The following is a 55,326-nucleotide window of genomic DNA, read 5'->3' on the forward strand; positions in this document are numbered from 1 at the left end:
TCGTCGGCCAGCGCACGACGGATCGTGTCCTGGATCAGGCGCTGCATCGGGCGTGCACCCATCAACGGATCGAAGCCCTTCTTCGCCAGGTGCTTGCGCAGCTTGTCGCTGAAGGTGACTTCCACCTTCTTCTCGCTGAGTTGCGTTTCCAGCTGGAGCAGGAACTTGTCGACCACGCGCAGGATGATGTTTTCATCGAGCGCCTTGAAGTTGACGATGGCATCCAGCCGGTTGCGGAACTCGGGCGAGAACAGGCGCTTGATGTCGCCCATTTCGTCGCCCGCCTGGCGCGGGTTGGTGAAGCCGATGGTCGCCTTGTTCATGGTCTCGGCACCCGCATTCGTCGTCATGATGATGATGACGTTGCGGAAGTCGGCCTTGCGCCCATTGTTGTCCGTCAGCGTGCCATGGTCCATGACCTGCAGCAGCACGTTGAAGATGTCCGGGTGTGCCTTCTCGATTTCGTCGAGCAGCAGCACCGCGTGCGGCTTCTTCGTGACGGCTTCGGTCAGCAGGCCGCCCTGGTCGAAACCGACGTAGCCCGGAGGCGCGCCGATCAGGCGACTCACCGCGTGACGCTCCATGTACTCCGACATGTCGAAGCGGATCAGCTCGATGCCCATGATATAGGCCAGCTGCTTCGCCGCTTCGGTCTTGCCGACGCCCGTGGGGCCGGAGAACAGGAACGAGCCGATCGGCTTGTCGCCCTTGCCCAGGCCCGAGCGTGCCATCTTGACCGCGGAGGCGAGCACTTCGAGCGCCTTGTCCTGGCCGAACACCACGCTCTTGAGGTCGCGCTCGATGGTCTGCAGCTTGCTGCGGTCGTCGTTGCTGACGTTGGCCGGGGGAATGCGCGCGATCTTCGCCACGATTTCCTCGACTTCCGTCTTGCTGATGGTCTTCTTGCGCTTGCTCGGCGGCAGGATGCGCTGGGCGGCGCCCGCTTCGTCGATGACGTCGATGGCCTTGTCGGGCAGGTGACGGTCATTGATGTATTTGGCGCTGAGCTCGGCCGCGGCCTGCAGGGCCGCCACGGCGTACTTCACGCCATGGTGTTCCTCGAAGCGCGACTTCAGGCCCTTCAGGATGTCGACGGTTTCCTGCACCGACGGCTCGACCACGTCGACCTTCTGGAAGCGACGCGAGAGGGCCGCATCCTTTTCGAAGATGCCGCGGTATTCCGTGAAGGTGGTCGCGCCGATGCACTTGAGCTGTCCGCTCGAGAGCGCCGGCTTGAGCAGGTTCGACGCGTCGAGCGTGCCGCCCGAGGCTGCGCCCGCACCGATCAGGGTGTGGATTTCGTCGATGAACAGGATGGCGTTCGGCTTGTCCTTGAGCGACTTGAGAACGCCCTTCAGGCGCTGTTCGAAGTCGCCGCGGTACTTGGTGCCGGCCAGCAGCGCGCCCATGTCGAGCGAGAACACGTTCGACTCGGCCAGGATTTCCGGCACGTCGCCCTGCGTGATGCGCCATGCGAGGCCCTCGGCGATGGCGGTCTTGCCCACGCCAGCTTCACCCACCAGCAGCGGGTTGTTCTTGCGCCGGCGGCACAGGATCTGGATGACGCGCTCGACCTCGTACTCACGGCCGATCAGCGGATCGATCTTGCCGTCCTTGGCCATCTGGTTGAGGTTTTGCGTGAACTGCTCGAGCGGCGACGCCTTCTCGTTGCGCTCGCCGCCACCGTCTTCGCCTTCGCCCGAAGGCGCTTCGCCGCTGCCCTTGACGGCTTCCGGCGGATCGCTCTTCTTGATGCCGTGGGCAATGAAGTTGACCACGTCGAGGCGGGTGACGCCCTGCTGGTGCAGGTAGTACACGGCGTGCGAGTCCTTCTCGCCGAAGATCGCGACCAGCACGTTGGCGCCGGTGACTTCCTTCTTGCCGTTGCCGGTGGACTGCACATGCATGATGGCGCGCTGGATGACGCGCTGGAAACCCAGGGTCGGCTGGGTGTCTACATCGTCGGTACCCGCCACCTGAGGCGTGTTGTCCTTGATGAAGTTGGTGAGCGACGCCCGAAGGTCGTCGACGTTCGCCGAGCAGGCGCGCAGAACTTCTGCGGCGCTCGGGTTGTCCAGCAAAGCGAGCAGCAGATGCTCCACGGTGATGAACTCGTGGCGCTGCTGCCGGGCCTCGACAAAGGCCATGTGCAAGCTGACTTCCAGTTCCTGGGCAATCATGTGATTTCCTTTTGCCTTGCTGTAAATAAGTTCTCAGATGGGTTGGAGCTTGCGCAATTCAACAGGTTCACGCAACTGGCTCACTGACACATTGCAGCGGGTGCCCAGCCTGCTGCGCCGCTTCCATGACCTGATTGACCTTGGTGGCCGCCATGTCGCGGGAATAGACCCCACAGACGCCGCGGCCATCGAGGTGGATCTTCAACATGATCTGGGTCGCGGTTTCTCGGTCCTTGCTGAAATATTCCTGCAGCACGACGATCACGAACTCCATAGGGGTGTAGTCGTCGTTCAGCATGACCACCTGGTACATCTGGGGCGGCGCGGTTTTCTGCGGCCGGCGCTCCAGGACGACCGAATCTCCGTCATCCCCGGCCGGCTTCTGGGCCGGCGGAGTGCTGGGAGTTTTGGGAATTCTCGTTGCCATGAAAAAGATTCTATAGAGCGTGCAAGCACCGTGCCGGCGAAAAAAACTTGGTGGCGCGTATCCGACAATTCAAGGGCATTGCGGCGGTTGCGACAGCTTTTTTGATGAAGCGCACCTGCGGAGAGTTTTAGGCAAAAAGGGATGGCCGCGGCCCGATCGAAGAGCCAATAAAAAGCCCTTGAATTCCTTCTGGAAGTTCAAGGGCCCATTGCATTGCAACGACGTCGCAAGACGTCGAAGCACGCGGCAATTACATGTGGTCGATCATCACCTGGCCGAAGCCCGAGCAGCTTACCTGCGTGGCGCCGTCCATCAGGCGGGCGAAGTCGTAGGTGACCTTCTTGCTGGCAATAGATTTTTCCATCGAGCTGATGATCAGGTCGGCAGCCTCCTTCCAGCCCATGTGGCGCAGCATCATTTCAGCCGAGAGGATTTCGGAGCCTGGGTTCACGTAGTCTTTGCCGGCGTACTTGGGTGCCGTGCCGTGGGTGGCTTCGAACATGGCGACGGTGTCGCTCAGATTCGCGCCCGGGGCGATGCCGATGCCACCGACCTGCGCGGCCAACGCGTCGGACACGTAGTCGCCGTTGAGGTTGAGCGTGGCAATCACGCTGTACTCGGCGGGACGCAGCAGGATCTGCTGGAGGAATGCATCGGCGATGCTGTCCTTGACGGTGATTTCCTTGCCCGTCTTCGGGTTCTTGAACTTCATCCACGGGCCACCGTCGATCAGTTCAGCGCCGAACTCCTTGGCTGCGAGGCCGTAACCCCAGTCACGGAAGCCACCTTCGGTGAACTTCATGATGTTGCCCTTGTGCACCAAGGTGACGCTGGGCTTGTCGTTGTCGATGGCGTACTGGAATGCCTTGCGCACGAGGCGCTCGGTGCCTTCCCTCGACACGGGCTTGACGCCAATGCCCGAGGTGTTGGGGAAACGGATCTTCTTGACACCCATCTCGTCCTGCAGGAACTTGATGAGCTTCTTGGCCTTGTCGCTCTCGGCTTCGAACTCGATGCCCGCGTAGATGTCTTCCGAGTTCTCGCGGAAGATCACCATGTTGGTCTTGTGCGGCTCGCGCACCGGGCTCGGCACGCCTTCGAAATACTGGATGGGGCGCAGGCAGACATAAAGGTCGAGTTCCTGGCGCAGCGCAACGTTCAGCGAGCGGATGCCACCGCCGACGGGCGTGGTCAGCGGGCCCTTGATGGAGACCACGTAGTCGCGCACAGCGTGCAGGGTTTCCTCGGGGAGCCAGACGTCGGGACCATAGACCTTGGTCGACTTTTCGCCGGCATAGACCTCCATCCAGTGGATCTTCTTCTTGCCGCCATAGGCCTTGGCCACCGCTGCGTCCACCACCTTCAGCATCACTGGCGTGATGTCCAGGCCGGTCCCGTCGCCTTCGATGAAGGGAATGATCGGTTGGTCAGGCACATTCAGCGAGTTGTCGGCGTTGACCGTGATCTTCTGACCTTCGGTCGGGACTTTGATGTGCTGATAACTGGTCATGAGGGGGGATGGCTCCGGGATTGACGTAATTTTGACGACTGTCAGCGAATTCAGACACGGGGTGGATTCGCTGTACAGCCCGCGAACAAATCGCTGTACATTTTAGACGCAACCCATCAGCAAGCGTTTGTCAACCGGCGAGCCAATGGGCTCGTTAGTGGCTGACCTTCTGCTCGCCGGGAGGCGTTTCCAACCAATTCTCGATAGAGGAATCATCAATGAGCAAAATTCTCGCAGTCATGATCGCTGGCCTGTTCGCCGCTGGCGCCTACGCCCAAAACCCGGCCGGTACGACGCCTGAGCAAGGTAACGCCACCAACAGCAAGTCGCAGCAACGTGCCGAAGCCAAGAAGGCTGCCAAGCCCGCTGGCCAAGTCAAGGCTGCCGCTGGCGACGAAGCCAAGACGCCCGAAGGCGGCGCCATCGGTGCCGACAAGGCTGCTGCCTCTGGCGAGAAGCGCGCAAGCACCCGCGACCAGCGTCGTCGCAACAAGGACGGCAGCGTGAAGCGCAAGTCGACCCAAGGCGGTACGCCTGACATGGCAGGCGCCAAGTAAGTCGGCCCAGCCCCAGAAAAGAGCGCTCTTCGGAGCGCTTTTTTTTCGCCTGCCGCAAGCGTTCTGCTGTCAACCGCAGGAATCGGCCTCCGTTGAATGTCTACCTTCCGCAGGGAGGGCAATCCAAATCAACGAATTTCAAAGGATATGTTCATGAACAAGCTGCTCGCAGCCCTGGTCGCTGGTCTCTTCGCTGCCGGTGCTTTCGCTCAACAAGCCGAACCCACCACCGCTGCTCCCGCAGCCGCTCCCAAGGCCGCCAAGCACGCGCCTGCCAAGAAGCACGCTGCTGCCAAGAAGCACAAGGTCAGCCACGTGGCCAAGGCCCACACGGCCGCTGCCAAGAAGGTGTAAGCTTTCACGCTCACCGGCAATGCCCGCATCAGCGGGCATTTTTATTGGCGTTTTTTTGATTTAGGCCGGGCCCTGACCCCGCCCTGAAAGAGTTGCCCGATGTTCCAGCGTCTAGCCGCCCTGCTCCTCGCGTCCGCGTCCTTAATGATGCCTGCGCACGCCCAGCAGCAACCCCAGACTGACCTGCCGCGCACGCAGTTGTCGGTCGGCCTGTACAAGATCGATGCGCAGATTGCGCAAACACCCCTGCAACGCGAAATCGGCCTGATGTTCCGCAAGGAAATGCCGCAGGCCGAAGGCATGATCTTCGTGTTCGAGCAGCCCGCCACTCAGTGCTTCTGGATGCGCAACACGATCCTTCCGCTGACTGCCGCTTTCGTGGCCGACGATGGCCGCATCGTGAATCTGGTCGACATGCAACCCATGACCGAGAACTCGCACTGCTCCCTGGAGCCGGTGCGCTACGTGCTCGAAATGAACCAGGGCTGGTTCGCCAAGAAGAACATCAAGAAGGGCGCAAAGCTCGGCGGCGAACTGTTCGCAGCCACCAAGCGCTGAGCTTCTGCTGCCTGAAGCCCACAAAAAAGCCGACCCTTGGGTCGGCTTTTTTGATGGGGAGCCCCGGGCTCAGCCGAAGTTCTTGGCGACGAAGTCCCAGTTCACCAGCTTGGCCAGGAAGGTCTCGACGAACTTCGGGCGCAGGTTGCGGTAGTCGATGTAGTAGGCGTGTTCCCAGACGTCCACGGTCAGCAGCGCGGTGTCTGCAGTGGTCAGCGGCGTGCCGGCGGCGCCGGTGTTCACGATGTCCACCGAACCGTCGGCCTTCTTCACCAGCCACGTCCAGCCCGAACCGAAGTTGCCCACGGCCGACTTCACGAAGGCTTCCTTGAAGGCGTCGTAGCTGCCCCACTTGGCTTCGATGGCCTTGGCCAGCGCGCCGGTGGGAGCGCCGCCGCCTTGGGGCTTCATGCAGTTCCAGAAGAAGGTGTGGTTCCAGATCTGGGCAGCGTTGTTGTAGATGCCGCCGCTGGACTTCTTGATGATCTCTTCAAGCGAGAGCGACTCGAACTCGGTGCCCTTTTGCAGGTTGTTGAGGTTCACCACGTAGGCGTTGTGGTGCTTGCCGTAGTGGTACTCGAGGGTTTCCTTCGAATACTCGGGTGCCAGCGCGTCGAGGGCGTACGGCAGGGGTGGGAGCACATGTTCCATGGTTTTTTCTCGTGGGTTGGTTGTGGGAATCAGGGATTCTAGGAAGTAATTATTGAGGCAGCGTCGGACGCGTTCCCGTCGCGTCGCCCGGCGTGACGGTCAGGTCGACTTCGCCATCGGCGAGCCGCGCCTTGACGGCGTCGCCCGCCGCCAGTTGCGTTGCGCTGACGATCGCATGACCGTCTGTATCGGTCAGCCACGCATAGCCGCGCTGCAAGACCAGTGCCGGATCGAGCAGTCGCATGCGCAAGGCCACGCGTTCCAGGCGCTCGCGACGCTGCACCAGCGCTCGCCCCAGCTTCAAGGGAAAGTCGGCGGCGATTGACCGGGGCGCCTGCGACAGGCGCACCCGTCTCGACAGCACCGCATATCGAAGGCGCTGCACATGGTGCGCCAGGCGCAGTTGCTGGCGCGTCACTAGGTTCGAGGGTCGGCCGAGACGCCCCGCCGCCTGGTCGACGCGCTGCCCGAGGGCGTCGAGGCGCCCGCCCAGCGCATCGCCGAGACGCTCGTCGAGCAGATCGAGCGCACCGAGCCACATGTCGCGCGGCGCACTCACCAATTCCGCCGCGGCCGTTGGCGTGGGCGCGCGCAGATCGGCGCAGAAATCGGCGATGGTGAAGTCGGTTTCGTGCCCCACGCCACTGACCAACGGCACCGGACTTTGCACGATGGTGCGCGCCAGAGCCTCGTCGTTGAAGGCCCAGAGGTCTTCGATGGAGCCACCACCACGCACCAGCAGGATCACGTCGACCGCAGGCGCGAGGTCATAGAGCGATTGCAGCGCCCGCACCAGTTCGGCCGGCGCATTGGCTCCTTGCACTGCCGCCGGCGCAAGCACGACCGGAATGTGTGGAACGCGCCTTCGCAGCGCCGTAACCACATCGTGCAAGGCGGCCGCGCCCAGCGACGTGACGACGCCGACCGCGCGCGGCATGGCCGGGAGCGCTCGCTTGCGCGCCGGATCGAAGAGTCCTTCGGCTTCCAGGCGTGCCTTGCGTTGCATGAACTGCTCGAACAAGGCGCCCTGCCCGGCTCGCCGCAGACTCTCTACAACCAGTTGAAGATCGCCGCGTGGCTCGTACACCGCAAGACGCCCGCGCACCTCGACCTGATCGCCATCGCGGGGCGAAAAGTCGAGCAACCCGGCAGCCCGGCGGAACATCGCGCAGCGCAGCTGGCCCGACTCGTCCTTGAGCGCGAAGTAACAATGTCCACTTGACGCGCGCGAAAAACCCGAGATCTCGCCGCGCACGGTCACCGGATTGAAGCGCGCATCGAGCGCGTCGGCCACCGCGTGGCACAACGCGCCGACTGCCCAGACGCGTGGCCCGGGCGCGGAATTCGATTCACGCAAGTTCACAAAATGCACGCTCGGCCAAATGCCACTCTTCCACAACGGGCCGCACGCCCCCTGTCTTCAGACCCCGGTGCGGGGCAGGCGCACGGTTTCTCGTGCAAGCCGTTGATTTCATTGAAAAAAGTGCTGCTCAAAATTCAGTCGATCTAGCAGAAAGGCCGCCCCATGCGGGTCCGGATGAGTTGCGCAGCAGGTTAATCACAAAGTTATCCACAGAATCTGTGCGTCCTTGCCGACACAAAAACAAGGCGCGTGCTGACGGTGGGCTCAGTGGATAATCGCCGCGCATTTGCAGTCTACGGGCCGGAGGATTTTCTTGTTTTCCATCATAGTTGCCGCGGGTTGGCCAATCTGGCCCTTGCTCGCTTGTTCAGTCATTGCGCTCGCGCTGGTTATAGAACGTTTCACGAGTCTCAAGACCGTGAGGGTACTGCCGCCGAAGCTGCTCGACGAAACCATCACCGTGTCGCACGGCGCCATTCCCGGCCCGGACATCGTGACCAAACTTGAACGCAACTCGATGCTCGGCCAGGTGCTGGCCGCGGGCCTGCGCGCACTGAATGCCAATCCGCGCTGCACTGAAGACGACCTGCGCGCCGCCATGGAAGCTTCCGGCCGCACCGTGGCGCACAAGCTCGAGCGCTACCTGCCTGCCCTGGCCACCATCGCCTCGGCAGCCCCGCTGCTGGGGCTGCTGGGCACGGTGATCGGCATGATCGAGATCTTCGGCTCGCAGTCGCCGGGCAGCGGCGCAGTGGGCTCGGGCAATCCGGCGCAACTGGCGCACGGCATCTCGATCGCGCTCTACAACACCGCCTTCGGCCTGATCGTCGCCATTCCGACGCTGATCTTCTGGCGCTACTTCCGCAGCCGGGTCGACGAGTACCTGCTGAATCTCGAACTCTCGGGCGAGCGCTTCGCCCGCCATCTGAACGCCCTGCGCAAATGATGACCCCCACGCTTGCCACTGCGTGTGCTGCGCTGCCCCCCGAGGGGGCCGCCGCCTCCTTGGGGCGGCCCGGCGGAGGCTTGTCATGACCCGCGCCCGCATGCAGTTCCGCCACGGCGCGCGCGACGAGCCGGAGATCAACCTGATCCCGTTCATCGACGTGCTGCTGGTGATCCTGATCTTCCTGATGCTGTCGACCACCTACAGCAAATTCACCGAGATGCAGCTGCGGCTGCCCACGGCGGACGTCGACGCGCAGCGCGACTACCCGAAGGAAGTGATCGTGGCGGTATCGGCCGACGGCCGCTACTCGATCAACAAGACTCCGGTGGCCGACCGCAGCGTTGAGACCGTGACGGCCGCCCTCGCCGCCGCGGCCACCGGCGGCAAGGACAGCGTGGTGATCATCAGCGCCGACGCGACCAGCCCGCACCAGGCGGTGGTGACGGTGATGGAGGCCGCGCGCCGCGCCGGCCTGATGCAGATCACCTTCGCCGCACAGTCGACGGCGCAAGCCGGGCACTGAGTGCCTTCCGACAGCAGCAGCGGCAACACGGGTTCGCCGTCGGCTTCGCGGCTGCAGAACGCCTGGTTGCGTCGCGGCCCTCTGGCTTGCCTGCTGTGGCCGCTGTCGCTCATCTACGCTGCGCTTTTCGCTGTGCGTGGCTGGCTCTATCGCGTGGGGTGGCTGCGGACTGAGCGTGTGCGCGTCCCGGTGATCGTGGTCGGCAATGTGATTGCGGGCGGGGCCGGCAAGACTCCGGTCGTCATGGCTGTTGTCCGGCATCTGCAAGCTCGGGGATTTCGGGTCGGCGTGGTGTCGCGCGGCTACGGCCGCCGCACCGATGACTGCCGCGAAGTGCTCGGCGACAGCGATCCGCAGGATGTCGGCGACGAGCCTGCGCTGATTCACCATGCCACAAGGGCGCCGGTGTTCGTGGCACGCCAGCGCATCGATGCTGCGCGGGCGCTGCTCGAACGGCATCCGGCCACGCAGGTCATCGTCAGCGACGACGGGCTGCAGCACCTGGCGCTCGCGCGCGACATCGAGATCTGCGTGTTCGACGACCGGGGCATCGGCAACGGCTGGCGGCTGCCCGCGGGTCCGTTGCGCGAAGCCTGGCCACGCCGATGCGATCTGGTGCTGCACAGCGGGGCACAGCCGGCCTTTGCTGGGGGCCATACGGCCACCCGGGCTCTCGCGCACGATGCGTTGGGCAGTGACGGGAAGCGTGTGCCATTGGCTGCCCTTGCGGGCCAGCCCATGACCGCACTGGCGGCGATCGCACGGCCCGAGGCCTTCTTCGACATGCTGCGCGCGCGCGGCCTGACGCTCGCCGACACCATTGCATTGCCCGATCACTTCGATTTCGAAGATTGGCAGCGCCCTGCTGGCACTGCGCATACCCTCATCTGCACCGAAAAAGACGCCATCAAACTGTGGCGCAAGGCGCCCGATGCGCTGGCCGTGCCGCTGGAGTTCGCGCCCTCCGCGGATTTCTTCGCCGCGCTCGACGCAAAGCTATCATCGCTCGATGGATATCAAGCTGCTTGAACTGCTCGTCTGCCCCGTCACCAAGGGGCCACTGACCTGGAACCCCGAGAAGCAGGAGCTCTGCTCGCGCAGCGCGCGCCTTGCCTATCCGGTGCGCGACGGCATTCCGGTGCTGCTCGAAAACGAAGCACGCACGCTCTCCGACGAAGAGCTCGGGTTGTGAGCTTCACCGTTCTGGTGCCGGCGCGCCTGGCGTCGACACGGCTTCCCAACAAACCCCTGGCCGACATCGCCGGCGTGCCCATGGTGGTGCGCGTGGCGCAGCGCGCCAGCGAATCCGGCGCGGCGCGCGTGGTGGTCGCCGGCGACGATCCTTCCATCATTGCGGCATGCCAGGCGCACGGTGTCGAGGCCATCCTCACTCGTCAAGACCATCCCAGCGGCACCGATCGACTGGCCGAAGCCTGCGAACTGCTGGGCCTTGACGGCGACGACATCGTCGTCAACGTTCAAGGCGACGAGCCGCTGATCGACCCCGCGCTGATCGACGCCGTGGCATCCACGCTGGCCACCCATGCGGAAGCCGCGATGAGCACGGCCGCCCACGAGATCGACTCTGTCGGCGACTTCATGAACCCCAACGTGGTGAAGACCGTGCTCGATGCACAGGGCAACGCCATGTACTTCAGCCGCGCACCAATCCCGTGGTGGCGCGACGGCTCCGCCAACGGCTCGGCGCCTGCGGTACTGCCCACCCCTGCCCCACTGCGCCACATCGGCATCTACGGCTATCGCGCGGGCTTCGTGCGGCAGTTTCCGTCGCTGCCACCGGCTCCCGTCGAGGCGACCGAGGCACTCGAACAGCTGCGCGCGCTGTGGCACGGCCATCGCATCGCGGTACACGTGAGCCATGTCGCGCCCGGGCCGGGCATCGACACGCCCGAAGACCTGGCGCGCGTACGCGCCGTCTTCGCCGCCGCGCCCCCCGCCTGAGGCGCTCCCATGCCTGCGCGAGCGGCCGGAATTCTTCGAGGGCACGCGTGCTATCCTCGACGCAACTCCGCCTTGCCCAGCCCTCGGGCCGACGCTCGGCGCGACACAAAATCTAAGAACCGTCCGAGGACACCATGAGACTAATTTTGCTGGGCGCGCCCGGGGCGGGCAAAGGCACGCAAGCGGCCTTCATTTGCCAGAAATACAGCATCCCCCAGATTTCGACCGGCGACATGCTGCGCGCCGCCGTCAAGGCCGGCACGCCGCTCGGGCTACAGGCCAAGGCCGTCATGGACGCAGGCGCCCTCGTCAGTGACGACCTGATCATCAATCTCGTCAAGGAACGCATTGCGCAGCCCGATTGCGCAGCCGGCTTCCTGTTCGACGGTTTCCCGCGCACCATCCCCCAGGCCGACGCCATGAAGGCAGCCGGCGTCAAGCTCGACTACGTGCTCGAAATCGACGTGCCCTTCGGAGACATCATCGAACGCATGAGCGGCCGCCGCTCGCACCCGGCCTCGGGCCGCACCTACCACGTCAAGTTCAATCCGCCCAAGGTGGAAGGCAAGGACGACGTGACCGGTGAAGACCTGATCCAGCGCGAAGACGACAAGGAAGAAACCGTACGCAAGCGGCTCGACGTGTACAGCCAGCAGACACGCCCGCTGGTCGACTACTACTCCGCCTGGGCCAAGACCGACCCGGCCGCCGCGCCGAAGTACCGTGCCATCAAGGGCGTGGGCACGGTTGACGAGATCACGCAGCGTGCGCTGGCTGCACTGAGCAGCTGATCCTGATCTGATTTCCGAAACCGCCCCTTCAATGGGGCGGTTTTGTTTTCACCCCAGCAGTTCCAGCATCAGCGCGATGCGCGCCTTCACGGGCGTCAGCGCACCCGCATCGCGGAGCTGATCCCCGGCCTTCGGCAGGATGCGTCCATTCGCGCAGCGAGTAGCTCGAACCACCGCAACGCCCGCGTCCTGCGCCTTGAGCGCTGACGCTTCCAACGCATGGTGCAGGGTGCCGTTGCCGGTGGCGGCGAGCACCAGCCCGCGCACGGGCCCGGCAGCGCCGTGCTGCAGCAGGGCTTCGATCACAGCTCCGCTGGCGCCGGCATGGCTCATGACGATCTCGACGCGGGGCCACTGCACGCTGGTCGCCTCGAAGAGCTTCGACGCCTGCGACGCCGATCCCTCAGGCCACTCCCGGACACGGCGTACCTCTCCTTCCTCGACGTAGCCGACCGGCCCCGCATCACCTGAAGCAAAAGCATCGAGTCGGTAGGTGTGCACTTTCTGGATGTCGATGCCGCTGTGGATTGCGCCGGCGCACACCACGGTCACGCCCCGTGCGCCTTCCGTCGCGGCAACGCTGATGGCGTCGCGCACGTTCTGCGGTCCATCGGGCGCCAGTGCGGTGGCCGGGCGCATCGCGCAGGTGAGCACCACGGGCTTGGACGGAGCCAGCACCGAGTGCAGGAAGAACGCCGTCTCTTCGAGCGTGTCGGTGCCATGCGTGATCACCACACCCGCCACGTCGGCCTGCGCCAACCAGTGCGCACAGCGTCGGGCCAACTGCTGCCAGATGTCGAACGACATGTCCTTGCTGTCGACCTGCGCCACCTGCTCTGCCTCCAGAGCGACGCCCTCGGGCGCCTCGATCCCGCCCAGCAGGTCGGCCACGCCCACCTGCCCGGCGGTGTAGCCGATGTTGTCGCCGCTGCTGGCGGCCCGGCCGGCAATGGTGCCGCCGGTGCCCAAAACCACCACACGACGGCGCACTTCAGGCGAAGAGGAATTGACCATGGCTTGTCAACTTTTAAAAACTGGTTAAAAATACAGGTACTGGATATCTAGCCAGTGCCGCAAGGAACCACATATGCAGTTCGCCGTGAAGCTTACAGCCCGCCAGCAGCAGATCCTGGATCTCATCCAGAGCGCCATCGCACGCACCGGTGCGCCACCCACGCGCGCCGAAATCGCCAATGAGCTCGGGTTCAAGTCGGCCAACGCCGCCGAAGAGCACCTGCAGGCACTAGCCCGCAAGGGCGTCATCGAGCTGGTCAGCGGCACCTCCCGCGGCATCCGCCTCAAGGGCGACGCCCTGCGCTCCCTCAATGAAACGCGCCACCGCGAGGGCGGCCAGTTCTCGCTCTCGCTGCCCGGCATGGCCCAACTGGCGTTGCCGCTCATCGGTCGCGTCGCAGCCGGCTCCCCCATCCTCGCGCAAGAGCACGTCGACCAGACCTACTACGTCGAGAACACGTTGTTCCAGCGCCAGCCCGACTACCTGCTCAAGGTGCGCGGCATGTCGATGCGCGACGCCGGCATCATGGATGGCGACCTTCTCGCGGTGCAAGCCACCAAGGAAGCGCGCAACGGCCAGATCGTGGTCGCGCGCCTGGGTGACGAAGTGACCGTCAAGCGCCTGAAGCGCAACAAGCAGGTCATCGAGCTGCACGCCGAGAACCCCGACTACCCGACCATCATCGTCCAGCCCGGCGAGCCGTTCGAAATCGAAGGCCTCGCAGTGGGGCTCATCCGCAACACCATGCTGATGTAGGCCTCACGGCCTGCTTTCCGCAGCACCCCATCCGGCAGCAACAGGTGGCGGGCGTATGGCGAAGAGTCGCCATCACCCTGTCGCGGCCGATTCAAGAAATCCTGCCTGTGTTCAACCTCATACTTTTTTGGAGTTCACATGGGAATCGCCCTCCTCGCCATCGCTGATTTCTGGATGCCGCTGCAATCGCTGGCCAACCGCCTGATGCCGGCACGCCGCCCTCACCGCAGGGATCACCTCGACGCAGCTGAAACCTCGGCCGGATTGCGCTATGTGGCAGTACGCCCCGCCTGCACTGCCCGCTCCAGCGGCACTGCAACGCCCACAGCACCGGCGCGCCCGTTGCGCGTGGTCCGCGTGGTCGACGGCAAGGGCCAGCAGCACAGCAACCGCGTCGTGATCTCTGGCCGCATGGCCGACGTCTGCGCCGAACTCGACCGGCTGGCAGCACTCGAAACCGCCGAAACCATGGCCACGGCCCCGCGCTCGACACGCCTGCATTGAGCCCGAACACCCCTGCGAGCGGCTGTGGGGGCGGGTATCCAAACGTTCACGGGCACGACATTCCAATGCTGCGAGGCACAATGGCACGCCATGAACATTGTGATCCTCGACGATTACCAGGACGCCGTGCGCAAATTGCGCTGCGCCGCCAAGCTGGACGCGTACGCGGCCAAGGTCTACACCAACACGGTGAAGGGCATCGGGCAACTATCGGTCCGCCTCAAGGATGCCGACGTGATCGTGCTGATCCGCGAGCGCACCCATATCTCGCGCCAGCTGATCGAGAAGCTACCCAAGCTCAAGCTCATCTCGCAGACCGGGCGCGTCGCCGGGCATATCGACGTCGCAGCCTGCACCGAGCGCGGCGTGGCGGTGGCGGAAGGCTCGGGCTCTCCGCAGGCGCCTGCGGAGCTCACCTGGGCGCTCATCATGGCTGCCATGCGCCGGCTGCCCCAGTACATCAGCAACCTCAAGCACGGTGCTTGGCAACAGTCAGGCCTCAAGTCGGCCTCGATGCCGCCCAACTTCGGGCTCGGCTCGGTACTCAAGGGCAAGACGCTGTGCATCTGGGGCTATGGCCGCATCGGCCAGCTGGTCGCGCGCTATGGGCAGGCCTTCGGAATGCAGGTCGTGATCTGGGGCCGTGAAGCCAGCTGCGCCAAGGCCCGTTCCGACGGCTTCCAGGTCGCGCAGAACCGCCACGAGTTCTTCGCCGCTGCAGACGTGCTGTCGGTGCATCTGCGGCTCAACGAAGAAACCAACGGCCTCATCACGCTGGAAGACCTCTCGCGCATGAAGCCGACGGCGCTTTTCGTCAACACCTCGCGCGCCGAACTGGTCGAAGCCGACGCCCTGCTCGCCGCACTCAACCGCGGCCGCCCCGGGCTGGCCGCCATCGACGTGTTCGAGAGCGAACCGCCGTTGCAAGGCCACGCGCTGCTGCGCCTCGAGAACTGCATCTGCACGCCGCACATCGGCTACGTCGAGCAGGAAAGCTACGAGAGCTATTTCGGGCAGGCCTTCGACAACGTCGTGAGCTACATCAACGGCAACCCCACGAACATCGTGAATCCCGGCGCGCTGCAGGTCCGCCGGTGAGGCGGCCAGCGCCACAGGGTGCGCTCTGGGCGTTGCTCGTTGGCAATTTCGTGATCGGCACGGGCGTGATGGTGGTGCCCGGCACGCTCAATGAAATCAGCGCATCGCTCTCGGTCACGGTCGCCACCGCGGGGCAACTGATCACTGCCGCCGCCGCGGTGATGTGCATCGGCGCTCCGTTGCTGGCCGCCGCGGTCGCGGGCTGGGACCGTCGGCAGCTGCTGGCCATCACCCTGCTCTGGTACGCCGCCGGCCACGTTCTCTGTGCGCTGATGCCGAGCTTCGGTGCCCTGCTGCCGGTGCGCATGCTCACGGTGATCGCGCCGGCCATCTTCACGCCCCAGGCTGCGGCCTGCGCCGGCATGCTGGTGCCGCCCGAGCATCGCGGACGCGCCGTCACCTTCGTCTTCCTCGGCTGGTCGATGGCATCGGTGCTGGGCCTGCCCATCGGCGCGCTGATCGGTGGACATCTGGGCTGGCGCATGGCATTCATGGCAATCGCAGCGCTCAGTGTCGCGAGCGCGACATCGATCTGGCTCACCTTGCCGAGCGGCATCCGCCCTGCCGCACTGACCGCCGAAGCATGGTTGCGTGTGCTGCGCAGCCCAGTGCTGATGGGCATCGTGTCGGTCACGGCGCTGCAGGGCGCCGGCCAGTTCGTGCTGTTCAGCTATTTTGGGCCGATCCTCAAGCAGAGCTTCGGCGCCGACGCCACCACGCTGAGCGTGATGTGGGCGCTGTTCGGCGTTTGCGGGCTGATCGGCAACATGGTGGTCAGCCGGTACATCGACCGCGTGGGCGCCGGCCGCATGGTGCTGATCACGACCGTGCTGATCGCCTCGAGCCTTCTGGTGTGGCCACTGGCCTCCACGCTCGCCTGGCTGGCCGTTGTGCTCGTTCCCTGGGGCCTGGGTTGCTTCGCCACCAATTCGGCCCAGCAGGCCCGTCTGGTGGGCCTGGCGCCCGCGCTCGCGCCTGGCTCGGTGGCGCTCAACAGTTCCGGCATCTATACCGGCCAGGCCGTGGGCGCTGCGCTCGGCGGCTGGCTGCTCGCCAATGACGCCGGCGCCTGGATGAGCTGGGCCGGCCTGGGCCTGGTGCTGATCGCCATTTCGCTGAGCGTGGCCATCGACCGCAGCCGCCGCGCGGCCTGAAAACGCCTCCGCGTAAAACCCGTCACGCCCCGTCCGCGCGGGACTGCAAAATCGAAGCCTTCGACAGCAGCATCTGCTCGGCACCTGCGTCGACACCTACATTGGCGCCTGCACGGCAGGCCCGGAACCACCCAACCAGTGAAAATCTCCAGCAAATGACAGTGAACTACTCCCGAATCGGCGTCATCGGCGCCGGCGCCATGGGTCGCGGCATCGCGCAGATCGCCGCCCAGGCGGGCAGCGAAGTGCTGCTGCTCGACAGCTTCGCGGGTGCCGCAGAACGCGGCCGCGAAGCCCTCGTCGCCCAATGGAACAAGCTGCACGAGAAGAACAAGATCGACGCCGCCACGCGCGATACCCAGATCGCGCGCGTCAAGGCCGTCGATTCCATCCAGGCACTGGCAGGCTGCGACCTGGTGATCGAAGCCGTGGTCGAAGACCTGGAAATCAAGCGCAAGCTGTTCCGCGAACTCGAAGGCGTGGTGGCCGAGACCGCGACGCTGGTCACCAACACTTCTTCGCTCTCGGTGACGGCCATCGCGGCCGGCCTCAAGCGGCCCGAGCGCATCGCGGGCTTCCACTTCTTCAACCCCGTGCCGCTGATGAAGGTGGTCGAGGTGGTCGCTGGCTTCAAGACCGCGCCCGAGGTCTGCAAGCAACTGGCCGACTACGCAGTGCAGATGGGCCACAGCGCCGTGCAGGCGCAGGACACGCCCGGCTTCATCGTCAACCACGCGGGCCGCGGCTACGGCACCGAGGCGCTGCGCATCGTCGGCGAAGGCGTGACCGACTTCGTGACGGTCGACCGCATCCTCAAGGACCAGGCCGGCTTTCGCCTCGGCCCGTTCGAGCTGCTGGACCTGACGGCGCTCGACGTGTCGCACCCGGTGATGGAATCGATCTACCACCAGTACTTCGAGGAGCCGCGCTTCCGCCCGAGCGTGATCACCGCGCAGCGCCTGGCAGCCGGCGCGCTGGGTCGCAAGACCAACGAGGGCTTCTACCGCTACAACGATGGCGTGATGCAGCAGACGCCCGAGGCGCCGCCGCCGGTGGTCGAGGGCACACCCTCGGTCTGGGTGTCGCCGCGCGCAGCACGCCGCGCCGAGTTGCTGCGCCTGGTGAACACGCTGGGCGCGCAGATCGACAGCGGCGCCACGGCCGCGCCGCATTCGCTGATCCTGGTCGCACCGCTGGGCTTCGACGTGACCACGGTCGCCGCGGTCGAACGCCTGGACGCCACGCGCACCGTCGGCATCGACATGCTGATCGATGACGCCGCCACCAAGCGCCGCGTGCTCGCCACCAACCCCGCCACCCGCCGCGACATCCGCGACGCCGCGCACGCCCTCTTCGCGCGCGACGGCAAAGCCGTGAGCGTGATCCGCGACAGCGGCGGCTTCGTCACGCAGCGCGTGATCGGCACCATCGTCAACATCGCCACCGACATGTGCCAGCAGCGCGTGTGCACGCCGGCCGACCTCGAAACCGCGGTGCAGCTGGGTCTCGGCTATCCGCGCGGGCCGCTCGCCATGGGCAACCTCTACGGTCCGACCAACATGCTCGAAGTGCTGTTCAACCTGCAGACGGTCTACGGCGACCCGCGCTATCGCCCGAGCCCGTGGCTGCGCCGCCGCGGCGCGCTGGGCCTGAGCCTGCTGCACGAAGAAGAATAAAAAGCCATGACCGCCGAACTAAAAAGCACGAGCGAAGGCAGCACCATGGTGCTGACGATCGCCAACCCCACCCAGCGCAATGCACTGGGCCCCGAAATCTACGCCGCGGGCATCGAGGCGCTCAACGGCGCCGAGAACAGCGCCGAGATCCGCAGCGTCGTCATCGTGGGCGAAGGCTCATGGTTCTGCGCCGGCGGCTCGCTGCAGCGGCTTCTGGCCAACCGGCAGCTCGACCGCTCGGTGCAGGCCGAAAGCATCGAGGGCCTGCACAACTGGATCGATTCGATCCGCACCTTTCCCAAGCCGATCATCGCGGCGGTCGAAGGTGCTGCCGCGGGCGCCGGCTTCTCGCTCGCGCTGGCCTGCGACTTCGTGGTTGCGGCGCGCGACGCCGTGTTCGCGGCCTCATACAGCAACGTGGCGCTGTCGCCCGACGGCGGCCTGAGCTGGCACCTGGGGCAGCAGCTGCCTCGCCAGCTGGCAAGCGAATGGCTGATGAACGGCGAGCGCATCGGCGCGCCGCGCCTGCATGCGCTGGGCCTCGTCAACGAACTCACCGAAAACGGCCAGGCGCTCGCGGGTGCGCTGGCGCTGGCCGCCAAGCTCAACGCGCGCGCGCCGAATTCGCTGGCCAGCATCAAGGAACTGCTCAGCGAGGCACGGGGCGCCACGCTGGCTTCGCAGCTGTCGCAGGAGCGCGACCACTTCGTGCGCAACCTGCACCATGCGAACGCGGGCATCGGCATCGCCGCGTTCCTCGAGAAGAAGCCGCCGCAGTACGAGTAACGCCAAACGGCGTCGCTCCCGTGACACCCCCCAGCTTTTCAGTCGCCGAGAGGACAGACCAATGGACGACCCCATTCTTACCATCGAAGAACGTGAAGCGATCAACAGTGGTCGCTGGTTTTCTTCTCTTTCTCCATCGCTACGGCACGACATCCTCCGATGCGCCTTTGTCAAACGCTACAAGGACGGCGACCTGATCGCTGCCCGCGGCGACCCGCCCGACCACTGGATTGCCTGCGCCAAGGGCGCGGTGCGCGTGAGTTCGACGGCCGTCTCGGGCAAGCAGGTGACGCTGACCTACGTGGAGCCGGGCATCTGGTTCGGCGACGTGGCGATGTTCGACGGGGACCGGCGCACGCACGACACCTACTCGCATGGCGACAGCACCATCCTGTGCGTGGCGCGCGCCGACTTCCAGAAGATTCTGGCGTCGCACGTGGAGCTGTACGAAGCGCTGATGCGGCTGCAGGCGCGCCGCATCCGCACGCTGTTCGGGCTGGTGGAAGACCTCAACACCCTGCCCCTGCGAGCACGGCTGGCCAAGCAGCTCATTCACCTCGTGCGCAGCTACGGCGTGCCGAACCTGGAAGACGGCAGCCAGATGCGTATCGGCCTGCAACTGGCGCAGGAAGAACTGGCGCAGTTGCTGGGCGCGTCGCGCCAGCGGGTCAACCAGGAACTGAAGACCATGGAGCGCGAGGGCACCATCCGGATCGAGCCGGGCGGCCTTGTGGTTCTGGACCGAGCAGCCTTGATGCGCGTCTCCGAAGCAGAGCACTGACAAACCAAAAAGCAGACATGAGCCAGGACTTCTCCAACTTCATCGGCACCCGTGCCGTCTCGCAACAGCACGCTTTCGATGTCGATGCGCTCGCGGCCTGGCTCGAGAAGAACCTCGACGGTTTCAAGGGCCCGCTGACGGTCGAGATGTTCAAGGGCGGCCAGTCGAACCCGACCTACAAGCTCGTCACGCCCTCGCAGAGCTATGTGATGCGCGCCAAGCCGGGCCCGGTCGCCAAGCTGCTGCCCTCGGCCCATGCGGTGGAGCGCGAATTCAAGGTCATGAGCGGCCTGGCCGGCACAGACGTGCCCGTGCCCCGCATGTACTGCCTGTGCGAAGACGAGGCCATCATCGGCCGCGCCTTCTACGTCATGGAGTTCATGCAGGGCCGCGTGTTGTGGGACCAGTCGCTGCCCGGCTTCAGCAACGCCGAGCGCGCGGCCTATTACGACGAGATGAACCGCGTGATCGCGGCGCTGCACACGGTCGACTTCGCCGCCCGCGGCCTGGCCGACTACGGCAAGCCCGGCAACTACTTCGAGCGCCAGATCGGCCGCTGGAGCAAGCAGTACAAGGCCTCGGCCGATGGTGCCGGCGAGCTCTCGCAGCCCATCGAGGCCATGGAGCGGCTGATCGACTGGCTGCCCGCCCACATGCCGGCGAGCGCACGCGACGAAAGCAAGGTGTCGATCGTCCACGGCGACTACCGCCTCGACAACGTGATGTTCCACGCCACCGAGCCGCGCATCATCGCGGTGCTCGACTGGGAGCTCTCCACGCTGGGTCATCCGCTGGCCGACTTCAGCTACCACTGCATGTCCTGGCACATGCCGCCCAGCACGGGGCGCGGCATCGGTGGTGTAGATCTCGTCTCGCTGGGCATTCCCACCGAGAGCGAATACATCCGCCGCTATTGCGAACGCACCCGCATCAGCACGCCCGAAGCGCTGGCGCCCGACTGGAACTTCTACCAGGCCTACAACCTGTTCCGCATGGCCGCGATCCTGCAAGGCATTGCCAAGCGGGTCGAGGCCGGCACCGCGTCGAGCGAACAAGCCGTGGCCTCGGCCCGCGGCGCCCGCCCCATGGCCGAAATGGCCTGGCAGTTTGCCCAAAAGGCATAAGCCGCCCCACACCCACCAGGAGACGAAGATGGATTTCGAATACTCGGCCAAGACTAAAGACCTGCAGAAACGCGTCCAGGCGTTCATGGACGACCACATCTATCCGGCCGAAGCCGAGTACCACGCCGAACTGGCCGCCAACACGGTGGCCGGCAAGCGCTGGTCGGCCCTCAAGACGGTCGAGAAGCTGAAGGACAAGGCCAAGGCCCAGGGCCTGTGGAACCTGTTCCTGCCGGTCGACAGCGCCGCCGCCTCGGGCTATGAAGGCGCGGGCCTGACCAACCAGGAATACGCCCCGCTGGCCGAAATCATGGGCGCAGTGCCGTGGGCAAGCGAAGCCTTCAACTGCTCGGCGCCCGACACCGGCAACATGGAGACCATTGCGCGCTACGGCTCGGACGAGATCAAGGCACGCTGGCTCAAGCCGCTGCTCGAAGGCCAGATCCGCTCGGCCTTCGCGATGACCGAGCCCGAAGTTGCATCGAGCGACGCCACCAACATCTCCACGCGCATCGAACGCCAGGGCGACGAGTACGTGATCAACGGCCACAAGTGGTGGATTTCCGGCGCGGCCGATCCGCGCTGCGCGGTCTTCATCACCATGGGCAAGAGCGACCCCGACGCGCCCCGCCACTCGCAGCAAAGCATGATCGTGGTGCCGGCCGATGCCAAGGGCATCCGCATCGTGCGCCCGCTGAACGTGATGGGCTACGACGACGCGCCGCACGGCCACGTCGAGATGTACTTCGAGAACGTGCGCGTACCGGCCGGCAATATGCTGCTCGGCGAAGGCCGCGGCTTCGAAATCGCCCAAGGCCGCCTTGGCCCGGGACGCATCCATCACTGCATGCGCCTGATCGGCCTGGCCGAGCGCGCGCTCGAACTGATGTGCAAGCGCGCCTCGTCGCGCGTGGCCTTCGGCAAGACCGTGGCCTCGCAGACCGTGACGCAGGAGCGCATCGCCGAAGCCCGCTGCAAGATCGACATGGCCCGCCTGCTCACGCTCAAGGCCGCCTGGCTGATGGACGTGGCTGGCAACAAGGTCGCCAAGAACGAGATCGCGATGATCAAGGTCGTCGCACCGTCGATGGCCTGCCAGGTGATCGACTGGGCCATGCAGGTCCACGGCGGCGGCGGCATGTGCGACGACTTTCCGCTGGCAGCAGCCTATGCCGGCGCGCGCACGCTGCGCTTTGCAGACGGTCCGGACGAAGTGCACCGCAACGCGATCGCCAAGTGGGAGCTGGGCAAGTACGCGCCGAACAAGGCCGACGCCGAAATGCCGGTGACGCGCTTCTGATTTGACTTGCTCCCTCTCCCCTTGGGAAGAGGGCTGGGGTGAGGGCCGACGGCGATTAATTCGTCTCGGCCCTTTTTCTTTTCAGAGCTTCTTCTGCAGGAAGACGGCGCTCCCGAACGCCGGATCGAGCTGATAGCCCATGAACCCTTCCCGCTCGTAGGCGCGCAGCGCGGGCGCGTTGCCCGACAGCACCTCGAGCGTGAGCTTGCAGGCACCGCGCCTGCGCGCCTCCTGCTCCACCTGCGCGAACATCTTCTGCGCCACGCGCTGCCCGCGGTGGCTGGGCAGCACGACCACGTCGTGCACGTTCACCAGCGGTTTGCAGGCGAAGGTCGAGAAGCCCTCGATGCAGTTGACCAGGCCCACGGGCTGCCCACCGTCGTAGGCCAGCACGCTGAAGGCCTGGGGACGTGCCGCCAGTGCCGCGGGCAGGCTCTTGCGCACATCGGCATCGAGCGGTGTGCCGCCGCCGGCCGGGTCGCTGGCATAGGCATCGAGAAGGTCCACCAGAGCGGCAGCCTGCGCGGCGTCGCGGTAGTCCACCACGAAGGTTTCGATGCTCATTTCGCCGGCTCCAGCGTGGCGGCGAGGCGCCTGGCACACGACTCGGACTGCTTCGCATCGCGCGCCTCGACCATCACTCGCACCAGCGGCTCGGTGCCGCTCGCACGGATCAGCACGCGGCCGCTGTCGCCGAGTTCGGCCTCGATGCGCTGCGTTTCGCTTGCGAGCGCCTTGTTGGCTTTCCAGTCCTGGTCGGGCGCGAGGCGCACGTTGATCAGCGTCTGCGGGAACAGCGTGACGCCTTCGAGCAGCTGCGCCACGGTCTTGCCGCTGCGCACGCAGGCCTGCAGCACCTGCAGTGCGCTCACGATGCCGTCACCCGTGGTGTGGCGGTCGAGTGCCAGCAGGTGGCCGGAGCCCTCGCCGCCCAGCAGCCAGCCGCGCTTGTCGAGCTCTTCGAGCACATAGCGGTCGCCGACCTTGGCGCGCACGAACTCGATGCCATGCCCGCGCAACGCGACTTCGACGGCCTTGTTGGTCATGAGCGTGCCGACCACGCCCACCGGCTTCTCGCCGCGCGCGATGCGCTCTGTCACCATGAGGTAGAGCAGTTCGTCGCCGTTGAAGAGCCGCCCGCTGGCATCGACCAGCTGAAGGCGGTCGGCGTCGCCGTCGAGGGCAATGCCGTAGTCCGCCCGCTGCGTCGTCACCGCGGCTACCAGGGCCTCGGGATGCGTGGCGCCGAAGCCCTTGTTGATGTTGAGCCCGTCGGGCGAGACACCGATGCTGGTCACTTCCGCGCCCAACTCGTGGAACACGTTGGGCGCCACCTGGTAGGCCGCGCCGTGCGCCGCATCGACCACCAGCTTCATGTCGCGCAGGGTCAGGTCGTTGGCGAAGGTGCTCTTGCAGAACTCGATGTAGCGGCCCGGTGCGTCGTTGAGGCGGCGGGCCTTGCCAAGATTGGCGGAGTCCACCCACACCGGCGCTTCTTCCAGTACGGCTTCGACGGCCAGTTCCCAGGCGTCGTCGAGCTTGGTGCCCTGCGCGCTGAAGAACTTGATGCCGTTGTCGGGGTAGGCGTTGTGGCTCGCACTGATCACCACGCCGAGGCTCGCGCGCTGGGCGCGCGTGAGGTACGCAACGCCAGGTGTGGGCAGCGGGCCGAGCAGGACCACGTCGACACCGGCCGAATTGAAGCCCGACTCTAGTGCCGACTCGAGCATGTAGCCCGAGATGCGCGTGTCCTTGCCGATCAGCACCGTAGGGCGTGACTGGGTCTTCTTGAGCACGCGGCCAACGGCGTGCGCTAGGCGCAGTACGAAGTCTGGCGTGATGGGCGCCTGGCCGACAGTGCCACGGATGCCGTCTGTGCCGAAATATTTGCGAGTCATGGTGTTGATGTCTGCTCTTGTGTTTGTTGTTGTGACTCTTGCGCCTTCATGGCGCGCCATACCGCGAGCGCAGCGACCGTGTCGCGCACGTCATGCACGCGCACCACAGCCGCGCCCCGGTCCACAGCCAGCACGGCAGCAGCGACGCTGGGCACGATGCGCTCCCCCGCCGCCTCGATGCCGGTGACCGCGCCGATCGACGACTTGCGCGACCAGCCCAGCAACAGCGGATAGCCGGCGGCAAGCAGCTCGCGCTGGCGTGCCAGCAAGGCGAAATTCTGCGCCACCGTCTTGCCGAAGCCCACGCCGGGATCGAGCGTGATGCGCGAATGGTCGACCCCCTGCGCGCGCAGAAGTTGCACCTGCGCCGTGAGGAAAGACAGTACCTCGGGGATCACGTCGCCCGCCATGGGCACAGCCTGCATGGTCTGCGGGTCGCGGTGCATATGCATCAGGCAGACGCCGCACGAAGGGTGTGCCGCAACGGCTTCACGCGCGCCCGGCTGGCGCAGCGCCCAGATGTCGTTGACGATGTCCGCGCCCAGGTCGAGCACCGCGCGCATCACCTCCGGCTTGTAGGTGTCGATGGAGATCGGCACGTTGAGCTTCACCGCCTCGCGCACCACGGGCAGCACACGCGCCAGTTCGGCGTCGAGCGGCACCGCGGGGCTGCCAGGGCGGGTCGATTCGCCGCCGATGTCGAGGATGTCGGCGCCCTCTTTCAGCAACTGCTCGCAGTGCTGCAGCGCGGCCTGGGTAGAAGCGTGGGCACCACCGTCCGAGAACGAATCGGGCGTGACGTTGACGATGCCCATCACGCGCGGCTGCGCGAGGTCGATGCGAAATCGCGAGGTCTGCCACAGCCCGCCGGATGGCGCCCCATGGAAAACGGGGCCAGAGGCCCCGTTGTTGCTTGATGCCAAGTCCACCTCAGGCCGCAGTGGGCGCCGGGTCAGGGTTGACTGCCGGCGTGCCGCCGCTGCCACCACTGCCCGAAGGCGGGATGCGCGGCGTCCAGTCCTTGGGCGGGCGCGGTGCGCGGCCGGCCATGATGTCGTCGAGTTGTTCGCTGTCGATGGTTTCCCATTCGAGCAGCGCCTTGGCCATGGCGTGCATCTTGTCGCTGTTCTCCTCGATCAGGCGGCGCGCCAGGGCGTACTGCTCGTCAATGATGCGGCGCACTTCGGAGTCGACCTTTTCCATGGTCTGCTCGCTCATGTTCGTGGTCTTGGTGACCGAACGGCCCAGGAACACTTCGCCTTCGTTCTCGGCGTAGACCATCGGGCCCAGCGCGTCGGTCATGCCGTAGCGCGTGACCATGTCGCGGGCGATGGAGGTCGCGCGCTCGAAGTCGTTGCTCGCGCCGGTGGTCATCTGGTGCATGAACACTTCTTCGGCAATGCGGCCACCGAACAGCATGCTGATCTGGTTCAGCATGTATTCGCGGTCGTAGCTGTAGCGGTCTTGCGCAGGCAGGCTCATGGTCACGCCGAGGGCGCGGCCACGCGGAATGATCGTGACCTTGTGGACAGGGTCGCACTTGGGCAGCAGCTTGCCGATGAGGGCGTGGCCGGACTCGTGGTAGGCCGTGTTGCGGCGCTCTTCCTCGGGCATGACCATGCTCTTGCGCTCGGGGCCCATGAAGATCTTGTCCTTGGCCTTCTCGAAGTCCTGCATCTCGACCACGCGCGCATTGCGGCGGGCGGCCATCAGGGCGGCTTCGTTGCAGAGATTGGCCAGATCGGCGCCGGACATGCCGGGCGTGCCACGAGCGATCACGCTCGGATTCACGTCCTGGCCCAGCGGGACCTTGCGCATGTGCACGCCGAGAATCTGTTCGCGGCCGCGAATGTCGGGCAGCGTGACGTACACCTGACGGTCGAAGCGACCGGGGCGCAGCAGAGCGGCGTCCAGGATGTCGGGGCGGTTGGTGGCTGCCACCACGATCACGCCGAGGTTGGTTTCGAAGCCATCCATCTCGACCAGCATCTGGTTGAGCGTTTGTTCGCGTTCGTCGTTGCCGCCGCCGAGACCGGCGCCGCGCTGACGGCCCACAGCATCGATTTCGTCGATGAAGATGATGCAAGGAGCGTTTTTCTTGGCGTTCTCGAACATGTCGCGAACACGGGCCGCGCCCACGCCGACGAACATTTCAACGAAGTCGGAACCCGAAATCGAGAAGAAAGGTACCTTGGCTTCGCCGGCGATCGACTTGGCCAGCAGCGTCTTGCCGGTGCCGGGAGGGCCAACAAGCAGCAAACCGCGGGGAATGCGGCCGCCGAGCTTCTGGAAGCGCTGTGGGTCTTTCAGGAAGTCGACCACTTCACGGACTTCTTCCTTGGCCTCGTCGCAGCCCGCGACGTCCGCAAAAGTGACCGTGTTGTTGTTCTCGTCCATCATGCGGGCCTTGCTCTTGCCGAAGCTGAACGCCCCGCCCTTGCCGCCGCCCTGCATCTGCCGCATGAAGTAGATCCAGACGCCGATCAGCAGCAGCATCGGGCCCCAGCTGACCAGCAGCGTCATGAGCAGCGAGCTCTCTTCGCGCGGCTTGACGTCGAACTTGACGTTGTGGTCGATCAAGTCGCCCACGAGGCCACGGTCGAGCACCGTGGCGGTCGTGCGGATCTTGCGATCGTCATTGGTGACTGCGACGATCTCGCCGCCGGCAGCGCCCTCAGGAATGACGGCACTCTTGACCTGGTTGTTGCGGACCTGGTCCAGAAACTCGGAGTAGCTGACTGTCCCCGAGCCGACGCCACCGCGGGTGTCGAACTGCTTGAACACAGTGAACAACACCATGGCAATGACGAGCCATACGGCAACTTTGGAAAACCACTGATTGTTCAAACGAAGCTCCAGGCTAAAGCGCGTGACAGTTAAATGAAAAAACGCGCTGTGGGTACGCAATTGCGCCCCATTTTAGGCTTTTCAAGCTACGAAAAGCGGGCATTTCCCTAATGCAGCCATAGCCTGACAAGGGTTTGCGCCACAAACGCACTCTCAGCGGCAAGGTATCAAGGCGTATCCGGGGCCTTCAGGCTCATGCCGACCAGGAAAGTCTCGGCTGATTTATCCCGCGACGCCTTGGGCTTGAAGGGCTTCACGATGCGGAAATTCGCCTTGAAGAGCTTCACCAGCTCGTCGTAGCCGCTCCCGTGGAACAGCTTTGCCACCAGCGCCCCCTCGGGCTTCAAGTGGTGCTGCGCAAAATCGATTGCAAGCTCGATCAGGTGCGCCACCCGGGCGGCGTCGGCCGAATGGATGCCCGACAGGTTGGGTGCCATGTCCGACACCACCAGGTCGGCCTTGCGGCCTGCCAGGACACCCAGCAACTGTTGCAGCAGCGCATCTTCGCGGAAATCCCCCTGCAGGAAGGTCACGCCCTCGATGGGCTCCATCGGCAGGATGTCGAGCGAAACGATGGTGCCATTCAACTCGCCGGCCGCAGCGCCGCCGGGCGACATGCGCCGGCGCAGGTACTGGCTCCAGGCGCCGGGAGTGGAGCCGAGGTCCACCACCAGCTGGCCCGGCTTGACGAGACCGAGCGACTCGTCGATTTCCTTGAGCTTGTAGGCGGCGCGTGCGCGATAACCCTCCTTGGTGGCGAGCTTCACGTAGGGGTCGTTGATATGGTCGTGAAGCCACGCTTTATTGACTTTTTTGCTTTTGGCTTTGGTGCTCATGAGGGTCTTCGTGTACGCGTCGATAATACGGGGATGCCCGCCATTCAACTTACCCCTGCCGAGCGCAAGGTGCACCGCGCCGAAGCTCACCACCTGGATCCGATCGTCATGGTCGGTGGAGACGGGCTTACCCCTGCCGTGAAAAAAGAAGCCGACGCGGCGCTCAAGGCCCATGGCCTGATCAAGATCCGCGTCTTCTCCGACGACCGCCTCGCCCGCGACGCCATGCTGCGCGAACTGTCCGACGAGCTCGATGCCGCTCCCATTCAACACATCGGCAAGCTGCTGGTGCTGTGGCGCCCGAAGCCCGAAAAGGAGCGCGTGGTCGATGAAGACCGCATGCCCGGCCCGCGCGACGTGAAGATCGTCAAGTACAGCAAGCGCGGCGGCCAACGGCCTGAAATCAAGACCCTGCGCGTGCTCGGCAACCAGCGCCTCACGCCCGGCGGCACCATCAAGCGCGCCAAGGCCAAGCGGCCCCTGTCGGCCAAGAAGCGTAACCAGGCGGACTGAGCTTGGTGGCAGCGCAAGGCGCCCAGCGCCATATTCTCTGCATGAAGTGGGGCACGAAATACGGCCCCGAATACGTCAACCGGCTCTACGCGATGGTCCGCCGCAACCTCAGCGGCGACTTCAAGTTCGTGTGCCTGACCGACGATGGCAACGGCGTTCGCCCAGAGGTGACCTGCCTGCCGATTCCGCCGCTCAACCTGCACCTGGCCCCTGGCCAGCGCGATGGTGCCTGGAAGAAGCTCACGACCTTCGAGCAGGACCTGCACGGCCTGCGCGGTCCCGCCCTCTTCCTCGACCTCGACGTGGTCGTGGTGGGCAGCCTGGACGCCTTCTTCGAGCAACCCGGTGAATTCCTGATCATTCACGACTACGCCCGCCCCTGGCGGCGCGAGCGAATCACGGGCAATTCGTCGGTCTACCGCTTCGAGCTGGGCGCCCACGCCGACGTGCTGGCGTATTTCCGCGCCAACATGGACAAGGTCCAGGCCGAATACCGCAACGAGCAGGCCTACCTGTCGGACGTGCTCCACAACCAGGGCAAGCTGGCTTACTGGCCCGACGGCTGGTGCCCGAGCTTCAAGTACCACGGCATCCCGACCTGGCCGACCAACTACTGGGAAGAGCCTTTCGTGCCCGAGGGCGCACGCATCATGGTGTTCCATGGCGAGTGCAATCCGCCGGACGCACTTGCGGGCCGCCGTAACCGGGCCTTCCGGTTCATCCGGCCGGCGCGCTGGGTCGCGAAGTACTGGAAAGAGTAAGCACGGAGGCGGCTGCTGCCGCCTCTGCCATTCAGTCTGGCTTGCGGGCGCCCATGCGCCAGAGCAGCACGCCGACGCACACCCACTGCACAAGGTACATGCCGCTGCCCACGGCGTGCCACAGCTTGAGGTTCTCGCGCGCCAGGATGCGAGGCGCCACGGCGTACTGCTGAAGCAGCGCCAGCAGCAGTGCTCCCAGAATGAAAAAGATGGCGGTCATCGCTGGCCCGCTCATGCGATCGTCGGCCTTGGCCCTGAAGTGAATCAGCAGGATCAGCCCACAGCCGATCGCGATCCAACTCTGCGCCTCGAACAACTGGCCGGCAAAGTTGCCCGCCACCGATGGGTTGCCAAGCCTTGCGAACAGCAGCGGCACCACCAGGAAACCGATCGTGGTGAGGCTGCCCCACCAGAAGGCGGCCAGCATCAGCGCAACGCGGTCTTTCATGGGTCGAAGAATCAGAGGTAGCGAACGGCCACGATCTCGTAGCGCTTGAGGCCGCCAGGAGCCTGCACTTCGGCGGTGTCGCCCTCTTCCTTGCCGATGAGCGCGCGCGCGATCGGGCTGGAAATGTTGATGAGGCCGAGCTTCAGGTCGGCTTCGTCTTCGCCGACGATCTGGTACTTCACGGCTTCGCCGCTTTCCTCTTCCTCGAGCTCGACGGTCGAGCCGAACACCACCTTGCCGCCGGCATCGAGCTCGCTCGGGTCGATGATCTGCGCGGCCGACAGCTTGCCTTCGACTTCCTGGATGCGGCCTTCGATGAAGCCCTGGCGGTCCTTGGCGACTTCGTATTCGGCGTTTTCGCTCAGGTCGCCCTGGGCGCGTGCTTCGGAAATTGCATTGATGACCCAGGGACGGTCCACCGTCTTGAGCTGATGCAGTTCGGCGCGCAGTTTTTCAGCGCCGCGCTTGGTGATGGGGATGGTTGCCATGTTGTTGGTTCTCCATAAAGCGAAACCGCCGAACGCTGCCGTTCGGCGGTCGATTGAGGGAATTGATCAGACGAGTGTGCGTCCGGTCAGCCGGCTCAGGATGGCGAGCGGGCTCGATTCGGGATTGTATTGCTTCGAAGCGGCCAGATGAAGGGTCTGCTCGAGCATGTATTGGCCCGCCATCACGGCGTGCGAGGTCTGGTCCGAGAAGCACACCCACACCGAGCCGGGCGGGAACCTGGCGGTTTCCTGCGGCGAGTTTTCCTGGTACGCCATGTCCGACTTCATGCCGTCGTGCAGCTGCAGCATCAGGTGGTCGTACTCGCTGCGGAACGACTTGGTCACGCGCAAGGCGCGCAGCAGCTTTGCCTGCCAGCGCACATAGGGCTTGGCGCGCGGCAGGAAGCGCTTGGCAACGTCCTCGAACGGCTCGCCCACGCGCCACACCCGCGGCGCGCCTTCAGGGTTGACATTGGTGAAGACGCGCAGGATGCGCTCGCCGTAGTTCGGCCGCGACGGGAATGAATCGACGTGCAAACGCCTGTCGTCGGCGCGCCATGACTGCACCCGCGTCTCGACCTTCGCCGGTCGGTAGCTGGTAGGTGCGAGCCGCAAGGCGGGCGTGTAGTGCGGCAGCAGCCCGTGAATCAGCTGCGTGGCCTGCGCCCGAAAGCGCCCCACCATTGCAGCCGCCATGCGCTGCACCGCCTCGTCGCCAACCGCGCCCTTGAGCTTGCCGCTGGCGTCGAGGCTGATGTTGCGCACGTCGGGCGACAGCAGGCTGGGCGTGAGCAGGCTGCGCTCTTCGGGCAGCAGCTCGAAGCCCAGGCGCGGAAAGTACAGCACCTTGCCCGCTTCCAGTTCCGCGATCCACGCCTCGTTGGGCGTGGCTGCGTTCCAGTCCGTCAGGTCCAGTTCGACGAGCTGCGTTTCCATGATGACGCTCAGGCCGAGGCCAGTTGCGCGTGCATCTCCTGCACCGAGATCACGCCGAGTTCGTCCATGAAGCCCATGCCCTCGACCGCGGCTTCGGCACCGAAGATCGTGGTGAAGGTAGTCACACGCGCCAGCAGTGCCGAGGTGCGGATCTGCCGCGAGTCGGTAATCGCGTTGCGGCGCTCTTCCACCGTGTTGATGACCAGAGCAATCTCGTTGTTCTTGATCATGTCCACGATGTGCGGGCGACCTTCGGTCACCTTGTTCACCGTTGCGCACTCGATGCCGGCGGCGCTGATGGCGGCGGCCGTGCCCTTGGTGGCAATCAGCTCGAAGCCCAGCTTCGCCAGGCCGCGCGCCACTTCGACCGCGCGCGCCTTGTCGTTGTTCTTCACCGAGATGAAGACCTTGCCCGACTTCGGCAGGTGCGTGCCGGCGCCCAGTTGCGACTTCACAAAGGCTTCGCCGAAGGTCTTGCCCACGCCCATCACTTCGCCGGTCGACTTCATCTCGGGGCCGAGGATGGTGTCCACGCCCGGGAACTTGACGAACGGGAACACGGCTTCCTTCACGCTGAAGTACGGCGGCGTCACTTCCTTCGTGATGCCTTGCGACTTCAGCGACTGGCCTGCCATGCAGCGTGCCGCCACCTTGGCGAGCTGGATGCCGGTGGCCTTGCTCACATAGGGCACGGTACGCGAAGCACGCGGGTTCACTTCGAGCACGTAGATGACGTCCTTGCCGTCCTTTTGCTGGATCGCGAACTGCACGTTCATCAGGCCGACCACGTTCAGCGCGGCCGCCATCGCGGAGCTCTGGCGCTTCAGCTCGGCCACGGTGTCGGCGTTCAGGCTGTAGGGCGGCAGCGAACAGGCGGAGTCGCCCGAGTGCACGCCGGCCTGTTCGATGTGCTCCATCACGCCGCCGATCAGCGTGCCGCCTTCGGCGTCGCGGATGCAGTCGACGTCACACTCGACGGCGTCGTTCAGGAAGCGGTCGAGCAGCACCGGCGAATCGTTGCTGACCTTGACGGCTTCGCGCATGTAGCGCTCGAGGTCGCGCTGCTCGTGCACGATTTCCATCGCGCGGCCGCCGAGCACGTAGCTCGGGCGCACCACCAGCGGATAACCGAGGGCCGCAGCCTTTTCGAGAGCTTCGGGTTCGGTGCGCGCGGTGGCGTTCGGCGGCTGGCGCAGGCCCAGCTCGTGCAGCAGCTTCTGGAAGCGCTCGCGGTCTTCGGCCGCGTCGATCATGTCGGGCGAGGTGCCGATGATCGGCACGCCATTCGCTTCGAGGTCGAGCGCGAGCTTCAAAGGCGTCTGGCCGCCGTACTGCACGATCACGCCGAGCGGCTTTTCCTTGTCGACGATCTCGAGCACGTCTTCGAGCGTGAGCGGCTCGAAATACAGGCGGTCCGAGGTGTCGTAGTCGGTCGACACGGTCTCGGGGTTGCAGTTGACCATGATGGTCTCGTAGCCGTCCTCGCGCATGGCGAGCGCGGCGTGCACGCAGCAGTAGTCGAACTCGATGCCCTGGCCGATGCGGTTGGGACCGCCGCCGAGCACCATGATCTTCTTCTTGTCCGTCGGGTCGGCTTCGCACTCGTCCTCGTAGGTCGAGTACATGTAGGCCGTGTCGGTCGCGAACTCGGCCGCGCAGGTGTCGACGCGCTTGTAGACCGGGCGCACGCCCAGGGCGCGGCGCTTCTCGCGGATGGCCGTGTCGGTGGTCTTGAGCTGTTTGGCGAGGCGGCGGTCGGAGAAGCCCTTTTTCTTCAGCGCCAGCAGCGTGTCGCGGTCGATGTCGTCGAGCGACTTGGTTTCGAGCTCGAGTTCGATCTTCACGATCTCTTCGATCTGCACCAGGAACCACGGGTCGATCTTGGTCAGCGCGAACACTTCGTCCACGCTCAGGCCCATGGCGAAAGCATCGCCCACGTACCAGATGCGCTCGGGGCCGGGCTCGCCCAGCTCCTTTTCGAGCACTTCGCGGTCTTGCGTCTTCTCGTTGAGACCGTCCACGCCCACTTCGAGGCCGCGCAGGGCCTTCTGGAACGACTCCTGGAAGGTGCGGCCCATGGCCATCACCTCGCCCACCGACTTCATCTGCGTCGTGAGACGCGAGTCGGCCTGCGGGAACTTCTCGAACGCGAAACGCGGGATCTTGGTGACCACGTAGTCGATCGACGGCTCGAACGACGCGGGCGTGGCACCGCCGGTGATTTCGTTGCGCAGCTCGTCGAGCGTGTAGCCCACGGCCAGCTTGGCCGCGACCTTGGCGATCGGGAAGCCCGTGGCCTTGGAGGCCAGCGCCGACGAACGCGACACGCGCGGATTCATCTCGATGACGACCATGCGGCCGTCCTTCGGGTTGATGGAGAACTGCACGTTCGAGCCGCCGGTGTCGACGCCGATCTCGCGCAGCACGGCCAGCGAGGCGTTGCGCAGGATCTGGTATTCCTTGTCGCTCAGCGTCTGCGCGGGGGCCACGGTGATCGAGTCGCCGGTGTGCACGCCCATGGGGTCGAGGTTTTCGATCGAGCAGACGATGATGCAGTTGTCGGCCTTGTCACGCACGACTTCCATCTCGTACTCTTTCCAGCCGAGCAGCGATTCTTCGATCAGCAGCTCGTTGGTGGGCGAGGCTTCGATGCCGCGCTTGCAGATGGTCTCGAATTCTTCCGGGTTGTAGGCGATGCCGCCGCCGGTGCCGCCGAGCGTGAAGCTGGGGCGGATCACAGTCGGGAAGCCGACCGACTTCTGCACGGCCCAGGCTTCGTCCATCGAGTGCGCAATGCCGGAACGGGCCGAGCCCAGTCCGATCTTGGTCATCGCGTCCTTGAACTTCAGGCGGTCTTCGGCCTTGTCGATGGCTTCAGGCGTGGCGCCGATCAGCTCGACCGGCTTGTTGGTGGCCGCGCCGGTGTACTTGTCGAGCACGCCGTTGCGCCACAGGTCGAGCGCGCAGTTCAGCGCGGTCTGGCCGCCCATGGTCGGCAAGATCGCGTCGGGGCGCTCCTTGGCGATGATTTTCTCGACCGTCTGCCAGGTGATGGGCTCGATGTAGGTGACGTCGGCCGTGGCCGGGTCGGTCATGATCGTCGCGGGGTTGCTGTTGATCAGGATGACCTTGTAGCCCTCTTCGCGCAGCGCCTTGCAGGCTTGCACGCCGGAGTAGTCGAACTCGCAGGCCTGGCCGATGATGATCGGGCCGGCGCCGATGATGAGGATCGATTTGAGGTCTGTGCGCTTAGGCATTCTCTTTCTCCGTCTTTTCCGTCTTGTTCTTTTCCATGAGTGCCGTGAAGCGATCGAACAGGTAGCCGATGTCGTGCGGACCCGGCGAGGCTTCAGGGTGACCCTGGAAGCAGAACGCGGGCTTGTCGGTGCGCGCCAGGCCCTGCAGCGTGTTGTCGAACAGGCTGATGTGCGTGGGACGCAGGTTGGCCGGCAGCGACTTCTCGTCGACTGCGAAGCCGTGGTTCTGGCTGGTGATGCTCACGCGGCCGTTGTCGAGGTCCTTCACCGGATGGTTCGCGCCGTGGTGGCCGAACTTCATCTTGAATGTCTTCGCGCCGGAGGCCAGCGCCATGATCTGGTGGCCCAGGCAGATACCGAAGGTGGGAATGCCGGTCTCGATCAGTTCCTTGACGGCGCTGATGGCGTAGTCGCAGGGCTCCGGGTCGCCGGGGCCGTTGGCCAGGAAGATGCCGTCTGGCTTGAGCTTGAGCACGTCGGCCGCGGGCGTCTGCGCCGGCACCACGGTGATGCGCGCGCCGCGCTGGGCGATCATGCGCAGGATGTTCTTCTTGACGCCGTAGTCGAAGGCAACGACGTGGAACTTCGGCGTGATCTGCACGCCGTAGCCCGAACCCAGCTTCCACTCGGTTTCGGTCCATTCGTAGGTCTGCTTGACCGACACCACCTTGGCGAGGTCGAGGCCCGACATGCTCGGCGCGGCCTTGGCGGCGGCGATGGCCTTGTCGATCAGCGCCTGCGTGACGGCTTCGCCTTCGGCCAGGCCCAGGATGCAACCGTTCTGCGCGCCGTGGGTGCGCAGGTGGCGCGTGAGCTTGCGGGTGTCGATGTTCGCGATGGCCACCGTCTTGCCGGACACGAGGTATTCGGTCAGCGTGGCGGTCTTGCGGAAGTTGGAGGCGACGAGGGGCAGGTCCTTGATGATCAGGCCCGCGGCATGGATCTTGTCGGCTTCGATGTCTTCCCCGTTGACGCCGTAGTTGCCGATGTGCGGATACGTGAGCGTCACGATCTGCTGGCAGTAGCTCGGGTCGGTGAGGATTTCCTGGTAACCGGTCATGGCGGTGTTGAACACCACTTCACCGGTCGTGGAGCCGGCGGCTCCGATCGAATTGCCTTGAAAGACCGTGCCGTCTGCGAGCGCCAGGATGGCGGGCGGGAAACTTCCCTTGAGAGACAAAAGCACTGGGTTCTCCGGATGGTTACGGTCGCCCGGAGCCCCAGGCGCGTTGCCTGCGAGCTGCTGCTTAAGGGGATTTTGGCGTTAAAGGCGGCCGGGCGACGCTGATTTGCGAGTAAGCCCCCGATTGTAGCCCGGACTGAGTGTGTTATCTGGCCTGCAGGGCTGCTCCGCTCGCATGCAGGCAGATTGCGGCGGCAGCGGCCACGTTGAGCGACTCCTCGCCGCCCGGCTGCGCAATGCGGATGTAGTGCGTCGCCCGGGCTTCCAGCGCGGGCGAAACGCCCTGCCCCTCGTGGCCCATGAGCCAGGCGCAGGGATGCGGCAGTTCGGCATTGTGGAGCCACTCGCCGTGGTGCGAACTGGTCGCCACCAGCGGCACTTTCAGGCCGTCGAGCACGTCGGCGTCCACGCCTTCGATCAGCCGCAGGCCGAAATGGGCACCCATGCCGGCGCGCAGCACCTTCGGAGCCCACAGCGCGGCCGTGCCCTTGAGCGCGATCACCTGGGTGAAGCCGAAGGCGGCGGCACTGCGCAGGATGGAGCCGGCGTTGCCGGCGTCCTGCAGGCGGTCGAGCACGACGCTGGGGGCGTCGGGAATCAGTTCCGGGCGGGATGGCAGGTCGAGCACGAAGCCCATGGGCGCAGGCGATTCCAACCCGCTGACGCCGCGCAGCAGGTCGTCGGCAACCACTACGGTTTTGATAGCACCACTCGCCCATTCAGCAGGCGCTTGGGGCCAGAAAGACTCCGAAAACACGGCAATCGCGGGCTTGACGCCCCGCGCCAGCGCCGCCCGACACAGATGATCGCCTTCGAGCCAGAGACGGCCGAGCTTGCGGTAAGCACCCGGGTCCTGCGCAAGCTTGCGCAAATCCTTGAGCAGCGGGTTGTCGCGCGAGCTGATGTGGCTGGCGCCGGTGTCGGAGGTCATTGAAGGTTCAGGGGGCAGCGCGGAGATCATCGAGGCGCACGGCCTCGACGGCGCCGATCATCATCGCCGGCTGCTCAGATTCGGCCGGCAGCACCACATTCAAGACGCCGCCCGTGCGGGCGAGCGCCGCGGCCACCGGGCTGAACGACCTGCGGTGGTGCACACAGGCGCCATGGCGCTGCAGCGCTTCCAGGTGTTCGGGTGTGCCGTAGCCCTTGTGGCCGGCAAAGCCGTAATGCGGAAATTCGGCATGCAACTGCTCGCACAGTCGGTCGCGGTGCACTTTCGCCAGGATCGAGGCAGCGGAAATGGCCTTCACCCGCGAATCGCCCTTGACGATGGCTTCGGCCAGCACGTCGAGCGTGGGCAGGCGATTGCCGTCGACCAGCACCTTGACGGGCTTCAGCCGCAGCCCCTCGACCGCGCGACGCATCGCGAGCATGGTGGCCTGCAGGATGTTGTGGGTGTCGATCTCTTCGACGGTGGCCTGCGCGATGGAACAGCACAGCGCCTTCGCCAGGATCTGGTCATGCAAGCGTTCGCGCTGCAGGGCCGTGAGAGTCTTGGAATCGGCCAGGCCGCGAATCGGCCGCAGGTCGTCGAGGATCACGGCCGCAGCCACCACCGGGCCGGCCAGGGGACCTCGCCCCGCCTCGTCGACGCCCGCCATCAGCCCCGGTGCGTCCCACACCAGCGGGGCCTGCTCAGCCTTCAAGAACTTTCTGGATCGCATCGGCGCAAAGTGTCGGCGTATCGCGCTGCAATTGCACATGCAGCTCTGAAAATCTTTGTTGCAAGGCTTGCGTTTTCCCGGGCGCATCGAGCCAGGCCAGTGTGGCCTGGGCCAGCGCCTCGGGCGTGGCGGCTTCCTGCAGCAACTCCGGCACCACGAACTCGCGACACAGGATGTTGGGCAAGCCGACCCACGGCTGCAACTGCTTGCGTTGCATGAAACGCCACGACAGCGCATTCATGTTGTAGGCGATGACCATCGGCCGCTTGAACAGAGCCGCCTCGAGCGTGGCGGTGCCGCTGGCGATCAGCGTGGCGTCGCAGGCGGCCAGCGCGGCGTGCGACTGGCCATCGAGCAACTTCACGCGCCCGGCCATGCCGCTGGCCTGCAGCAGGGCCTCAACCTCGGCGCGCAGGCCCGGCAGGATGGGGGCCACGAACTGGAGGTCCGGGCGCACCTTCTGCATCAGTGCGGCTGCAGCGAAGAAACGTGCGGCCAGGTAGCGAATTTCCGAGCGGCGGCTGCCCGGCAGCAAGGCGACGACCTGCGCATCAGGCACCAGGCCTAGCGCGGCGCGTGCGGCGGCGCGGTCGGGCGTCATCGGGATCACATTGGCGATGGGATGGCCGACATAGCTCGCGGCCACGCCGTGCTCCGCCAGCAATGCAGGCTCGAACGGGAAGATGCACAAGACATGATCAGCCGCCGCCCGGATCTTCTCGATGCGCTCCGGCCGCCAGGCCCAGATCGACGGGCAGACGAAGTGCACCGTCTTCATGCCGTGGCTGCGCAGGCCGGCCTCGAGGTCGAGGTTGAAATCGGGCGCGTCGACGCCGATGAAGAGTCCGGGGCGCTCCTGCAGCAGTCGGGCCTTGAGCTTGCGGCGAATGCCGGCGATCTCGGCGTAATGCCGCAGCACCTCGATGTAGCCGCGCACCGCGAGCTTTTCCTGGGGCCACCAGCTCTGGAAGCCGTGGGCCAGCATGCGGGGGCCGCCGATGCCGGCGGTCTGGAGATCGGGCCAACGAGCCTGGAGGCCGTCGAGCAGCAGCCCCGCCAGCAGGTCGCCGGAGGCTTCACCTGCGACCAGCGCGAAACGTCGCTGTTCGTCCTTCTGCATCGCCGTCACGTCAGCGCGCGATGCCGCGCGTCGAGTTGGCGAGGAAGGCTTCCATCAGCGCGACGTCACCTGCCGCTTCCGGCATTTCCGTCGCGAGCGCGGCGATGCCCGCGCGCGCCTCTTCGAGCGTCTTGCCCTGGCGATACAGCAGGCGGTGCATCTGCTTCACCGCCGCGAGCCTCTCGGCGGAAAAGTCGCGCCGACGCAGGCCGACGACATTGAAGCCGCGCACAGCCAGCGGATTACCGTCGACCAGCATGAAGGGCGGCACATCTTGCGTGACAGCGCTGGCAAAGCCAAGCATGGCGTGGGCACCGATCGAAACGAACTGGTGAATGCCCGTGAGCCCGCCGACCGTGACCCAGTCGGCCAGGTGCACATGCCCCGCCAGCGTGGTGTTGTTGGACAGCGTGGTGTGGTTGTCGACACGGCAGTCGTGCGCGATGTGCGTGTACGCCATGATCCAGTTGTCGCTGCCCACGCGCGTCACGCCCCCCGCGCCCGGCACGCCGAGGTTGAAGGTGCAGAACTCGCGGATCACGTTGCGGTCGCCGATGACGAGCTCAGTCGGCTCGCCGGCGTACTTCTTGTCCTGCGGTATGGCGCCGAGAGACGAGAACTGGAAGATCCGGTTGTCGCGCCCGATGGTCGTGCGCCCTTCGATCACGCAGTGCGCGCCGATGGTGGTACCCGCGCCCACCCGCACGTGCGGGCCGATCACGGTATAGGGCCCGACCGACACCGAGGCGTCGAGTTGTGCCTTGGGGTCGACGAGTGCTGTCGAATGAACCTGGGTCATGCCTTGTGAAACGACTGGCTGCGGCCGGGTCAGCTGATCTGGCGCATGGCGCACATCAGCGTCGCCTCGCAGGCGAGTTCGCTGCCCACCAGGGCCCGGCCCTTGAACTTGGAAATGCCCGCCTTCATGCGCTCGATTTCGACTTCGAGCGTCAGCTGGTCGCCGGGTTCCACCGGGCGCTTGAAGCGCGCGCCGTCGATGGCGGCAAAGTAGTAGACGGTGTTGTCGTCCGGCACGATGTCGAGCGAATGGAACGACAGCAGGGCCGCGGCCTGGGCCATGGCTTCGAGCATCAGCACGCCCGGCATCACCGGGCGATGCGGAAAGTGGCCGTTGAAGAACGGCTCGTTCATCGTCACGTTCTTGAGCGCGGTGATGCGCTTGCCCTTTTCCATGTCGAGCACGCGGTCCACCAGCAGGAACGGGTATCGGTGGGGCAGCAGCTTGAGGATTTGATGGATATCGAGCGTCGTCGTCATGATTTTCTGTTCCTGCATCGTCGTCATTTTTTCGAGGGAGCTTTCTCCAGCGCCTTCAGTCGTTCGCGCAGGCTGTGCAACTGCTTGAGCGTTGCCGCATTTTTTTCCCAGCTCGCATTGTCATCGATGGGAAACATACCGGTGTACTGGCCGGCCTTGTGAATTGACCGGGTGACCACGGTCGCGGCGGATATGTGCACGCCGTCGGCCACTGTCAGATGGCCCAGCACGATGGCGCCGCCGCCAAAGGTGCAATTGGCACCAATGGTGGCGCTGCCAGCCACGCCGACGCAACCCGCCATGGCGGTGTTCTTGCCGACGCGCACGTTGTGGCCGATCTGGATCAGGTTGTCGAGCTTCACGCCGTCTTCGATCACGGTGTCGTCGAGCGCGCCGCGGTCGATGCAGGTGTTGGCGCCGATTTCGACGTCGTTGCCGATGCGCACCGCACCCAGTTGCTCGATCTTGACCCAGCGCCCCTCGTGCGGCGCGAGGCCGAAGCCGTCAGCGCCGATGACCACGCCAGGGTGCAGCAGGCAGCGCTCGCCGATGAAGCAGTCTTCACTGACCGTCACGCGCGACTTCAGCACCGTGCCCGCGCCGATGCGTGCGCCCCGCTCCACCACGCACAGCGCACCGATGCGCGCCGTGGCGTCGACCTGCGCCTCGGCGTGGATCACCGCGCTGGGATGGATGCGGTCGGCCTCCGGACGCGCGTGATGCGCCTTCCAGAGCTGCGTCAGGCGGGCAAAGTAGAAATATGGATCGGGCGTGACGATGAAAGCGCCACGCGCCGCGGCCGCCTCGCGCATGGCGGGCGAGACGATCACGCAGGCGGCCTTCGAGGCCGCCAGTTCCTGCTGGTATTTGGGATGGCTCAGGAAGCTGAGCGCATCGGGCTGTGCATTCTGCAGCGGCGCAAGCCGCTCGATGGACAGCGCCGCATCGCCATGAAGCTCGCCCCCAAGGGCGTCAACGATGGCTCCGAGCTGCAGTGACACGCCGGTTCGCGGCGTTACTTGCCGGCCGCGGGCGCAGGAGAGCCGACCGACGCGTTCAGCGCCTTGATCACCTTGTCGGTGATGTCGTGCTTCGGATTGATGTAGATCGCTTCCTGCAGGATGGCGTCGTACTTCTCGGCCTCGGCCACCTGCTTCACCACGCGGTTGGCACGCTCGTAGACTTGCTGGAGCTCTTCGTTCTTGCGCGCGTTCAGGTCTTCCTGGAATTCACGGCGCTTGCGCTGGAAGTCGCGGTCCTGGTCGACCAGCGCGCGCTGGCGCGTGACCCGCTGGCTTTCCGACAGGGTGGGCGCCTCGCGCTCGAACTTCTCAGAAGCCGCCTTCAGGGCGTCGCCTTGTGCGGTCAGGTCCTTCTCGCGCTTCAGGAATTCGGCTTCGAGCTTCGCCTGGGCAGTCTTGGCCGGCTGCGCCTCGCGCAGCACGCGGTCCGGGTTTACGAAACCGATGCGAAAGGTTTCCTGCGCCTGGGCGGGCACCGCAGCGAATGCGAGAGCGGGAATCAACAACGCGCCTGCCGCAGCGCGAATCAAATGCTTCATTTAGAAAGACGTTCCGATCTGGAATTGGAGGCGCTGAATTCTATCCTTCGGGATATACCCGGCTGTAAACGGCTGCCCCACTTCCTTCTGGGACCTGACTGGGAAGGCATAAGCAAGACGCAGCGGGCCCAGCGGTGAAATCCAACTGACGCCCAGGCCGACCGACGCGCGCAACTTCTTCTCGGCCTTCCATTGCTCGTCGGTCACGCCAGCGGCACGCGTACCGAACACGTTGCCGGCGTCGAAGAAGCCGTACAAGCGCAGCGTGCGGTCATTGCCGGCACCCGGGAACGGCGTGCTCAGTTCGGCATTGAAGACCGCCTTCTTGGTGCCACCGAGGGCTGCACCTTCGCTCTGGAGGAACAGAGGGGCATCGCGCGGCCCCAGCGAGTTCTGCTCGAAGCCACGGACGGAACCCAGGCCACCGGCATAGAAGTTCTTGAAGATCGGGTAGACCTTGTTGCCGAGCGCCTTGGCATAGCCGACTTCGCCGTTGATCGAGAAGGTGTACTGCTTGCTGATCGCGAAGAACTGCTGGTATTGGTAGTTCGTCTTGATGTACTTCATGTCCCCGGCCGCGCCCACTTCGAGGTTGGCGCGCTGCAGACGGCCCGTGGTCGGGATCAGCGCGCTGTCGCGACTGTCACGGCCCCAGCCGACGCTCAGCGGAACACCCCAGACGCTCTTCTGATCACAGCTGACCACCAGCAGGCCCGTGGCATCCTTCTGGCACTGGAAATAGGCAAGGTAAGACGGCGGCGTGTACAGACCGGAGAATGCAGTCGAACTGTTGGGATCGAACGCATAGCGCTCGAGACCGATGCCGAAGAAGACGGTATCGACTTCGCTGAACGGCACGCCAAAGCGGATGGAAGCGCCCTGATTCACCAGTTTGTAGTCGCCATCGGTGGAGGTCTGATACGGGCGCGTCGTGGTGTGGTAGAGGCTGATCGTGCGCGAGATGCCGTCCGGCGTGAAGTAAGGGTCGGTCGTGGTCACCGACAGCGTACGGTTGTACTTGCTGGTGTTGACCTGCACGCCCAGGAAGTTACCCGAGCCGAACACGTTTTCCTGCGAGATACCGAAGGTCAGCGCGACCTTTTCGGCGCTCGAGTAGCCGGCGCCGAGTTGCAGGCTGCCGGTGGGCTTTTCAGCCACGTTGACGGTCAGGTCCACCTGGTCGGGCGAGCCGGGCACTTCCTGCGTTTCGACGTTCACTTCAGTGAAGAAGCCCAGACGGTCCACGCGGTCGCGCGACAGCTTGATCTTGTCGCCGTCGTACCAGGAGGCTTCGTACTGGCGGAACTCGCGACGGATGACTTCGTCGCGGGTCTTGTTGTTGCCGCCCACCGAGACGCGACGCACGTACACGCGGCGCGAGGGCTCGGCCTGCAGCGTGAGCGCCACGCGGTTGTTCGCGCGATCGATGTCGGGGCGCGCCTGCACGCGTGCGAACGCATAGCCGAAGGTGCCGAAATAGTCGTTGAAGGCCTTGGTGGTCTCGGTGACCTGCTCGCCGTTGTAGGGCTCGCCCGGCTTGATGGTGATGAGCGACTTGAACTCGTCGTCGCGGCCGAGGTAGTTGCCGTCGAGCTTGACGCTCGACACCACGAACTTCTCGCCTTCGCTGATATTCACGGTCACCGTCAGGTCCTTGCGGTCCGGCGAAATGGCGACCTGGGTCGAGTCGATGCGGAACTCGAGGTAGCCGCGGGTGATGTAGTACGAGCGCAGCGTTTCGAGGTCGGCGTTGAGCTTGGCGCGCGAATACTGGTTCGACTTGGTGTACCAGCTCATGAAACCGCCGCTGTCCTGATCGAACAGGCTCAGCAGCGTCGATTCGCTGAAGGCCTTGTTGCCGACCACGTGCACTTCGCGGATACGGGCCGACTCGCCTTCGGTCACGGTGAAGGTCAGGTTGACGCGGTTGCGCTCGATAGGCGTGACAGTGGTCACGACCTGCGCGTTGTAGAGACTGCGGCTCACGTACTGGCGCTTGAGCTCCTGCTCGGCGCGGTCAGCCAGTGCCTTGTCGTAGGGACGGCCATCGGTCAGGCCGACTTCGCGCAGCGCCTTCTGCAGCGCGGCCTTGTCGAATTCCTTGGTGCCGACGAAATCGACGTCTGCAATGGTCGGTCGCTCTTCGACGATCACCACCAGTACGTTGCCGTTCACGTCGATGCGCACATCCTTGAACAACCCCAGGTCGAACAGCGCACGGATGGCGGCGGAACCGCGCTCGTCGCTGTAGGTATCGCCCACGCGCAGCGGCAGCGACGCGAAGATCGTACCGGCTTCGACGCGTTGCAGACCTTCGACGCGAATGTCGCGCACCGTGAAAGGCTCTACGGCCCAGGCTGCCGTGGCTGCGAGCGCACTGGCAACCACCGCGGCAACGCTACGCAGGCGAAAGCGACTGAAGTTTTTGTTCATCTGAGAATTGAGCCGGCACGGAAAGGGCCGGGCAGAAAGTTAACCAAAGAGCCGTGTGACGTCGTTGAAGAGTGCGACCGACATCATGACCAGCAGCAGGGCCACACCCCCGCGCTGAAGCCGTTCCATCCAAGCGTCGGAGACGCTCTTGCCGGTCAGGCCCTCCCAAAGATAATACATCAGGTGTCCCCCATCGAGGACCGGCAGCGGCATGAGATTGAGGACTCCGAGGCTCACGCTGATGAGCGCCAGGAAGACCAGATACTGAGTAAAACCGAGGCTTGCGGACTTGCCAGCGTAGTCGGCAATCGTGAGCGGACCGCTCAGGTTCTTGAGCGAAGCCTCGCCGATGACCATCTTGCCCATCATGCGCACGGTCAGCGCGGACACCTCCCAGGTGCGCACCACACCACGCCAGACACCGTCGACCAGCCCCTGGCGCACCGTCACCATTTCGGGCGGCGCACCAACGTAGGCGCCGATGCGCCCCACCTTGACGCCGCCCTCCTCCCGCACCTCGGGCTTCACGTCGATCTTGAGCGGCTGGCCGCCGCGCTCGACCTGCCAGGCCTGGGTGCGCGGCTGGTCACCATCGACCGACGCCCGGATCACCTCGCGCAGCTGCTGCCCGTCGACGATGGCCGTGTCGCCGATGGCGCGCACCACATCGCCGTTGCGCAGGCCGGCGCTTTCCGCCGCACTACCCGCCATGACTTCGCCGATCTCAGGCCGGGTCAGGGGTGCGACGACGCCGATCTTGCGGAACATCTGCGGATCGGCGTCCTTGGTCTCCATGCGGCTCAGCGGCAGCACCAGCTGGCGCGCAGGCCGGCCGGGTTCCCCTGCGACTTCGAGCGTCAGGTCATGGCCATCGAGCGCGCCACGCGTCATGCGCCAGCGCAGATCCTCGAAGGACTGGACCGGCGACAGGTCGCCATCGAAGCCCGCTTGCGTGATGTGCTCGCCGCCGCGCAGGCCCGCCGCTTCGGCCAGAGAGGCGGCCACCGGCCGCGCGAGCTTGGCGACCGGCTCCTGCACGCCGATCCAGTTGACGGCCGTGTAAAGCACGACAGCCAGCAGCAGATTGGCGATCGGCCCCGCCGCAACAATGGCCGCTCGGGAACGCAAAGGCTGGGTGTTGAAGGCGCGATGGCGCTCTTCAGGCGCGACCGGCCCCTCGCGCTCGTCGAGCATCTTGACGTAGCCGCCGAACGGGAATGCACCGATGACGAACTCGGTCTGTTGCCCCGGATGCTGGCGCTTGGGCTGCCAGCGCAGCAGCGCCTTGCCGAATCCGACGGAGAAGCGCTCCACCTTGACGCCGCAGGCAACAGCCACGCGGTAGTGTCCGTATTCGTGCACCGCGATCAGGACACCGAGTGCGACCACAAAGGCTATGACAGTGAGCAGCATCGGGGTCCTTGGTCTCTACGGAGGGTCGTCAGGTCAGGCTGCGAAACGCAGCGCCGCGGCATTGGCCGCCGCGCGGGCGCTGGCATCGATCGCCAGCAGGTCGGCCAGCGATGCCGGCTTGGAGGGGGCGACCCTTTCCAAAGTTTCCATGTTGACCGCATGTATGCAATCAAAACGCAGGCGGCGGTTCAGGAAAGCTTCAACTGCGACCTCATTGGCGGCATTGAGCACCGCCGTCGTGCCCGGCGCGGCGCGCAGCGCGTGCCATGCCAGGCCCAGTCCGGGAAAGAGTGCTGCGTCGGGCGCATCGAAAGTCAACGAGGCCATTTGGCGGAAGTCGAGCCGCGCCGCACCGCTCTCAATGCGCTCAGGCCAAGCCAGGCCCACCGCGATCGGCACCCGCATGTCGGGCGTGCCGAGCTGGGCGATGACCGAAGCATCGGTGAACTGCACCATCGAGTGCACCACGCTCTGCGGATGAATGACGACCTCGATCTGATCAGGCGCGACGCCGAACAGGTGACGTGCCTCGATCACTTCGAGGGCCTTGTTCATCATGGTGGCCGAGTCGACCGAAATCTTGCGGCCCATGACCCAGTTCGGATGGGCGCAGGCCTGTTCGGGCGTCACCGTACCCAGGGTTTCCGGCGCACGAGTGCGGAACGGGCCACCCGATGCGGTCAGGATGATCTTGTCGATACGCCGCGCCCAGGTGGACGGGTCTTCAGGCAGCGACTGGAAGATGGCCGAATGCTCACTATCGATAGGCAGCAACGTCGCGCCGCCTTCGCGCACGGTACGCATGAAGAGTTCGCCGCCGACGACCAGCGCTTCCTTGTTGGCCAGCAGCAGCCGCTTGCCGGCGCGCGCGGCGGCCAGGCAAGGGCCAAGGCCCGCCGCACCGACGATGGCGGCCATCACAGCATCGACTTCGTCGTGAGACGCTATCGTTTCGAGAGCATCATCGCTCGCCAGAACAACCGTTTTCAGGCTGTTTTGCTTCAACTTTTCAGCCAGCAACGCAGCATGCGGCGCACTGGCCATCACGGCGAACCGGGGCGAGAACTGAGCGCACTGCGCCAGCAACTCGTCGACCTTGGTAGCCGCCGAAAGGGCAAACACCTCGAAACGCTCGAGGTGCCGCGAAATGACGTCGAGCGTGCTCACGCCGACCGAACCGGTCGAGCCGAGCACCGTGACGCGTTGTCTTCTGGGTGTGTTCACAGGAAAGCCAGCATCATGGCAATGGGAAGCGCCGGCAAGAGGGCATCCACGCGGTCGAGGACGCCGCCGTGGCCGGGCAGCAGCCGGCTGCTGTCCTTGGCGCCGGCGCTGCGCTTGATGAGAGATTCGACGAGGTCACCCACGACGCTCATGGCCGCGAGGAACAGCGCGGCGAGCAGCAAAAGCCACCAGCCCCGCTCGTTGAGACGGGTATAGAGGCTGGCCACGGTCGCGCCGGTGGCCTTGTCGGCCCAGACCCAGGCAAAGGCCAGCACCACCACGCCGATCATTCCGCCCCACACACCTTCCCAGCTCTTGCCGGGACTGATCGCGGGCGCGAGCTTGTTGCGGGTGAACTTCAGGCCGAAGGCGCGGCCGGCGAAATAGGCGAACACGTCGGCCACCCACACCAGCACCAGGATCGACAGCAGGAAGTTGATGCCGATCATGCGTGCCTGCACTGCAGCGAGCCATGCCACCCACAGCGCCAGCAAACCGCCGACCAACCGCAGCCCGCGCGGAATACGGGGCCAGCCCGGCACCGCCACTCGCAGCAGCGCTGCGCCGCCCAGCACCCAGGCCGCACTGGCCAGGGTCCACATCAAGACCAACGGCTGCTCCAGCAGCCCCAGCCACCAGGACAGCGCGCACAGCACCACCGTTTCAACGCCGAGAAACACCGACAGCCGTTGGCCGTATCCATTCAGACGCCCCCACTCCCAGGCGCCAGCGCCGATCAACACCAGCATGACGCAGGCGAAGGGGATGTAGTTTCGATAGAACAGCGCTGGCAGCAGGATCGCGAGCAGCACGATCGCCGTGAGGATGCGTTGTTTGAGCATGCGGGAGGTTGTCAGGCCCTCAGGCCGTGGCGGTCTTGACCTGTGCCGAGGTTTGGCCGAAGCGCCGCTCACGGCCCTGGAACGCGGCAATGGCCTCGTCCAGCGCAGCTTCGTCGAATTCGGGCCACAGCTTGTCGCTGAAGAAAAGCTCGGCGTAGGCACTCTGCCAGAGCAGGAAGTTGGACAACCGTTGCTCGCCGCCCGTGCGGATGAACAGGTCGGGGTCGGGCACATGGGCCAGGGCCATGGCGCGGTCGAGGCTCGCCTCGGTGATCGCATCGCCCTGCGCCACCAGCCTGGCGGCGGCCTGCGCGATGTCCCAGCGGCCGCCGTAGTTGAAGCAGACGTTGAGCACCATGCGCGTGTTGTGCGCCGTGGCCAGCTCGGCGTCGACCAGGCCCTTCACCATCTTCGGCGACAGGCCGGCCCGTTCGCCGACGAAATGCAGCCGCACGCCATCGGCGCTGAGCTTGGGCACCTCGCGGGCGAGTGCACCGACCATCAGGTCCATGAGGCCGGAGACTTCCTCGACGGGACGGTTCCAGTTCTCGGACGAAAACGCGAACACCGTGAGCACGCCCACGCCGCGGTCGGCACAGGCCCTGACGCAGCGGCGCAGCGATTCGACACCCTGCTTGTGCCCCGCGACGCGGGGCAGGAAGCGCCGCGTGGCCCAACGGCCGTTGCCGTCCATGACGATGGCAACGTGGTGGGGAATGCGTGGCGCTGAAGAGGCCATGACAGGCCTCAAACGGCCATGATCTCCGCTTCCTTGGCCGCGACCAGGCGGTCGATTTCCGCGATGTGGCGGTCGGTGACCTTCTGGATCTCGGCCTCGGCGCGCTTCTGGTCGTCTTCCGACGCCAGCTTGTCCTTGACCAGCTTCTTGACCGACTCGTTCGCATCGCGGCGCAGGTTACGCGTGGCGACCTTGGCGGTTTCGCCTTCGTTGCGGACCAGCTTGGTCATTTCCTTGCGGCGCTCTTCGCTCATGGCGGGCAGCGGCACGCGGATCAGGTCGCCCATGGAGGCGGGGTTCAGGCCCAGGTCGCTTTCGCGGATGGCCTTCTCGATCTTGGCGCCCATGCCCTTTTCCCAAGGCTGGACGCTGATGGTGCGCGAATCGAGCACCGACACGTTGGCCACCTGGCTCAACGGCACCTGCGAGCCGTAGTACTCGACATGGATCGAGTCGAGCAGCGCAGAGTTGGCGCGGCCGGTACGGATCTTCGTAAGGTTGTTCTGGAATGCGGCGAGCGACTGATTCATCTTCGCGTCGGTCGCATTGCGGATATCTGCAATGGTCATCTCAAATACTCCTAGGCATGCACCAGCGTGCCCTCGTCCTCGCCCATGACGACGCGCTTGAATGCGCCGTTCTTGAGAATCGAGAACACCTTGATCGGCAGCTTCTGGTCGCGGCACAGCGCAAAGGCCGTGGCGTCCATGATGCCGAGATTCTTTGCGATCGCCTCGTCGAAGCTGAGCGAGACATAGCGCGTTGCGTCGGGGTTGGTCTTGGGATCGGCGGTGTAGACGCCGTCGACCTTGGTCGCCTTGAGCACCAGTTCGGCACCGATCTCGGCACCGCGCAGCGCAGCGGCCGTGTCGGTGGTGAAGAACGGGTTACCCGTGCCGGCTGCGAACACCACGACCTTACCCTCTTCGAGGTACTGCAGGGCCTTGGGGCGCACATAGGGCTCGACCACCTGCTCGATGGCAATGGCGGACATCACACGAGCCACGAGGCCCTGTTTGTCCATTGCATCGGCCAGCGCCAGCGAGTTCATGACCGTGGCCAGCATGCCCATGTAGTCGGCCGTGGCGCGGTCCATGCCGACCGAGCCCCCCGCGACGCCGCGGAAGATGTTGCCTCCACCGATCACGACCGCCACCTGCACGCCCATGTTCACGACCTCGGCCACCTCCTGCACCATTCGCACGATGGTCGCGCGGTTGATGCCGAAGGCGTCATCGCCCATCAACGCCTCTCCCGACAGCTTCAACAAGATTCGCTTGTGGGCTGGGCGGGCATCAGACATGGGCAATTTCCTTTGGTTGGACTGGGACGAGTGTAAAACGTAGCGATGAAAAAACGGCGGCGCGCGTGGGCGCACCGCCGTTGAGCCTTAAAGGCTTAAGCAGCAGCCTTGGCCGCTGCAACTTGCGCGGCCACCTCGGCTGCGAAGTCGTCAACTTTCTTCTCAATGCCTTCGCCGACCACGTAAAGGGTGAAGCCCTTGATCGTGGTGCTGGCGGCCTTGAGCATCTGCTCGACGGTCTGCTTGTCGTTCTTCACGAACGGCTGGTTGTGCAGCGAGACTTCCTTGAGGAACTTCTGCACGCCGCCTTCGATGCGCTTGGCAACGATGTCGTCCGGCTGCGGCTTCTTGCCCTCGGCTTCGGCGGTCTTGCGGTCTTCGTCGGCCTTGCCCTTGGCAACTGCGCGCTCTTTTTCGATCAGGTCGGCAGGCACGTCCGATGCCTGGATGGCGACCGGCTTCATGGCGGCGATGTGCATCGCCACGTCCTTGGCCGACGTGTCGTCGCCTTCGAACTCGACCATCACGCCGATGCGCGTGCCGTGCAGGTACGAAGCCAGCTTGCCGTTGCCAGCGAAGTGCTTGAAGCGGCGGAAGCTCATGTTCTCGCCGATCTTGCCGATCAGGCCCTTGCGCACGTCTTCGAGCGTGGGGCCGAAGCCGTCTTGCTCATAGGCGAGTGCGCCCAGCGCAGCGATGTCCGCGGGGTTGTTCTTCGCGACCAGCATGGCGGCGGCGTTGGCCAGGGCCAGGAAGCTGTCGTTCTTGGTGACGAAGTCGGTTTCGCAGTTGATTTCGATCATGCCGCCGGCAGCGCCGTCGACAAAAGCCGTGACCACGCCTTCAGCGGTGATGCGACCCGATGCCTTGCCAGCCTTGTTGCCGAGCTTGATGCGCAGCAGCTCTTCGGCCTTTTCCATGTTGCCGTCGGCCTCCGTCAGGGCCTTCTTGCACTCCATCATCGGCGCGTCGGTCTTTGCGCGCAGTTCGCCGACCATGCTTGCGGTGATTGCAGCCATTTGTGGTATCTCCGTAAATCCAAAAATCAGGTTAAAAAAAAGGGGCACCAAAGCCCCTTCTTCAGGCTCGCAGGCGCGCCAATCAGGCCGAAGCGCCTTCTTCGACTTCGACGAATTCGTCGCCATTGCCTTCGGCGATGGCCTTGACCACGTCACCGGTGGCGCTGTTGCGGCCTTCGATGATCGCGTCGGCGATGCCGCGGGCGTACAGCGTGACAGCCTTCGACGAGTCGTCGTTGCCAGGGATCACGTAGTCGATGCCTTCGGGCGAGTGGTTGGAGTCAACCACGCCGATCAGCGGAATGCCGAGCTTCTTGGCTTCGGCCACGGCGATCTTGTGGAAGCCCACGTCGATCACGAAGATGGCGTCGGGCAGCGCGGCCATATCCTGGATGCCGCCGATGTCCTTTTCGAGCTTCTCGATTTCGCGCGAGAAGGTCAGCTGCTCCTTCTTGCTCAGCGAGTCGAGGCCGGCTTCCTGCTGGGCCTTCATGTCCTTCAGACGCTTGATCGAGGTCTTGACGGTCTTGAAGTTGGTCAGCATGCCGCCGAGCCAGCGGGTGTCGACGAAGGGCACGCCGGCGCGACGGGCTTCTGCCGCCACGATTTCACGGGCCTGGCGCTTCGTGCCGACCATCAGGATCGTGCCGCGGTTGGCGGTGAGCTGCTTGGCGTACTTCATCGCGTCCTGGAACATCGGGAGCGACTTTTCCAGGTTGATGATGTGAATCTTGTTGCGATGACCGAAGATGTACGGGGCCATCTTGGGGTTCCAGAAGCGGGTTTGGTGACCGAAATGGACACCTGCTTCCAGCATTTCGCGCATGGTGGTAGACATTGAAATTACTCCAAAGGTTGGGTCTAAAATCCAGCCCGTTTTGTGCTCTTTTCGAATGGAGTCACAACACCTTGATTGGGCCGGTTTGCGGATGTGTTTGACTGGGTGCAACGGGAGCCGTCGCTCAGCCAGCGAAACCCAAAGAGTATAGCACGGCCGTCGCCCCCTTCCTCCCTGAACCCGAGCCGCTTGCACGGCCTCTGCCTCCACTCATGAACGACCTTCACGCCACCCGTCTCGACCTTCTGGCAGGTGGCTCCGATGCACGCACCGAAATGGAGCGCGCCATCGGCATCGCCCAGTCCCCGGTCTGCGCGCACGTCTTCACCCGCACCATGTTCGACGAGGCCCGGCAGGCTGCCGCCGGGTCGAACCCCGACAGCCGGCTTTCGGGTCTCGCCTTCACCGCCAAGGACCTGTTCGACATCGAAGGCCAGCCAACGCCCGCCGGCTCCGTGGTCCTGGCCCATGGACCAGCCGCCAGGGCCGACGCCTTCGCCGTGGCGCGGCTGCGCGCCGCGGGCGGCGTGCTGACCGGCCGCACCAACATGACGGAATTCGCTTTCTCGGGCGTTGGCATCAACCCTCACCATGGCACGCCAGCCAACGTGAGCGACGCCGCTACGCCGCGCGTTCCGGGCGGCTCGTCGTCCGGCGCCGCGATCTCGGTGGCCAGCGGGGCCGCGTTCATCGGCCTGGGCTCCGACACCGGCGGCTCGATCCGCATCCCGGCGGCGCTGAACGGTATCGTCGGCTTCAAGAACACGGCCCGGCTGACGCCCGCCAACGGCGCGCTGCCGCTCTCGACCACTCTGGACACCGTTTGCGCCATGACGCGCTCGGTTCGCGACGCCATCACCGCGCACGAGATCCTCGCGGCCCGGCGAGTGACCGCCGGCAACGCCCCTCTGGCCGCCTACAGGCTGGCCGTGGTGAAGAACGTCTTCTTCGACGGCATCGAGCCCGCCGTGGCCGCCGCCTTCGAGCGCTCGCTGAAGGCGCTCCGCGCAGCCGGCGCCCGCATCGTGGAAATCGAACTGCCCGAACTCGCCGAGTTGGCCACCATCAATGCCACCGGCGGCTTCTCGGCCGCCGAGTCGCACGCTTGGCACCGCCTGCTGCTGGAGCGCAGCGGCGCAGGCTACGACCCACGCGTGGCCCAACGCATCCTGCGCGGCGCCACGATGAAAGCGCATGAATACATCGACCTGATCCATGCCCGTCGCGACTGGATCGCCCGAGTCGAAACCGCGCTCGCGCCGTTCGACGCCGTGCTGTCGCCGACAGTGCCGATCACCGCACCATCCATCGCCAGCGTGGCGCCGGGCGCCGAGCGTGACGACGAATTCTTCCGCGTCAATGCATTGCTGCTGCGCAACCCGTCGATCATCAATATGCTCGACGGCTGCGCGATCTCGCTGCCCTGCCACGCCGACGGCGAACTGCCGGTTGGCCTGATGCTGTGGCATGCCGCGCTGCACGACGACGCCGTGCTTGCTGTAGCACTCCAGACCGAGCGCGCGCTGCAAAATTAACAGCTGACACGGCCCACCTCACGGGCGTCAGCCATCTCTCTTATTCAGAACATTCAATGAAAATCGCGATCGTGGGCGCCGGCATCATCGGCGTCACCACCGCCTGGGAACTGGTTTCCGACGGCCATGAAGTGACCGTGTTCGAGCGCAGGGGCGCCGCCGCAGAAGAAGCCAGCTTCGCCAACGCCGGCGTGGTCGCTCCCGGGTACGTCACGCCGTGGGCCGCCCCCGGCATGCGCGGCAAGGTGCTGCGCTCACTGCTGTCCTCGCACGGCGCCATCAAGCTGCGCTGGCCGCTAGGCTCGCGCGATCTCGGCTGGTTGTCGCGCTGGCAGAAAGCCTGCAAGCTCGAAACCTACCTGGCCAACCGCGCCCGCATGCAGCGCCTGGCCTTCTACAGTCGCAATCGACTGCACGAGGTGACCGAGGCGCGCGAGCTCAGCTACGAACGCAGCGACGGCTACCTGGTGCTGCTGCGTTCCAAGCGCGACAAGAAACTGGTGCAAGCCGGGCTGGAGGTGCTGCGCTCGGCGGGCAGCGTCTTCAAGGAAATCGACGCCGACGAGGCCCGGCTGATCGAGCCCGCCCTCAACCCCGACACCCCGCTGGCAGGCGCCATCCACCTGCCCGAAGACGAAGTGGCCAACTGCCGCCAGTTCGCGCTGCTGCTCAAATGGGAGGCCGAGTCGTTCGGCGCGCAGTTTCATTTCAACTGCGACATCGCGCCGCTGAGCCGCGCGGCGCCCACCTCGCTGTCGCTGGCGAGCGGCTCCGACCCCGTGCGCTACGACGCAGTCGTGGTGTGCGCCGGCCTGGCTTCGGCCGCGCTGCTGCGGCCGCTGGGCCTGCGCATCCCGATGGCCCCGGTCTACGGCCATTCGGTGAGCGCGCCGATCCGCGAGCCGCTCAACGCGCCGCGCAGCGCGGTGATGGACGAGCGCTACAAGGTCGCCATCTCCCGCCTGGGCCAGCGCGTGCGGGTGGCTGGCAGCGCCGAGATCGGCGGCTCGCTCGACACGATGAACCCGGCCGCGGTGCAAACGCTCTACAAGGTGCTGCACGACTGGTTCCCGGGCGCAGCCACGCTGCAGTCCGGCGTGCAGCAATGGAAAGGCGCACGGCCAATGCTGCCGGACGGTCCACCGGTGCTGGGTGCCAGCGGCATTCCCGGTGTGTGGCTCAACCTCGGCCATGGGTCGAGCGGCTGGGCGCTGTCGTGCGGCAGCGCGCGCGTGCTGGGCGACCTGATCGCTGGACAGGACCCGGGCATCGACCTCGAAGGACTCGGGGTCGAACGGCTCAGTCTTTAGGACCCCACCTGCGCAGGGCCTCGGGGCTCGCAGGCTGCTCTACAGGCAGCGCGGGCTCCGGCGGTGGGCGAAGCCTGCTCGCAATCCATCCCAGCAGTCCGGGGCTGAGCAGCGCAAAGAAAATCAGGCACAGCGCAGCGGCACCCAGCAGGGCCAGACGCATCGGGCCGGAAGCAGTTTCACCCGGGACGTCGAACCACCGGATCACGCTGCAGCCGAAGCCGACATTGGCGGCCCAGGCCACGTCCCGCAGAGACACCCACCGCTTCAGCTCTGCCAGCAGGAAGACGCCCCATACGGCGCACAACAGGCCCAGAACCCATCCCAGCCCCGCAATCCACGCCATCGTCGCAGCGAGGAAAAAGACAAGCGCTGCGAAAAGCAGGACAAGCAGCCAACCGACGCCTTTGAAGCTCATCCCCGGATGATAGGGAGACAGCACGACGGCACAATGCGCCGATGCAACGCATCACCTCCGCCACCGCTGCCGAGTTGTTCGACATCGCCGCCACGCGCCGAATCGAGCATGCCGCGGCGGCCGCCCTGCCCGCCCACACGCTGATGCGGCGCGCCGGCCTTGCGGTAGCGCGGCTCGCGATGGCGATTGCGCCGCATGCGCGGACGATCTGGGTGGCTTGCGGGCCGGGAAACAACGGCGGCGATGGTTTCGAGGCTGCGGCGCAATTGCGTCATCGAGGCTTCTTTCCGGCAGTCACATTCCTGGGAGATGAAAGCCGCTTGCCACCGGACGCCAAGGCTTCGCTGCAGCGTGCCCGCGATGCGGGCGTCACCTTTGCATCGACGCCGCCTTCAGCCTACGAACTGGCCATCGACGCGCTGCTCGGCATCGGATCGACGCGGCCGCCCGAAGGCACGATGGCCGAGTGGCTGGCGAAGATGCATGCGAGCGGCCAACCCGTGCTCTGCGTCGACGTGCCATCGGGCTTGAATGCGGACACCGGCACCCTACCCCGCGGCATCGACCACGTGCAAGCGTCGGCCCGCACCTGCATCACCTTTCTCACATTGAAGCCCGGCCTGTTCACTGCCCAGGGCCGCGATGCGGCGGGCACGGTGTGGTTCGACGATCTGGGTTGCAGCGCGTTCAAGGATCAACCGGTGGCCCGAATCGCGGGAGAACCCGATGCGCACCCGCGCACCCATGCCTCGCACAAGGGTAGCTACGGCGATGTCGCGGTGATCGGCGGAGCGTCCGGCATGGCGGGCGCCGCTTTGCTGGCCGGCTCGGCGGCACTGCATGGCGGCGCGGGACGCGTGTTCGTCGGATTGCTCGACCCGAGCGCGGCCCCCGTCGACACCGCCCAACCCGAACTGATGCTGCGGGACGCCCGAACGCTCGACCTGTCAGGCATGACGGCGGTGTGCGGCTGCGGCGGTGGGGAGGCGGTGCGAGAACTGCTGCCGCGCGTGCTCTCGACGGCGGCCGCTTTGGTGCTCGATGCCGACGCGCTCAACGCCATCGCAGCCGATGGCGCGCTGCAAGCACAGCTGACGTCCCGGGGGAAAAGCGGATCGCCCACCGTGATCACGCCACATCCGCTGGAGGCTGCACGCCTGCTGGGTTGCACCGTCGGCGATGTCCAAGCCGACAGGCTGACCGCCGCCCGTCAGCTCGCCGCGCGCTTCGGCGTCGTGGTCGTGCTCAAGGGTTCGGGCACCGTCGTTGCCGGCACCGCCGACACCCTGCCAGTCATCAACTTGACCGGCAACGCCAGCCTCGCGACCGCAGGCACCGGCGATGTGCTGGCCGGCATGATCGGCGCGGCGCTGGCCATGCGCCAGCCTGCTTTCGAAGCAGCGCGCGAAGCCGTCTGGCAACACGGCCACATCGCCGACACAT

The 55,326-nt window shown here is 65.3% G+C and carries 56 protein-coding genes (2 of these 56 cut by a window edge); 23 read left to right on the plus strand and 33 right to left on the minus strand.

What is annotated here, in order from left to right; all coding sequences use genetic code 11:
• From clpA to icd, 3 genes are all read right to left on the minus strand, one after another.
• A protein-coding gene (gene clpA / locus ACZYSP_RS03475; RefSeq protein WP_093056971.1) for an ATP-dependent Clp protease ATP-binding subunit ClpA crosses the window boundary here: on the minus strand, window positions 1-2,180 show its 5' portion. Its footprint begins 142 nt before the window's first position; 2,180 of the gene's 2,322 nt are visible here — the first part of the coding sequence; its start codon is at window positions 2,178-2,180; its stop codon lies beyond the left edge, outside the window.
• A gap of 67 nt (window positions 2,181-2,247) precedes the next feature.
• Window positions 2,248-2,607: an ATP-dependent Clp protease adapter ClpS gene (gene clpS / locus ACZYSP_RS03480; RefSeq protein ID WP_042674481.1), complete on the minus strand. Its 360-nt coding sequence runs from the start codon at window positions 2,605-2,607 to the stop codon at window positions 2,248-2,250.
• Between the two features lie 250 nt (window positions 2,608-2,857).
• On the minus strand, window positions 2,858-4,117 hold the full coding sequence (icd, locus tag ACZYSP_RS03485; protein ID WP_093073915.1) for an NADP-dependent isocitrate dehydrogenase: 1,260 nt from the start codon (window positions 4,115-4,117) through the stop codon (window positions 2,858-2,860).
• Between the two features lie 218 nt (window positions 4,118-4,335).
• Between icd and ACZYSP_RS03490 the strand changes: the two genes are divergently transcribed.
• From ACZYSP_RS03490 to ACZYSP_RS03500, 3 genes are all read left to right on the plus strand, one after another.
• Window positions 4,336-4,674: a cell envelope biogenesis protein TolA gene (locus ACZYSP_RS03490; RefSeq protein WP_093056973.1), complete on the plus strand. Its 339-nt coding sequence runs from the start codon at window positions 4,336-4,338 to the stop codon at window positions 4,672-4,674.
• A 153-nt stretch (window positions 4,675-4,827) separates the two neighbouring features.
• Window positions 4,828-5,028: a hypothetical protein gene (locus tag ACZYSP_RS03495; protein ID WP_093075170.1), complete on the plus strand. Its 201-nt coding sequence runs from the start codon at window positions 4,828-4,830 to the stop codon at window positions 5,026-5,028.
• Window positions 5,029-5,127: 99 nt separating this feature from the next.
• Entirely contained in the window at window positions 5,128-5,586 is a 459-nt protein-coding gene (locus ACZYSP_RS03500) for a DUF192 domain-containing protein (protein ID WP_093073913.1), read from the plus strand.
• 69 nt (window positions 5,587-5,655) lie between these two features.
• Here the strand turns inward: ACZYSP_RS03500 and ACZYSP_RS03505 are convergent, their stop codons facing one another.
• Entirely contained in the window at window positions 5,656-6,237 is a 582-nt protein-coding gene (locus ACZYSP_RS03505; RefSeq protein ID WP_093073911.1) for a superoxide dismutase, read from the minus strand.
• A gap of 49 nt (window positions 6,238-6,286) precedes the next feature.
• Entirely contained in the window at window positions 6,287-7,600 is a 1,314-nt protein-coding gene (gene xseA, locus ACZYSP_RS03510; protein ID WP_093075167.1) for an exodeoxyribonuclease VII large subunit, read from the minus strand.
• 313 nt (window positions 7,601-7,913) lie between these two features.
• Here xseA and ACZYSP_RS03515 point away from each other — a divergent pair, with 313 nt between their 5' ends.
• The 6 genes from ACZYSP_RS03515 to adk all read left to right on the plus strand — a co-directional run bounded on the left by ACZYSP_RS03515 (window position 7,914) and on the right by adk (window position 11,825).
• A complete protein-coding gene (locus tag ACZYSP_RS03515) occupies window positions 7,914-8,546 on the plus strand; it encodes a MotA/TolQ/ExbB proton channel family protein (protein ID WP_042674017.1) in 633 nt (210 codons plus the stop codon).
• A 100-nt stretch (window positions 8,547-8,646) separates the two neighbouring features.
• Window positions 8,647-9,072: an ExbD/TolR family protein gene (locus ACZYSP_RS03520; RefSeq protein ID WP_056519147.1), complete on the plus strand. Its 426-nt coding sequence runs from the start codon at window positions 8,647-8,649 to the stop codon at window positions 9,070-9,072.
• Window positions 9,073-10,101 carry a tetraacyldisaccharide 4'-kinase gene (gene lpxK, locus ACZYSP_RS03525; protein ID WP_093073909.1) on the plus strand — a complete coding sequence of 343 codons (1,029 nt, stop codon included), beginning with the start codon at window positions 9,073-9,075 and terminating at the stop codon, window positions 10,099-10,101.
• Window positions 10,082-10,264, plus strand: coding sequence for a Trm112 family protein (locus ACZYSP_RS03530; RefSeq protein WP_093056575.1), 183 nt, complete (start codon window positions 10,082-10,084; stop codon window positions 10,262-10,264). The genes lpxK and ACZYSP_RS03530 overlap by 20 nt, the downstream gene beginning before the upstream one ends.
• A complete protein-coding gene (kdsB, locus tag ACZYSP_RS03535; protein ID WP_097199145.1) occupies window positions 10,261-11,034 on the plus strand; it encodes a 3-deoxy-manno-octulosonate cytidylyltransferase in 774 nt (257 codons plus the stop codon). Before ACZYSP_RS03530 ends, kdsB begins: the two co-directional genes overlap by 4 nt.
• 134 nt (window positions 11,035-11,168) lie before the next feature.
• The gene (gene adk / locus ACZYSP_RS03540) at window positions 11,169-11,825 is read left to right on the plus strand and encodes an adenylate kinase (RefSeq protein ID WP_093056573.1); all 657 of its coding nucleotides are present in this window, start codon (window positions 11,169-11,171) and stop codon (window positions 11,823-11,825) included.
• 48 nt (window positions 11,826-11,873) lie between these two features.
• Here the strand turns inward: adk and ACZYSP_RS03545 are convergent, their stop codons facing one another.
• A complete protein-coding gene (locus tag ACZYSP_RS03545) occupies window positions 11,874-12,839 on the minus strand; it encodes an asparaginase (RefSeq protein WP_093073905.1) in 966 nt (321 codons plus the stop codon).
• A 73-nt stretch (window positions 12,840-12,912) separates the two neighbouring features.
• Here ACZYSP_RS03545 and lexA point away from each other — a divergent pair, with 73 nt between their 5' ends.
• The 9 genes from lexA (at window position 12,913) to ACZYSP_RS03590 (ending at window position 22,019) form a co-directional block, all read left to right on the plus strand.
• Complete coding sequence (gene lexA, locus ACZYSP_RS03550) at window positions 12,913-13,596, plus strand: transcriptional repressor LexA (protein ID WP_013541704.1); 684 nt, start codon at window positions 12,913-12,915, stop codon at window positions 13,594-13,596.
• 138 nt (window positions 13,597-13,734) lie between these two features.
• The gene (locus tag ACZYSP_RS03555) at window positions 13,735-14,100 is read left to right on the plus strand and encodes a hypothetical protein (protein ID WP_093073903.1); all 366 of its coding nucleotides are present in this window, start codon (window positions 13,735-13,737) and stop codon (window positions 14,098-14,100) included.
• Window positions 14,101-14,190: 90 nt separating this feature from the next.
• Complete coding sequence (locus ACZYSP_RS03560) at window positions 14,191-15,198, plus strand: D-2-hydroxyacid dehydrogenase family protein (protein ID WP_093056570.1); 1,008 nt, start codon at window positions 14,191-14,193, stop codon at window positions 15,196-15,198.
• Window positions 15,195-16,352 carry an MFS transporter gene (locus ACZYSP_RS03565; RefSeq protein ID WP_093073901.1) on the plus strand — a complete coding sequence of 386 codons (1,158 nt, stop codon included), beginning with the start codon at window positions 15,195-15,197 and terminating at the stop codon, window positions 16,350-16,352. The genes ACZYSP_RS03560 and ACZYSP_RS03565 overlap by 4 nt, the downstream gene beginning before the upstream one ends.
• Window positions 16,353-16,507: 155 nt before the next feature.
• Entirely contained in the window at window positions 16,508-18,028 is a 1,521-nt protein-coding gene (locus ACZYSP_RS03570) for a 3-hydroxyacyl-CoA dehydrogenase (protein ID WP_093073899.1), read from the plus strand.
• 6 nt (window positions 18,029-18,034) lie between these two features.
• Window positions 18,035-18,814 carry an oxepin-CoA hydrolase, alternative type gene (locus ACZYSP_RS03575; RefSeq protein WP_093056567.1) on the plus strand — a complete coding sequence of 260 codons (780 nt, stop codon included), beginning with the start codon at window positions 18,035-18,037 and terminating at the stop codon, window positions 18,812-18,814.
• Between the two features lie 61 nt (window positions 18,815-18,875).
• Window positions 18,876-19,595 carry a Crp/Fnr family transcriptional regulator gene (locus tag ACZYSP_RS03580; protein WP_093056566.1) on the plus strand — a complete coding sequence of 240 codons (720 nt, stop codon included), beginning with the start codon at window positions 18,876-18,878 and terminating at the stop codon, window positions 19,593-19,595.
• A gap of 17 nt (window positions 19,596-19,612) precedes the next feature.
• Window positions 19,613-20,719 carry a phosphotransferase gene (locus ACZYSP_RS03585; RefSeq protein WP_093056565.1) on the plus strand — a complete coding sequence of 369 codons (1,107 nt, stop codon included), beginning with the start codon at window positions 19,613-19,615 and terminating at the stop codon, window positions 20,717-20,719.
• Between the two features lie 28 nt (window positions 20,720-20,747).
• The gene (locus ACZYSP_RS03590; RefSeq protein WP_093056564.1) at window positions 20,748-22,019 is read left to right on the plus strand and encodes an acyl-CoA dehydrogenase family protein; all 1,272 of its coding nucleotides are present in this window, start codon (window positions 20,748-20,750) and stop codon (window positions 22,017-22,019) included.
• Between the two features lie 81 nt (window positions 22,020-22,100).
• Here the strand turns inward: ACZYSP_RS03590 and ACZYSP_RS03595 are convergent, their stop codons facing one another.
• From ACZYSP_RS03595 to ACZYSP_RS03615, 5 genes are all read right to left on the minus strand, one after another.
• Window positions 22,101-22,583 (minus strand): GNAT family N-acetyltransferase, encoded by a 483-nt coding sequence (locus ACZYSP_RS03595; RefSeq protein ID WP_093073897.1) that lies wholly within the window; start codon window positions 22,581-22,583, stop codon window positions 22,101-22,103.
• Complete coding sequence (gene glmM / locus ACZYSP_RS03600) at window positions 22,580-23,917, minus strand: phosphoglucosamine mutase (RefSeq protein ID WP_093073895.1); 1,338 nt, start codon at window positions 23,915-23,917, stop codon at window positions 22,580-22,582. Before glmM ends, ACZYSP_RS03595 begins: the two co-directional genes overlap by 4 nt.
• Entirely contained in the window at window positions 23,914-24,732 is an 819-nt protein-coding gene (gene folP / locus ACZYSP_RS03605; RefSeq protein WP_177192734.1) for a dihydropteroate synthase, read from the minus strand. The genes glmM and folP overlap by 4 nt, the downstream gene beginning before the upstream one ends.
• A 115-nt stretch (window positions 24,733-24,847) precedes the next feature.
• Window positions 24,848-26,764, minus strand: a complete 1,917-nt coding sequence (gene ftsH, locus ACZYSP_RS03610; protein ID WP_093056561.1) for an ATP-dependent zinc metalloprotease FtsH — start codon at window positions 26,762-26,764, stop codon at window positions 24,848-24,850.
• Between the two features lie 167 nt (window positions 26,765-26,931).
• A complete protein-coding gene (locus tag ACZYSP_RS03615; RefSeq protein WP_093073893.1) occupies window positions 26,932-27,600 on the minus strand; it encodes an RlmE family RNA methyltransferase in 669 nt (222 codons plus the stop codon).
• A gap of 33 nt (window positions 27,601-27,633) precedes the next feature.
• Between ACZYSP_RS03615 and ACZYSP_RS03620 the strand changes: the two genes are divergently transcribed.
• Window positions 27,634-28,113, plus strand: a complete 480-nt coding sequence (locus ACZYSP_RS03620) for a YhbY family RNA-binding protein (protein ID WP_093056559.1) — start codon at window positions 27,634-27,636, stop codon at window positions 28,111-28,113.
• A gap of 41 nt (window positions 28,114-28,154) precedes the next feature.
• Window positions 28,155-28,874 carry a glycosyltransferase gene (locus tag ACZYSP_RS03625; RefSeq protein ID WP_258354498.1) on the plus strand — a complete coding sequence of 240 codons (720 nt, stop codon included), beginning with the start codon at window positions 28,155-28,157 and terminating at the stop codon, window positions 28,872-28,874.
• Window positions 28,875-28,905: 31 nt separating this feature from the next.
• Here ACZYSP_RS03625 and ACZYSP_RS03630 read toward each other — a convergent pair whose 3' ends face one another.
• The 21 genes from ACZYSP_RS03630 to rpsB form a co-directional block, all read right to left on the minus strand.
• A complete protein-coding gene (locus ACZYSP_RS03630; RefSeq protein WP_093056557.1) occupies window positions 28,906-29,322 on the minus strand; it encodes a DUF4149 domain-containing protein in 417 nt (138 codons plus the stop codon).
• A gap of 11 nt (window positions 29,323-29,333) precedes the next feature.
• Window positions 29,334-29,810: a transcription elongation factor GreA gene (greA, locus tag ACZYSP_RS03635; protein WP_056581276.1), complete on the minus strand. Its 477-nt coding sequence runs from the start codon at window positions 29,808-29,810 to the stop codon at window positions 29,334-29,336.
• Window positions 29,811-29,876: 66 nt separating this feature from the next.
• Entirely contained in the window at window positions 29,877-30,746 is an 870-nt protein-coding gene (kdoO, locus tag ACZYSP_RS03640) for a Kdo hydroxylase KdoO (RefSeq protein WP_093073889.1), read from the minus strand.
• Between the two features lie 8 nt (window positions 30,747-30,754).
• Window positions 30,755-34,003, minus strand: coding sequence for a carbamoyl-phosphate synthase large subunit (gene carB / locus ACZYSP_RS03645; RefSeq protein WP_093073887.1), 3,249 nt, complete (start codon window positions 34,001-34,003; stop codon window positions 30,755-30,757).
• Complete coding sequence (gene carA / locus ACZYSP_RS03650; protein ID WP_093056554.1) at window positions 33,996-35,189, minus strand: glutamine-hydrolyzing carbamoyl-phosphate synthase small subunit; 1,194 nt, start codon at window positions 35,187-35,189, stop codon at window positions 33,996-33,998. Before carA ends, carB begins: the two co-directional genes overlap by 8 nt.
• A gap of 142 nt (window positions 35,190-35,331) precedes the next feature.
• Window positions 35,332-36,117 (minus strand): TrmH family RNA methyltransferase, encoded by a 786-nt coding sequence (locus ACZYSP_RS03655; RefSeq protein ID WP_093073885.1) that lies wholly within the window; start codon window positions 36,115-36,117, stop codon window positions 35,332-35,334.
• Window positions 36,118-36,124: 7 nt separating this feature from the next.
• Window positions 36,125-36,850 carry a ribonuclease HII gene (gene rnhB, locus ACZYSP_RS03660; RefSeq protein WP_093075158.1) on the minus strand — a complete coding sequence of 242 codons (726 nt, stop codon included), beginning with the start codon at window positions 36,848-36,850 and terminating at the stop codon, window positions 36,125-36,127.
• Window positions 36,822-37,970, minus strand: a complete 1,149-nt coding sequence (gene lpxB / locus ACZYSP_RS03665; RefSeq protein ID WP_093075161.1) for a lipid-A-disaccharide synthase — start codon at window positions 37,968-37,970, stop codon at window positions 36,822-36,824. Before lpxB ends, rnhB begins: the two co-directional genes overlap by 29 nt.
• Window positions 37,971-37,980: 10 nt before the next feature.
• Window positions 37,981-38,769: an acyl-ACP--UDP-N-acetylglucosamine O-acyltransferase gene (gene lpxA / locus ACZYSP_RS03670; protein ID WP_093073883.1), complete on the minus strand. Its 789-nt coding sequence runs from the start codon at window positions 38,767-38,769 to the stop codon at window positions 37,981-37,983.
• Window positions 38,770-38,798: 29 nt separating this feature from the next.
• A complete protein-coding gene (gene fabZ, locus ACZYSP_RS03675) occupies window positions 38,799-39,248 on the minus strand; it encodes a 3-hydroxyacyl-ACP dehydratase FabZ (protein WP_013541729.1) in 450 nt (149 codons plus the stop codon).
• A 23-nt stretch (window positions 39,249-39,271) separates the two neighbouring features.
• A complete protein-coding gene (gene lpxD / locus ACZYSP_RS03680; RefSeq protein ID WP_093073881.1) occupies window positions 39,272-40,249 on the minus strand; it encodes a UDP-3-O-(3-hydroxymyristoyl)glucosamine N-acyltransferase in 978 nt (325 codons plus the stop codon).
• A gap of 14 nt (window positions 40,250-40,263) precedes the next feature.
• Complete coding sequence (locus ACZYSP_RS03685) at window positions 40,264-40,809, minus strand: OmpH/Skp family outer membrane protein (protein ID WP_093056550.1); 546 nt, start codon at window positions 40,807-40,809, stop codon at window positions 40,264-40,266.
• On the minus strand, window positions 40,810-43,242 hold the full coding sequence (gene bamA, locus ACZYSP_RS03690) for an outer membrane protein assembly factor BamA (protein WP_093073879.1): 2,433 nt from the start codon (window positions 43,240-43,242) through the stop codon (window positions 40,810-40,812). It lies immediately after the preceding gene.
• A gap of 39 nt (window positions 43,243-43,281) precedes the next feature.
• Window positions 43,282-44,655, minus strand: a complete 1,374-nt coding sequence (rseP, locus tag ACZYSP_RS03695) for an RIP metalloprotease RseP (RefSeq protein WP_093073877.1) — start codon at window positions 44,653-44,655, stop codon at window positions 43,282-43,284.
• 33 nt (window positions 44,656-44,688) lie between these two features.
• Window positions 44,689-45,879, minus strand: a complete 1,191-nt coding sequence (ispC, locus tag ACZYSP_RS03700) for a 1-deoxy-D-xylulose-5-phosphate reductoisomerase (RefSeq protein WP_093073875.1) — start codon at window positions 45,877-45,879, stop codon at window positions 44,689-44,691.
• On the minus strand, window positions 45,876-46,721 hold the full coding sequence (locus ACZYSP_RS03705; RefSeq protein WP_093056546.1) for a phosphatidate cytidylyltransferase: 846 nt from the start codon (window positions 46,719-46,721) through the stop codon (window positions 45,876-45,878). Before ACZYSP_RS03705 ends, ispC begins: the two co-directional genes overlap by 4 nt.
• A gap of 19 nt (window positions 46,722-46,740) precedes the next feature.
• Window positions 46,741-47,460, minus strand: coding sequence for a polyprenyl diphosphate synthase (gene uppS / locus ACZYSP_RS03710; protein ID WP_093073873.1), 720 nt, complete (start codon window positions 47,458-47,460; stop codon window positions 46,741-46,743).
• A gap of 8 nt (window positions 47,461-47,468) precedes the next feature.
• Window positions 47,469-48,029: a ribosome recycling factor gene (gene frr / locus ACZYSP_RS03715; RefSeq protein ID WP_093056544.1), complete on the minus strand. Its 561-nt coding sequence runs from the start codon at window positions 48,027-48,029 to the stop codon at window positions 47,469-47,471.
• A gap of 11 nt (window positions 48,030-48,040) precedes the next feature.
• A complete protein-coding gene (gene pyrH, locus ACZYSP_RS03720) occupies window positions 48,041-48,763 on the minus strand; it encodes a UMP kinase (RefSeq protein ID WP_093056543.1) in 723 nt (240 codons plus the stop codon).
• 95 nt (window positions 48,764-48,858) lie between these two features.
• Window positions 48,859-49,782, minus strand: coding sequence for a translation elongation factor Ts (gene tsf / locus ACZYSP_RS03725; RefSeq protein ID WP_093056542.1), 924 nt, complete (start codon window positions 49,780-49,782; stop codon window positions 48,859-48,861).
• Window positions 49,783-49,864: 82 nt separating this feature from the next.
• Window positions 49,865-50,620 (minus strand): 30S ribosomal protein S2, encoded by a 756-nt coding sequence (gene rpsB, locus ACZYSP_RS03730; RefSeq protein WP_093056541.1) that lies wholly within the window; start codon window positions 50,618-50,620, stop codon window positions 49,865-49,867.
• A gap of 212 nt (window positions 50,621-50,832) precedes the next feature.
• Here rpsB and ACZYSP_RS03735 point away from each other — a divergent pair, with 212 nt between their 5' ends.
• Both ACZYSP_RS03735 and ACZYSP_RS03740 read left to right on the plus strand, forming a co-directional pair.
• The gene (locus ACZYSP_RS03735) at window positions 50,833-52,155 is read left to right on the plus strand and encodes an amidase (protein ID WP_093073871.1); all 1,323 of its coding nucleotides are present in this window, start codon (window positions 50,833-50,835) and stop codon (window positions 52,153-52,155) included.
• A 56-nt stretch (window positions 52,156-52,211) separates the two neighbouring features.
• The gene (locus tag ACZYSP_RS03740) at window positions 52,212-53,465 is read left to right on the plus strand and encodes a D-amino acid dehydrogenase (protein WP_093056539.1); all 1,254 of its coding nucleotides are present in this window, start codon (window positions 52,212-52,214) and stop codon (window positions 53,463-53,465) included.
• On the opposite strand, the gene ACZYSP_RS03745 is transcribed toward ACZYSP_RS03740, so the two are convergent.
• Window positions 53,455-53,883, minus strand: coding sequence for a hypothetical protein (locus ACZYSP_RS03745; RefSeq protein ID WP_093073869.1), 429 nt, complete (start codon window positions 53,881-53,883; stop codon window positions 53,455-53,457). The genes ACZYSP_RS03740 and ACZYSP_RS03745 overlap by 11 nt on opposite strands.
• 41 nt (window positions 53,884-53,924) lie before the next feature.
• Between ACZYSP_RS03745 and ACZYSP_RS03750 the strand changes: the two genes are divergently transcribed.
• Window positions 53,925-55,326, plus strand: the 5' portion of a protein-coding gene (locus ACZYSP_RS03750) for an NAD(P)H-hydrate dehydratase (RefSeq protein WP_093073867.1). The gene runs 59 nt beyond the window's last position; 1,402 of the gene's 1,461 nt are visible here — the first part of the coding sequence; it begins with the start codon at window positions 53,925-53,927; the stop codon falls past the right edge of the window.

The organism is Variovorax sp. F042 (assembly GCF_057814215.1).

What these genes read in the sequence shown, in the direction of transcription:
- lpxA (WP_093073883.1), bottom strand. Translation starts at nt 38,769, where the DNA reads ATGACCCAGGTTCATTCGACAGCACTCGTCGACCCCAAGGCACAACTC.
- ACZYSP_RS03595 (WP_093073897.1), bottom strand. Translation starts at nt 22,583, where the DNA reads ATGAGCATCGAAACCTTCGTGGTGGACTACCGCGACGCCGCGCAGGCT.
- ACZYSP_RS03615 (WP_093073893.1), bottom strand. Translation starts at nt 27,600, where the DNA reads ATGAGCACCAAAGCCAAAAGCAAAAAAGTCAATAAAGCGTGGCTTCAC.
- ACZYSP_RS03655 (WP_093073885.1), bottom strand. Translation starts at nt 36,117, where the DNA reads ATGACCTCCGACACCGGCGCCAGCCACATCAGCTCGCGCGACAACCCG.
- lexA (WP_013541704.1), top strand. Translation starts at nt 12,913, where the DNA reads ATGCAGTTCGCCGTGAAGCTTACAGCCCGCCAGCAGCAGATCCTGGAT.
- ACZYSP_RS03625 (WP_258354498.1), top strand. Translation starts at nt 28,155, where the DNA reads ATGAAGTGGGGCACGAAATACGGCCCCGAATACGTCAACCGGCTCTAC.
- ACZYSP_RS03555 (WP_093073903.1), top strand. Translation starts at nt 13,735, where the DNA reads ATGGGAATCGCCCTCCTCGCCATCGCTGATTTCTGGATGCCGCTGCAA.
- frr (WP_093056544.1), bottom strand. Translation starts at nt 48,029, where the DNA reads ATGACCATTGCAGATATCCGCAATGCGACCGACGCGAAGATGAATCAG.
- ACZYSP_RS03590 (WP_093056564.1), top strand. Translation starts at nt 20,748, where the DNA reads ATGGATTTCGAATACTCGGCCAAGACTAAAGACCTGCAGAAACGCGTC.
- ACZYSP_RS03575 (WP_093056567.1), top strand. Translation starts at nt 18,035, where the DNA reads ATGACCGCCGAACTAAAAAGCACGAGCGAAGGCAGCACCATGGTGCTG.
- ACZYSP_RS03745 (WP_093073869.1), bottom strand. Translation starts at nt 53,883, where the DNA reads ATGAGCTTCAAAGGCGTCGGTTGGCTGCTTGTCCTGCTTTTCGCAGCG.
- ACZYSP_RS03685 (WP_093056550.1), bottom strand. Translation starts at nt 40,809, where the DNA reads ATGAAGCATTTGATTCGCGCTGCGGCAGGCGCGTTGTTGATTCCCGCT.
- rseP (WP_093073877.1), bottom strand. Translation starts at nt 44,655, where the DNA reads ATGCTGCTCACTGTCATAGCCTTTGTGGTCGCACTCGGTGTCCTGATC.
- fabZ (WP_013541729.1), bottom strand. Translation starts at nt 39,248, where the DNA reads ATGACGACGACGCTCGATATCCATCAAATCCTCAAGCTGCTGCCCCAC.
- ACZYSP_RS03705 (WP_093056546.1), bottom strand. Translation starts at nt 46,721, where the DNA reads ATGCTCAAACAACGCATCCTCACGGCGATCGTGCTGCTCGCGATCCTG.
- rnhB (WP_093075158.1), bottom strand. Translation starts at nt 36,850, where the DNA reads ATGCGATCCAGAAAGTTCTTGAAGGCTGAGCAGGCCCCGCTGGTGTGG.
- glmM (WP_093073895.1), bottom strand. Translation starts at nt 23,917, where the DNA reads ATGACTCGCAAATATTTCGGCACAGACGGCATCCGTGGCACTGTCGGC.
- ACZYSP_RS03620 (WP_093056559.1), top strand. Translation starts at nt 27,634, where the DNA reads ATGCCCGCCATTCAACTTACCCCTGCCGAGCGCAAGGTGCACCGCGCC.
- ACZYSP_RS03500 (WP_093073913.1), top strand. Translation starts at nt 5,128, where the DNA reads ATGTTCCAGCGTCTAGCCGCCCTGCTCCTCGCGTCCGCGTCCTTAATG.
- ACZYSP_RS03545 (WP_093073905.1), bottom strand. Translation starts at nt 12,839, where the DNA reads ATGGTCAATTCCTCTTCGCCTGAAGTGCGCCGTCGTGTGGTGGTTTTG.
- ACZYSP_RS03740 (WP_093056539.1), top strand. Translation starts at nt 52,212, where the DNA reads ATGAAAATCGCGATCGTGGGCGCCGGCATCATCGGCGTCACCACCGCC.
- kdoO (WP_093073889.1), bottom strand. Translation starts at nt 30,746, where the DNA reads ATGGAAACGCAGCTCGTCGAACTGGACCTGACGGACTGGAACGCAGCC.
- clpS (WP_042674481.1), bottom strand. Translation starts at nt 2,607, where the DNA reads ATGGCAACGAGAATTCCCAAAACTCCCAGCACTCCGCCGGCCCAGAAG.
- ACZYSP_RS03490 (WP_093056973.1), top strand. Translation starts at nt 4,336, where the DNA reads ATGAGCAAAATTCTCGCAGTCATGATCGCTGGCCTGTTCGCCGCTGGC.
- adk (WP_093056573.1), top strand. Translation starts at nt 11,169, where the DNA reads ATGAGACTAATTTTGCTGGGCGCGCCCGGGGCGGGCAAAGGCACGCAA.
- pyrH (WP_093056543.1), bottom strand. Translation starts at nt 48,763, where the DNA reads ATGTCTGATGCCCGCCCAGCCCACAAGCGAATCTTGTTGAAGCTGTCG.
- ACZYSP_RS03735 (WP_093073871.1), top strand. Translation starts at nt 50,833, where the DNA reads ATGAACGACCTTCACGCCACCCGTCTCGACCTTCTGGCAGGTGGCTCC.
- tsf (WP_093056542.1), bottom strand. Translation starts at nt 49,782, where the DNA reads ATGGCTGCAATCACCGCAAGCATGGTCGGCGAACTGCGCGCAAAGACC.
- icd (WP_093073915.1), bottom strand. Translation starts at nt 4,117, where the DNA reads ATGACCAGTTATCAGCACATCAAAGTCCCGACCGAAGGTCAGAAGATC.
- folP (WP_177192734.1), bottom strand. Translation starts at nt 24,732, where the DNA reads ATGGGCATCGTCAACGTCACGCCCGATTCGTTCTCGGACGGTGGTGCC.
- ACZYSP_RS03560 (WP_093056570.1), top strand. Translation starts at nt 14,191, where the DNA reads ATGAACATTGTGATCCTCGACGATTACCAGGACGCCGTGCGCAAATTG.
- greA (WP_056581276.1), bottom strand. Translation starts at nt 29,810, where the DNA reads ATGGCAACCATCCCCATCACCAAGCGCGGCGCTGAAAAACTGCGCGCC.
- rpsB (WP_093056541.1), bottom strand. Translation starts at nt 50,620, where the DNA reads ATGTCTACCACCATGCGCGAAATGCTGGAAGCAGGTGTCCATTTCGGT.
- ACZYSP_RS03495 (WP_093075170.1), top strand. Translation starts at nt 4,828, where the DNA reads ATGAACAAGCTGCTCGCAGCCCTGGTCGCTGGTCTCTTCGCTGCCGGT.
- carB (WP_093073887.1), bottom strand. Translation starts at nt 34,003, where the DNA reads ATGCCTAAGCGCACAGACCTCAAATCGATCCTCATCATCGGCGCCGGC.
- bamA (WP_093073879.1), bottom strand. Translation starts at nt 43,242, where the DNA reads ATGAACAAAAACTTCAGTCGCTTTCGCCTGCGTAGCGTTGCCGCGGTG.
- ACZYSP_RS03585 (WP_093056565.1), top strand. Translation starts at nt 19,613, where the DNA reads ATGAGCCAGGACTTCTCCAACTTCATCGGCACCCGTGCCGTCTCGCAA.
- ACZYSP_RS03505 (WP_093073911.1), bottom strand. Translation starts at nt 6,237, where the DNA reads ATGGAACATGTGCTCCCACCCCTGCCGTACGCCCTCGACGCGCTGGCA.
- ACZYSP_RS03520 (WP_056519147.1), top strand. Translation starts at nt 8,647, where the DNA reads ATGCAGTTCCGCCACGGCGCGCGCGACGAGCCGGAGATCAACCTGATC.
- uppS (WP_093073873.1), bottom strand. Translation starts at nt 47,460, where the DNA reads ATGGCCTCTTCAGCGCCACGCATTCCCCACCACGTTGCCATCGTCATG.
- ACZYSP_RS03580 (WP_093056566.1), top strand. Translation starts at nt 18,876, where the DNA reads ATGGACGACCCCATTCTTACCATCGAAGAACGTGAAGCGATCAACAGT.
- ACZYSP_RS03530 (WP_093056575.1), top strand. Translation starts at nt 10,082, where the DNA reads ATGGATATCAAGCTGCTTGAACTGCTCGTCTGCCCCGTCACCAAGGGG.
- ACZYSP_RS03570 (WP_093073899.1), top strand. Translation starts at nt 16,508, where the DNA reads ATGACAGTGAACTACTCCCGAATCGGCGTCATCGGCGCCGGCGCCATG.
- ACZYSP_RS03630 (WP_093056557.1), bottom strand. Translation starts at nt 29,322, where the DNA reads ATGAAAGACCGCGTTGCGCTGATGCTGGCCGCCTTCTGGTGGGGCAGC.
- lpxB (WP_093075161.1), bottom strand. Translation starts at nt 37,970, where the DNA reads ATGCAGAAGGACGAACAGCGACGTTTCGCGCTGGTCGCAGGTGAAGCC.